Below are 57,671 nucleotides of genomic sequence, written 5' to 3'. Positions count from 1 at the left end.
ACCTGGAACGCGGTGATCGCCACGTTGTCGGCGGCCCGCCCAAGGCCATAGAAGGTCACCGGGGGAGCCGCACTGGCTCCTTCGCTGCTGGCAGCCTCACTGCTGGCCTCTTGGCTGCCGGCCGACTCTTTGGTGGAGAGTTTCGTGCCGCTGCCGCCGTCGGTCAGGACGATGATTTCGCTCTCCGCGTTGCTGAATTTCTCGCTGGCCAGGAGCTGCCGAGCGAGCGTCACAGCGGCGGCCAATTGGTCGGGAGCGTCGGTCGCGGGAACGGTTGCGACGGCTGTTCGCAGCCGGCGGAGATCGTCGGTCATGCCCAAGTGAACCCGCGGCAATCCGCCGGCAGTCACGACCGCCATCCGGTCGCGGTCACGCAGCGAGCGAACGATCGAAGCGGCCGCCTCGCGAGCTTCTTCCAGGCGATCCGTTGCGTCGCCCGGGAGCCTCGCATTCATGCTGGCCGAATTGTCGACGACCAACACCACTCGCCGTGGCTGAGCGGCTTGCCAAGCCCACAGGGGATCGACCAGCGCCGCGACCACCAACCCCAACAACAGTAATTGCAGCAGCAGCGACAAAGGACTCCGCAGCCGCTGCCACCACGCGCGGCGGCGGCGGTCGTCGAGCAACTGATCCCAGAACAGCAGCGTCGACACGGGCTCTCGCCGCAGCCGCACGCGGAGGATGAACAGCGCGATGATCGGCACCGCCAACAGCCCCCACAGGGCCAGCTGCGGGGCGGCCAGCTGGACTTGGGCGATTGGCCCAGCAAGCCCGCTTCCTGGAACTCCGGCGAAACCGATCACTGGGTTACTCCCGCGGACCGCATCATCCGCAGTATCAGTTGATCGAAGGGGACCTCGGTGGTGCTCCGCGTGCAGCTGAGCCCATACCCGCGGCAGTAGGTTTGGATCGACTCCAAAAAGGCCTCGAACCGCTGGCGGTACTGGCGCCGCAGCCGCTCGGTGACGATCACCCGCCGCACGTCTCCGGTCTCGACGTCCTAGAGTTCGAGCTCACCGAGCAGCGGCGGCTCGGCTTCCTCGGCCGTGTGGACTTGGACCAAGTGCGGCTCGAAGCCATGGTGGCGGAGCAGATCGGCGCCGCGGCGGAATCCCTCTTGGTCGAACAAGTCGCTGATCACGATCGCCAGCCCACGGCGCGGCGCCCGGTGGACCAGCGTCCGGGCCACCGCTTCCAGATCAGTCCGTCCGCCGCGAGTCTCGAGCGCCTCGAGAAACCGCAGCACCGAGAGGACGCGGTCCTTGCCGCGGGTCATCGGCATCCACTGATGGACCGCTTCGGCGTAGGCGAGAATTGCCACGCGATCCAAATCGGCCAGGGCGATGTAGGAAAGCGCAGCGGCGATCTGGCGAGCGTAATCGAACTTGCTCGGCTGACCTGCGTTCGCGCTCGATGGGGCTGCCATGCTCGGCGAGGCATCGACCAGCACGTACACGTGCAGATCCTCCTCCTCCTGAAACCGCCGCAACAGCACGTCGCCGTGGCGGGCATACACCTGCCAATCGAGGTACCGCAGGTCGTCACCCGGAGAGTATGCGCGGTGGTCGGCGAACTCGATCCCGCCGCCCATCTGCCGCGTCCGCCGCTGGGCCAATAGCTGCCCCCGAAACATCCGCCGCGAGAGCAGCGAAAGGTACTCCAACCGCGCCAGAAACTGGGGCTCAAGAAGCATCCGTGATACCGGTTCGAGAAGGAGAAAGAGAAGGGGTTTGTTGTGCTTTGCGTCTCGATTATCCGTCACCCTCCCCCGGGGAGGGTGACGTGCAGGGCCCGCGATCTTACGCCAGCACCGCGTCGCCGACGTGCTGCATCACGTCTTCGACGACCGCGTCGGTCGAGATCGCTTCGGCTTGGCCTTCGAAGTTCAGCAGCACTCGATGCCGCAGGGCACTCCGGGCGACCGCACGAATGTCGTCTCGGGCGACGTGGTAACGATCGTCGAGCAGGGCGTGAATCTTGGCCGTCAGCAGCACCGCTTGGGCTCCTCGCGGGCTGGCTCCGTACCGCACGAACTGCCGCACCATGGGACTCGCCTGCGGCTGGTCAGGATGCGTTCCCATCACGGTCTGAATCGCGAACCGCCGAACCTCGTCGGCAACCGGGATCCGCCGCGCCAGCCGCGACATCTCCAACACCCGCTCGGGTTTCAGCAGCGGGCTGGCCGTGGGCGAGTCGACGTCGGTCGTGCGGTCGAGGATCGTCTCCATCTCTTCGGCCGTCGGATACGGCACGATCAACTTCAACAGAAAGCGATCGAGCTGCGCTTCGGGCAACGGATACGTCCCTTCCATCTCCAGCGGGTTTTGCGTCGCCAGCACAAAGAACAGCCGATCGAGCGAGTGGGTGACGCCGGCGACCGTGACACTGTGCTCCTGCATCGCTTCGAGCAGCGCGGACTGCGTCTTGGGCGTGGCGCGGTTGATCTCGTCAGCCAAAACCACGTTGGCGAACAGCGGCCCCGGATCGAAGCGAAACTCCCGCTGCCCCCCCTCCCCTTCGACCAACACGTTGGTCCCGATCAGGTCCGCCGGCATCAAGTCGGGAGTGAACTGGATCCGCGAAAAGCGAGCCTCGAGCACCGAGGCCAGCGTCCGCACGAGCAGCGTCTTGCCGAGCCCCGGAACTCCTTCGAGCAATACGTGGCCGCCGGCAACAAGCGCCATCAGCACTCCGTCGACGATTTCCCGCTGGCCCACGATCACCCGTGCCACTTCCTCCCGCAGCCGCGCGAAGTCCTCGCGAAACCGCTCCAGCTCAGCCCGCAACTGCGGGTCATCCTCGATCGCCATGCGTGTTCTCGTCCTCGTAGGAAGCGGTGCAATCCGTCGGATTGTTGTCATGTCCACCGCAGAGCGTCAGGGCCGGATGGTCATCAGCCGCCGGGCGCTAGCCCCCGGTTCTCGAAAAGGCGGTGAGAACCGGACGCTAGCGCGTTGCGGCTGATTGTATGCCCCAACCGCCCTCACCCATCCGGGGATGATGGTCCACACAATCCTACCGGTTTTTTCTCTCACCGCGAGAACTTTTTCGCCTACACTCTCTAGCCCCAATCTCTCCAGTTCCGGCTGGACGTATCGGTTGAACTTTTCGCAGTTGAAACTTCTCTCGGAGAGCCACGATGGCGACGCTCATCCCCCGCAGCCGTACCGGCAAACGCCTCACCGCTCTGCTGCTGGCCCTCGGCTCGGTGGCCACCACGCTCACGATCCCCGCTCCGTCGCTGGCTCCAGCCCAAGATGCTGCCGCCCAAGACACGGCCGCCCAAAACGCAGCCTCGCAGGAACCGGCTGAGACCGAAGCCGAGCGTCGCGAACGGGTAGCCGCCGAGCGGTTTCTCCAGCTCCTCGAGCGGCGGCCGCGGACCGGCACGGCGCTCGACCGCCTCTATGGCTACCACGTCCAAAACGGTTCGCTCGAGCCGTTCGTCGAACAGCTCCGCCGCGACGCCGAGAGCGACCAGGCCGACGGCAATAGCTGGCTGCTCTTGGGTCTGATCCAGCTGCGACGGGGCGAAGAGCTCGAGGCGATCACCGCGCTCCGCCGAGCCACCGAGCAACTGCCCGACGACAGCATGGCTCCGTACTACCTGGGGCGCGCCCACCTCCTGCTCGGTGAACCCGACCGGGCGGCCGAAGCGATGGAAGAAGCGCTCCGCCGCCAACCGCCGCGAGCCGAGCTGCTGGAGATCGGCAAGGCTTTGGGCCGGCTCTATCAGCGGCAGCAGCAAGACGAGCGAGCGGCCGAGGTGTGGCAGCAGTTGACCGAAGCTTTTCCGGGCGACACCCGCGTCGCCGAAGCGGTCGCCGCGATTCTGGCCGACGAAGGCAACCACGCTGCCGCGCTCCAGCGATTCACCGATCTCGCCACAGCGGCCCGCGACCCGTACCAGCGAGTCCAGTTCGCGATCCGCGCGGCCGAGATGAAGCTGCGTTTGGGAGAAGCCGAAGCGGCTCGAGGTGATCTCGAGAAGCAACTCGCACAACTCAACCCCGACAGCTGGCTGTACCGCGATGTCCGCCGACGAATCGAAGCCTCGTTCACCGACTCCGCCGACTACGACGCGCTGAGCGAGTACTACGCGGCCTGGATCAAAAAGCATCCGAACGATGTCGACGCGATGCTCCGGGCCGGCCGCACGCTCGCCCTCCAAGGCCGGCTGCCCGAGGCGCGGCAGTGGTTCGAGCAGGCGATCGAGCGGGCACCAACCGACAGCGAACCGCGCGAAGCGCTCGTGGGTGCCCTGCTCGGCGAGGAGAAATTCGCCGAAGCCGCCACGCAGTACGCCCGCTTGCACGAGCTGGTGCCGGACGATCCCGACGTCATCATCCGCTGGGGCGAAACGCTGCTGGCCGACCGCGAAGTGCCGACCGAGGAGCGGCAAAAGCAAGCTGCCGAAGTTTGGGAAAAACTGGTCGAGCGACGCCCCGACGACGCAGTGACCGCCAGCCAAACCGCCGATTTGATGCGGGCGGCCGAACAGACTGAGCGGGCCCTTGCACTGTACGCCAAAGCGATCGAACTGGCTCCCGACGAACCGCAGTACCGCGAGTATCTCGGCGAATACCTGCACCGGCTCGGCCGCGGCGAGGAGGCCCGACAGGTTTGGGCGGAACTGGCCACCGGCGACCGCCGCACGCGAGAGAACCTGGTCCGCTTGGCCGAAGTCTATGCCACGTTCGACCATGATTCGCTGGCTCTCGAAACGATGGGCGAAGCCGCCCAGCTCGATCCGACTCTGGCCGAGCGGCTCCGCTTTGGCCAAATGCTTCGCGAGGCACAGCGGTACGAAGAAGCCAACGAACAGCTGCAGCTGGCTTCGTCGCTGGCCGAGACGCCCGACGAGCGGGGTCAATTACTGAGCGAACAGATCGAGCTTTACCAAGCCGCGGGAGAATTGCCCGAGCGGATCGCCGAAGCCCGGGAACTGACAAGCTCCAACCCCAACGACGCCGAAGCCTGGATCCGTTTGGCTCGGCTGCTACAGGCGAACAGCGAGCTCGACGAAGCGGTCCGCGCGGCGGGCCGGGCGGTGACGGTGGCTTCGGATTCGATCGCCGCGTGGACGACCGCTGCCGAGCTCCGCGAACGCTCCGGCCAATTCGGGGCGGCGATCGAAGCGTATCGGCGGCTGGCTGAAATCGACCAACGCTTTCGCTCCAACCACCTCACGCAAATCGCCAACCTGCAGCTGCGGCTTGGCGATTCGGAGGCGGCTCTCGAAGCGGGGCGCGAGCTCTTGGCCAGCGGAGCGACGAACCCCGAGAACTATCGCTTCTTTGCCGACCTCTGCTTCCGGATCGGCGAAGTTGACCAGGGACTCGACGCGCTGCGCCGCGGAGTCCGTGCCGCTCCGAACGACCGCGACGCCATGCTAGCGCTGGCTCGAGCGCTCGCCGATCAATTCCGCACCGACGAAGCAATCGAGCTCTACTGGCAGGCTTTCGAGGCCGCCGAGAATCTCGACGCGAAAGGGGACCTGGTCACCCAGCTGACCGAGCTGTACGTGCGGAGCGGACAGTTCGAGCAGCTGATCGAGCGGCTCGAAATCAGCGGTCGCGAAGGCCGTGATGGCGAAGGCCGACGGGAAGCCGATTTGCTGATCGCTGCCGCCCAGGAAGCCTCCGGCGATACCGGCACCGCCCGCCGATTGCTCGACGATCTGCTCGCGGCCAGCCCCCGCGACACGCTGCTGCTCGAGCGGCTGGTCGACTTGGCCACCCGCGACAGCGACACCGTGGCGGCGGCCGAGTACCAACGGGCGCTGAACGAGATCGCCCCCAGCCGCGAAGGGGACACGCGGCTCGCGCGACTGCTGATCGACCTCGGTGAGATCGAGCAAGCCGAAGCGATTTGGATGCGACTCTCCCGCGGCGAGGACGCCGAAGAACAACTCCTCTCGACGGTCGACGGAGCGCTGCAGCGGGCCGAATGGGAGACGGCGATCAAAATCTCCCAGCGTCTGCTGGCCGATCAGCCCGACGACTGGGAGACACTCGCCCGGTTGGCGATCGCTTACCGCTTGAGCGATGACGAGGAAGACGGCAAGGAAGCGGCGAAGGACGAGCGGGCGGCCGAGGCGGCTCGGCGACTGCTGGCGCTACAGCTACCGCGCGAGACCCCCAGCCGCGAGACCGCCGCCCAAGAAGCCCGCGAAAAGGCTCGCCAGGCGTCGCGCCCCTCGCAGAGCTCGACTCGCAACAGCTCGCCCTCCCAGACGTCGCTCCCTCCGAGCTATCGGTTGATGAACGCGCAGTACATGTTCCGTCCATTGCTCGCCTCAACCAACAACACCGTCTACTACTCCGGCAGCGGCCCCGGTTTCAGCGGCCAGCTCAGCCACTTTTCGCTCGCGCGTGCCGCGGCGATCGCGGTCCTCTTGGGAATCGCTCAGGAGGCGGAGCAAACCGACGCGTTCCTCGATTCGTTCCAGCAGGCAGCGGACGAAGCGGCCGATCCAGCCCGCGGCGAAGCGGCCCTCTGGGACCTGGACATCGCCCTGCAGTTGTTGACGGGCCCGGTGCCGCAGGACGACGAACTGCTTGAACGGCAGGTGCGAGTTGCCGAGCAGTTGGCCGAGCGGGCGGGGGTGGAAGGCAAAGCCCGCCACCTGATGACCCTACTACAACCGCGGCGGTCATCGGACGGTTCGGTCAAGGAATCCGAGCCGCTCCCCGAGGCGACGCTGGAGACGATTAAGAAATCCATGGAAGCGATCATCGCCGAATCGCCCCTCCATGCCACTCGGCTCAGCGGGCCGGCGATCGATCAACTGATCCGAGCGGGACAAGAGCAGGCGGCTATCGATTTGGCCGACCGGATCATAGGTCTGAAGGTCGATTCCCAGTACGCTCCGGCACACCGCTCGATGCAAATGTTCCTCGCAGCCCGATTGGGCGATCGCCAGCGACTTCGGCGAATGCTGACCGGTTCGGCCGAAGATCCACGGTTCCTGCACACGGCCCTGAATCTCTTCGCTCAGCAAGGGCTTGAGAAAGAAGAGTACCAGCCGCTGGTGAATGAAGATCTCGAGCTGCTGATCGACACGGTGACCACCATGTACGAGAACCTACGACCATCGCAGCGGGCAGCGACCTCCGCCGGGTCGGGCAACGTCCATGTGCAAGCGATCGTCGGCAACAAGCTCGACAACCGCTACACCGCTCTCGACTTCCCGCCGGCGACTCCGGTCTGGAATGAGGAGATGCTGCGGACCCTGCATTTGCTCTGGAGCGTCTCCAAAGCGGGAGGACTCGAAGAGGAGTTCATCGGGCGGCTTCGCCAAGAAGCGGATGACGGGGCCGGCCAAGAGGAGTCGGCGACGCGGCGACTGGTGCGGCTCGCCGCGGCCGCTTTCGTGCGGCACTGGAGCGGTGCTCCCGAAGAGTCCGCCGAGCTTCTCGCCGAGGCGCTCGAAGCCGACCCCAGCTGCAACGCGCTCCGCGTCGTGCTGGCCCGGCAGCGATACGCCGCGGGCGACAAGCTCGGCGCCCTCAAAATCGTCGAAGCGATCCAGCCGCTGAACAGCCAGCTGGTCCAGGAACGCGAGCTGGCCATGCTGCAGCTCGCCTCGCAGCTCGGCGACCGCGCCCGAGCCCAGCAAGCGGCGCGGCGACTCTACGCGATGCGGCTCGATTCGAGCACCCAGCTTTTGCTGGCCCAGCACCTCACCGCACTCGGCATGAACGATCTGGCCGACAACCTGGTGCGGCGGATCCAGCAACACGCCGGCAGCCAAACACAGACGCTGCAGGAAGTAATGCGGGGCCTCAATACGATGGGCAAGCGAGAAGCGGCCGCGGAAGTTGCCATGCAGATCCTCACCCGCACGCGAGGCAGGGCTTCGGGCTCCGGCTCGAGCGAAGAGTACCTCCGTCGCGAAGCGGTCCAGGTACTCGCCGCGGCCGATCGACTCGAGCCGCTCGTCGCGCGGCTCGAACAACAACTGGCCGCGGCCCCCAAGTCGGCGCGAATCGCCTCGGAGCTCGCCGAGCTGTACATCGCCTCAGGCGACCGCGACAAGGCGGCCAAAGTGCTGCAAGGTACTGGCGAGGCCGGCTCCCAAAATGCCGACGCCCTGATCCAACTGGCCCTCCGCAGCTCCCAGGCGGGCGAACACGACAAAGCGATCGAGAATCTCATCGCGGCGATCCGCAAACAGCCCGATCTGCTGAGCAATCATTTTTACAGCTTCCGCGAGAGCCTGAAGAGCAAAGGGGGCTACGAGGCGCTCGTCAATCAAATCCTCGACTCCGGGCTCGACAAGTACCAGCGGTCCTATCACTACTTCGACACCCTGCTCCAAGAAGGCTGGCGCGAGGAGGAGAACCGCGAACCGCTCAAACGACTGATGATCGCGATGTTCGACGCCGGCCCGCAGATGGCGGGCATCGCACTCAGCGCCGCGGCCACCAGCGAAAGCGCACTCGACGATCCCGAAATCTTCGCGACCCTGCGTGATGCGCTGCTGACCAAAAACCAGTCGGGCAGGCTGAATGACTGGAGCAGCCTGAACGGCTCGATCTCGGTCGGTTCCGGTGGGCAGATCAACGGCACGCTGACCCGCTTGGCCGAGACCAAAAACCATGAGCGGATCAGCGAGCTCGCCGATCTCGCCGAACAGGCTCACCGGGACGATCTCGAGTGGGACGAAATGCGATCCCTGGCCGCCGGACTGGCCGCCGCGGCCGGTCGCCCGGAGCGGGCAGCCGAGCTGATCGCGCCACTGCTCGAAGGCGAAGAACCTGAGCTACAGCCCATGGCCGCTTGGCAACTCGGCGTGCTCTTCCTCGAATCCGAGAAACTCGCCGAGCAGGCCGTGCGACTGCTCGAGGTCGCCGCCGAGCGGGAAGCGTCGTTCAGCGACAATTTCGCCTACACCCCGAAAGCGGCTCTGGTCACTGCGCTGCCGAAAGTGGGTCGCCGCGAGGAAGCTCGGCAGCTGCTGCTGGAAGCGATCGATGCCCCGCAGCCCGATCAGCGAGGCCTCCCCAGCGGCTATCAGGCGCAGCAGAAAGTCCGCTCGTTGCAGGGGATCGCTGCCGGACTGCTGGCGATCGATTACCCGCTCGACGCACTCCAGCTGTGCGAACAGATCCTCGACGACTCGATGCTCCTCGGCGAAGCGGCGAGTTACGGAAATTCGCAGTACTACCTCGACCAACTGAGGAAGACCCGCACCGACGCTGAAGCCAAGTTGACGCCCGAGCACTGCTTGGCGGCTCTTCAGGAACGCATCGAATCCGCCTCGGCCAGACAGGAGGAGAACCCGGAACCGACCACCGACAGGTTCGCCGAATTGCTCCAGCCCCGGATCGTCGGCAGCAGCTTGGGACAGCTGCGCGTCGAGAGCATGCTGGATCGCTTGGCGGGGCCCGCCGGGAAAACCGAAGAAGGCCGCCGCCAGCTCGGCGAACTCGCCCAAAAAGTTGCAGTCGCCGACTCCCAGGACCAGGCCGCGACAGACGCGCCGGCAGCGGACGCCGAAACTTTGCAGCCCCAGGTCCTGCGGGCGCTGGTCGTGCGGGCCGTCCTGGCCGCTGCCGCGGAAGACGCGGCGCTGCTGAACGAGACGATTCCCGCAATCGCCAGTCGCTGGGAAAAAGTCCCCGAGGATGCCGAGGATGCATCGAGCTTCGCGCTCCAAACCTGGCCGGCGATCGCCGCTGCACTCGACCGCGACACCCCGGTGGCGGAAGCCCAGCGGCTCAGCGATCGACTGCTGCGGGTCGTGGGCGAGTCGCAGGAGGCGCGAATGCATCTCGCTCTGCTGCGGCACTCTAACGAAATCGCTCAGCGGCACGGTCGTAGCGAACAAGCCGCCGAATCGCTCGAGCAGTTGGCCGCGGAGATCCTCACTCCGCCCGATGCGGAAGCGACATCGCCGCAAACGCTTTCCCCAGCCGAGCGAACCGAGTGGGCGCTGGAGTTAGCCGAGCTCGCAATCGAACAAAGTAACACTCCGCTCTCGGTCGCTGCGGTCGGGGCGGCGCTCGGCGAAGGACCTCCGCTGCGACAAGTCGCGTCGGAGCTGATGCTCGGCAGCAACCGCAACTCCACGGGCATCTTCTACAACCAGTCGCAAACTCCCGATCCGATCTCCGACGTGGAGCATCGCATCGGAACGTTACTGGTCCAGCTCTCGAAGGTTTGGCGCGAGCATGAGGTTTCCGCCGAAGCAGCGTACGAAGCGCTGCGGGACGCAATCGTGCCGGCCGACAGCGGTGGGCTGCACGCCTACTTGGTTCGCGATCCGCAAGACGATCCTCGCTCCCTACGGTACGCCAGCGACTCCAACGCGTCTCCGCAGTACGACAGTGGATTGGCGGAGTTGGCCGCGTGGGCGGTGCGAGCCGAGCGGCAGCAGGAGCTCGACGAACTTCTCCAGCAGCGTGCCGCGGACCATCCCGAAACGGCGGCCGCCGCCGAAGTCGCCCGTGTGCTGTTGGCTCTCGAGGGCGAACCGCAAGCGTCCGACGCAGCGCGGCTCGAGCGGCTCGCCGAGCTACTCGGCTCCCAAAGCGATGCCTACACGACGCTGCTGGCGAGCCATGCCGCCGTGCCAGCGATGGAATCCGAGCCGCTCGCCCCGGCGGCGGTCGAGGTGCTCCGCCAGCTGCTGCCTCAGATGCTCGCCAGCGAAGGTCAGCCCCGCGTCTTCGGCCGCGACAGCGGCTTTCCGACCGAAAAGCTCGGCCGAAAGATCATCGCGTTCGATCTCCAGCAAGGTGACGTCGAAGCGGCCCACCGCGGCGTGCTGCAGCTGATCGCCGCCCGCCACCGCCGCAATGCTCCGGTCCGGGGTTACGGCGACCGGATGGAGAAAGAGCTGCTGGCCGACGTCGTGCCCGAGTTCTTCGCCACGGAGGCGGCTGTCCCGATCGGCATGCGGCTGCTTCAGCGACACGACCAGATCTTCGTCGAGTACAACAGTCCGAGCTCTGACATGCTGCGAGCTGAGATCGTCCACGCCGTTCGTTCGCTGCCCGACGCCGCTTCCTACAGCGCTCTTCGAGGGCTGTGGCTTTCTTCATCCGACGAAGAACCACTTCGCTTGGACTTGAGCTTCAAGAAGTATCCGCCGCTTCCGGCAACGATCGTGGAGACGGCCGAAATCAGCGTGGCGGATCAGCCCGTGGGGCTCCGTTCGGCGCCGTTTTCGGGCGTTTTCCCGATGTTGCTAGCCGCGGCCGAGAGGGGCGGCAAACTCGAATCGCTGATCGACGAACTGCGGTCGATGCAGTCCAATGACCGCGACAATGCGGACGTTGCCTTGGCATTGGCGCTGGATCATGCCGGCCGGGAAATCCCGCGGGAGTTGCTGGAAGAAATTGCCGGCGCAATTCGCAAGCGTCTGCCCGCGGAGATGGGCAGCAAGGAGATTCCCGACGTCGGGCATTTGGCGGTGGCGGTCAGCGCGGCCCATCGCGAAGCGACCGCAGCCCAAGCGATCGAAATGCTTGAGCAGCTTCTGCTGCACTGCAAGCGGAGCGCGTACGGCCGCGGACAAGCACTTGTTAACGATACGTTGCATGTCGCGGTCGCGGACAAGCCCGACCTGGTATCGGTCGCCGAGATGCCGATCTGGACGATCGCCTCCGATGTCCCATCGTTCAGCACGCCAGTGGCTCCGACCCGTTGGCTCGCTGGCCCCCGCCAACTCACCCACATATCCGGCCAATACCAGGATTATGTCTTCCTCCGCATGCCGCTCGGGGGCGACTTCGACCTCACTTGGCAGCAGTTCGACGGGGGCTGGCAACCGGTCGGCGCCGTCGTCTCCGGTGCCGTCGTGTCCCCGCGAGGCTTCAACGACACGATCTTGATCGACGCTTTTGGTAATCGAGAACACACCGTCTATAAGCAGACCGTGATCAACAAAGGCGTGGCAAACGCGATGCGGCTCCGCGTGCGGGGTGACACGTGGGAACTCTTGATCAACGACCAGCCGATCTACCGTGAAACGCACGCGGGAACTTCGTTTCCGTTCCTGGGTTGGCAGGCCCTCTACCATTTCCACTCGCCGATCGACGCGATCACGATCGAAGGGACTCCGCGAGTCCTCGATGAAGTTCCCCTCCTCGATGATCCACGGCTGCGAGGCTGGACCGCCTGGCAGTCAGGATCGCTGCTCAGTTCGGCTGAAGTCGCCGAGCCCGTAGATCTCGAGGTCGCGAACCCGCCGCAGGTGAGGACCACCGAGATCCACTGGGCGTGGAAAGAGGGGGAACTCAAAGGAGTTCAAAGCTCGTCGCCGAATATTCCGCACCCGGTGCTGCACTACATGCGACCGCTGCATTCGGGCGAGCAAGTGGAATACGAGTTCTACTACGAACATGGTGCCTGCGAGGTCCATCCGGTGCTCGATGAAGTCGCGATGGTCCTCCAGCCCGAGGGCGTCCGACTTCGCTGGCTCGGACAGGTCGGCCGCCGGAACGATGTGGGTCCCGAACCGCATCGCCTGCTCGAAGACCTCGATGGCCAGCTGCACGACGGAACCGTCCCGCTGAAAGCGAACGCCTGGAACAAGCTGCGGATGGTGATGGAGGAGGACCATCTGCGGCTCGAGCTCAACGGCGTCCCGATCTACCGCTACAACGATGCCCACTCCGAATCGCATCAGCGGCGAATCGGCTTCACCTTCGAGCCCGCCAAGGTCGAAGCCCGCGTCCGCGGCGCCACCCTCCGAGGCGATTGGCCAAGAGAAATTCCGGAGTCGTTGAAGGAAGACACTGCGTCGCTGAAGGAAGCCGAGAGTCAGTAGCGGGGAGCATCTCCAGCGCCCTGCAGGGGCAGAAACAAATCAGCCCAGGGCACAGCGCCGCGGCGGTTCCAAACGTTCACCCTCCCCCCGGGAGGGTCGCGAGGAACGAGCGGGGAGGGGCCGGTGGGCTTCGGCCTGAACTCCCCGCTGAGCCGTTAGAAAAGAAGCCAATTCGTTGAGGAAAAAGGGTCACACGCACTCATCACGCGAGCGTCGACCGGTCCCTCCCCGGGCCTGAGAGCCCGACCCTCCCGGGGGGAGGGTGGGTCCATTTCCGGATCCCCCTCACGTGAACCGAACGCCCTACCCTTCGCGGATCATCCGCAGGCACGTCTCTTTGACTTGCTGCGGGTTGGCGTTGGGGTTTTTCTTTTTGGCTTGGCCGATCAGCGCCCCGATCGCTTGCTCTTTGCCGCCGCGGACTTGTTCGACGACTTTGGGGTTGGCTTCGAGCAGCTCTCGGCAGAGGGCTTCGATCTCGCCAGCGTCGACCGCCACGATGCCGAGCGCTTCGATCGCTCCCTCGGCGTCGGTATCGTTCTCGAGCATGTACTGAAAGACGTCGCGGGCTCGAGCGTTGTCGAGCTCACCGGCGTCGACTTTCCGGAGCAGCCGACCGAGATCGATCGCGGGAATCGGAAAGGTCCCAATCTCCCAGTCGCTCTCCTTGAGGGAGCGCATCACGTCTTGCTGCATCCAGGCGCTGGCCCGTCGCCCGTCGCCGGCGGTTTCGGCGGTGGTTTCGAAGTAGGCGATCATCGCCGGGCCTTGGTTGACGATCACGTCGGCGTCGTAGGCCTTGATGTCGTACTGCGACTGCAGCCGCTGGCGGGTCGCCGCCGGCAGTTCGCCGAGGGTCGCTTGGGCCGCTTCGATCCGCTCGCGCGGCAACCGCACCGGCAGCAGGTCGGGATCGGGAAAGTAGCGATAATCGGCCGACTCTTCTTTCTCCCGCTGGGCAAACGTCGCTTCGGCCGCATCGTCCCAACCCCGCGTCTGCTTGGCACGGTCTTCGATCGTCTCGCCGGTGTCTTCCCAGTCGATGTACTGGCGACGGACTTCGTACTCGATCGCCCGCTCGACCGCCCGAAAGCTGTTCATGTTCTTGATCTCGACGATCGGCGTCGCAATCTCTTTGCCGTCGGCTTCGATGTGCAGATTGACGTTGGCGTCGACCCGCAAGCTCCCTTCCTGCATCTCGCAATCGGAGACGCCCAGGTGGGTCAGCAGCAGCTTCAGCTCGCTCAAGAACGCCCGTGCCTCGGCAGCCGAACGCATCGCCGGCTGGGTGACGATTTCGAGCAGCGGCGTGCCGCAGCGGTTGAGGTCGATGCGGGTGTCGGAGATGCCCGCCGCTTCGTCGTGCATGCTCTTGCCCGCGTCCTCTTCGAGGTGGGCGCGGACCAACGGAATACGGCGGGTATGCGTGTCATCGGCCGGATCGGTGATTTCCAGAAATCCGTCAGCGCAGATCGGCAGATCGAACTGGCTGATTTGATAGCCCTTGGGCAGATCCGGATAGAAGTACTGCTTGCGATCCCACTTCGTCAGCGGCGGGATCTCGCAGTTCAGCGCCAGCCCGGTGCGGATCGCCAGCTCGATCGCGTGCTCGTTGATCACCGGCAGCGCTCCGGGCAAACCGAGACACACCGGACAGGTCTGGGTGTTCGGCGGAGCGCCAAATTCGGTGCTGCAGCGACAGAACAGCTTGGTCTGCGTCCGCAGCTGAACGTGCACCTCGAGCCCGATGATCGTCTCCACCTGGTGCTCGGTATCCAGCCTGCTCACAGCGATCCTCGCGAACTCATAGGGTCGGCCTCTGGGCGTGGTGCGTCGTCAGCTTCTGGAAGGCTGCCCCGGCGCGGATCAAGCGAGCTTCCTGCAGCGGAGGGGCTTGCAGCTGAACGCCCAGCGGCAATCCCTCGGCGGTGAAGCCGGCCGGGAGCGAGACCGCGGGGATGCCAGCCAAGTTGGCTCCGACGGTGAACAGATCGCACAAGTACATCTGGAGCGGGTCGTCGGTCTTCTCCCCCAACCGGAACGCGGCCGAAGGCGTCACCGGTCCGAGCAGCACGTCGGCCTGAGCGAACGCTGCGTCGAAGTCGCCGCGAATCAGCCGCCGAACCTTGAGCGCCTTGAGATAGTAGGCGTCGTAGTACCCGGTGCTCAGCGCGTAGGTGCCGAGCATGATGCGGCGTTTGACTTCGGCTCCAAAACCTTCGTCGCGACTTTTGCAGTACGTCGCCAGCAGCGGCCCCCGCTCGGCCGCTTCGGCGTCGCTGATCGCCGCGCGGTAACCGTAGTGGGCGCCGTCATACCGCGACAGGTTGCTGCTCGCTTCGCAGGGAGCGATCACATAGTAGGTGGGGACCCAGTAGTGGCTGTGGGGCAGCGAGACGTCGACGATCTCCGCTCCGGCCGAGCGATAGACATCGATCGCTTCGAGCACCGCGCGGCGAACCTCCGGCTCGAGTCCCTCCTGGTCCAGCGAGTCGCGGAGCACGCCAATCCGCAGCCCCCGCACGTCGGTCGCGGCGACGTCGCTGGCAAAGTTGGGCACGCTCTCGTCGAGCGAGGTCGAGTCGGCCGGATCAAAACCGCTGATCACTTGCAGCAGCAGCGCTGCGTCCTCGACCGTCCATGCCATCGGCCCGACCTGGTCGAGGCTGCTGGCAAACGCCACCAACCCGTAGCGGCTGACGCGTCCGTAGGTGGGCTTCATCCCGGTCAGCGAGCAGAACGCGGCCGGCTGGCGGATCGATCCACCGGTGTCGCTGCCGAGGCTCAGCGGACAGTTCCCCGCCGCCACGACTGCGGCCGCTCCACCGCTGCTGCCCCCCGGCGTCCGCGAGGGATCCCAGGGATTACCGGTGACGCCCATCGCGCTCGTCTCGGTGCTGGCCCCCATCGCGAACTCGTCCATGTTCGTCTTGCCGACCAGCACGGCACCGGCTTGCCGCAGCCGCGCGACCACCGTCGCGTCGTAGGGCGAATGGTAGCCGGCGAGCATCTTGGACGAGCACGTCGTCGGCATGTCGCGGGTGCAGAGCACATCCTTGACAGCGACTGGAATTCCGGCGAGCGGGCCGAGCGGAAGACCGGCCGAGCGGTCGCGGTCAATTTTCTCAGCCGCGGCGATCGCCGCTTCGTCAGCCCGGTGCGTGAAGGCCGAAATCTGCGGCTCGGTCGCCGCGATGCGGTCCAGGGCCGCCTGGGTGATCTGGACGGCGGAGAGCTCGCCAGCGGCCTGCAATCGCAGCAGCTCGGTGGCGGAGTCGAGAGGAATGCTCATGAGGTCAGCGAGCGGAGAATCGATGGAGCCAGGGTCAGTGAGCGGGACCCAAAACGGGCGGAACGAGGAAGCACGACTCATCGCGACGCGGAGCCGCCGCCAAGGCTTCATCGACCGTCAAGCTCCGATGCAGCTTGTCCGGCGCCCAGCGATTGACGACGTCGAGCGCCGTCGTCATCGGCTCCACCTCCTCGGTGTCCAGCTCCGAAAGCTGCTCGACGAAGTCCAGAATCCGCGCGAGCTGAGGCCCGAGCACTGCGACTTCCGCGTCGGACAATTCGAGCCGAGCAAGCAACGCCAGCTTCCGGACATCCGCACCACTGAGTGACATATCCGCGCGACCTCAGGGAGACGGCTTACTTCTTGGCGACCGCCATCGAGAACGGCTTTTGCTTGACCGTCTTGCGGACCGCGCCGCTGCGGAGGCACTGGGTGCAAACCCGCACCGTCTTGTTCTCGCCGCTGGGCATCGTCACGTGGACGCGCTGCAAGTTGGGGACGAACTTCCGCCGCGTGATGCCGGTGATCTTGGTACCGACCCCGCCCAGGTACTTGGCTTTACCGCGAGTCTCAACGCGGTTGCCCATCTGAACTTTCTTGCCGCAGGTCTCGCATTGGCGGGCCATCGCATCAAGCTCCAAAAATACAGCCAATCAAAGGCTGGCGTGTGTCTCAGTTATCAAAAAGGGCGTCCCCGAAGGGCGCCGCACATATCGGCAGAGCCCCGGAATATAGCGAAATCGCGATCCCTCGCAACCGCACAATTTGTGCGGGAACGTGTCTCCATCACCCTCCCCCCGGGAGGGTCGGGCTCTTAGGCCCGGGGAGGGCTAGCCGAATTAACCAGCGTCCAGAACCGCCAGACACCCATTGCCCTCCCCGCTCGTTCCTCGCGACCCTCCCGGGGGGAGGGTGACGTATTAAGCGCGGCGTGTTCGGGAACCAGGGGCTAGCGCCCGGTGGCTGATGCAACATCCGAACGGGCCCGAAACCCGGCGACGGCGATCACGATCCAGGCGACGATCCAGCTCATCCCTCCAAACGGCGTGACCGCTCCAAATCGCGGCTGGTCGAGCAGCACCAGCAGGTACAGACTGCCGCTGAACAGCACGATCCCGGCCACCATCAACAGCCCGGCCCAAAAGACGCCGCGGCGACCGAGCGAATCGCGGAGCGCAAACAGCACCAACAGCAGGACGCTGTGGATCAAGTGATAGCGGACCGCCGTGTCGGCCTGAGCCAACCGCCGCGGAATCAGCTCCGCCGCCATCCCCTGCTCGGCTAGCCAATCGCCCAGCCCATGCGCAACGCCCGCTCCGATCAATACCCCCAGCCCCCCCAGTACGCCGCCAGCGACCGGCAACCACCAAGTCGCGTCGCGGGAAGAAGGGTGGTTCGTGGAGGCGGGCATCTGCATGCCTAACTCGAAATGGAAGGCTCACGGAAACATATCAGCCGCCGGGCTTCTAGCCCGAATTATTCATCAGCCGCCGGGCGCTAGCCCCCGGTTTCCGAAAACGCCCAGACAACCGGACGCTAGCGCGTGGCGGCTGATGAAATATTCACGCTAGCGTCAGGCCGCTGCTTACTCGGTCCCGCCGGTCGATTCGGCTAGCAGCCGGCGGACCGCTTCGACCAGCCGCTCCATGGCGAACGGTTTGCGGATGTAGTCGCTGACCCCGAGCAGCTCGGCATAGGCTTTGTGGCGGCTCCCCTCGTTGCCGGTGATCATGATCACTGGCAGCGGCAGCTCGCGCGAGCGGCGCAGTTTCTCGAGCACCAGGAACCCGCTCCGCTTGGGCATCATCATGTCCAAGATCATCAGGTCGGGGTTCTCCCGCTCGGCCAGCGCGACCCCCTGGTTCCCATCGCGGGCGACGATCACCTCGTAGCCTTCCCCTTCCAGGGCATACCGGATCGAGTCGACGATCTCGAAATCGTCGTCGACCAGCAGCACTTTGGGACCGGCCGACGCCGACGAATTCGGGGGAGACGACTTCGGGAGTGGCGCATCGCTGCGGGAGTCTGCGCTGTCGGACGTCATGATCTACTCGATTGGCTCAGTTCGTGGAAAACTCGACCGGCAGCGTATCGTAATCCGCGACATCCATCGGCGATGCTTGGCCGGTGACGCGGGCCATGATCCACGCGTTCACGTCGCGAAGGACTTCGGTGACCATCGCATCATCGACCGTGTACTGCCGCATGTCCATCTTCATTCGAGCGGCATGCCACAGACGCAGGTCTTCGCAGACCGTTTGCATCGGATACTGGGAACCCTCGATCGCGACGGCCGAGAGGATGGCCAGCTGGCGAGCGGCCTCGAGATTCGCAAGCGGCCGGCCGCCACGCGGCAGCGCTCCGTCGAGGCTGATCACCCCGTCGATCGCCCGCGAACCATCGACCGCCGCGGCGTTTCGCAAGCCGACGCGAAGGGCCATCGTGCCTCCCTCGCGGTAGCCGGCCAAGTAGATGCGTTCGGGATTGATCGAGTACCGCGACTGGGCCGCCTCGATCGCTTCGAAGATTGCCTCCTCGGCAATCGCGGTTCCGAGCGGCGACTGCAGCCACTGAAAACGGTGCCCGGCGGCGTCGCAGGCTCGCGTTCCGCGGACTCCCACGGCGACGTAATTCTGCAGACTCAGGTGGGGCATGACCTCGGCGACCTGCCGCTCCCCCGCCCCGTCCTGATGCAGCCAGACGATCAGCGGGTACTTGTAGTTCGGCTCATAGCGAACCGGCAGAAAATAGCTCAGCGGCGAGCTACCGCGTCTCCCACCTCCGGAAGCGAAAGGTTCCTGGAGGGCCTGTTGCGGGGGTGCCGTGCGGCCGGCCGAACCGGGGCGGGTCAATCGATTCATCGCAGGCAGGTTGCGGGGAGAGGAGGAGGGATCGCGCGGCCGAGAGCGGCGGTTCGCGCTCGGCCAAATCGATCGGAAACTTCAGTGAATCGCGAGCAGGGTTTTAAGTGCCCGAGCGGGGCTGAGTCAACGTCAGCCCCTAAACCCACGGCTCGGCGCGACCGCTTCCCGCTCGCCGCTTCCCTTCCGTTTCCGGCTCAGCTACTGAGCAGCGATTCCATCGTCGCAACGAGCGATTTCACGGCGTCGACACTGTTCTGGAAGTCGGCCGTCTCGCGGTCGGTCAGCTGCAGTTCGACGACCTTTTCCACACCGCCGCTGCCGAGAACGACCGGCACGCCGACGTAGTACCCGCCCACGTTGTACTGCTTGTCACAGTACGCGGCGCACGGAATCAGCCGCTTCTTGTCGCGGACGATCGCTTCGGCCATTTGGGCACAAGCGGCCGCCGGAGCGTAGTAAGCGCTGCCGGTCTTCAGCAACGAGACGATCTCCGCCCCGCCCTTGCGAGTCCGGTCGACGATCTCTTCCAACCGCTGGCTGTCGATCAACTGGGTCACCGGAATTCCGCCCACGCTGGTGCAGCTCGGGATCGGCACCATCGTGTCGCCGTGACCGCCCATCAGCAGCGCCGAAATGTCCTCAACACTGACCCCCAGCTCCATCGCCAGGAAGGTGCGATAGCGAGCCGTGTCGAGCACCCCGGCTTGGCCAACCACCCGCGAGGGATCAAATCCGGTCACCTTCCACATCTGCTGGACCATCGCGTCGAGCGGATTGCTGACGACGATCACGATCGCGTTCGGGCTGGTCGCTTTGATCTGCTCGGCGACGCTGGTCACGATCCGCGCGTTGGTGCTGAGCAGATCGTCGCGGCTCATCCCCGGCTTGCGAGGAATTCCGGCGGTCACGATCACCACGTCGCTCTCGGCCGCGTCGTCGTAGCTGGTCGTGCCGACGATGTTCGAATCAAAGCCCATGATCGGCGAGGCCTGCATCAGGTCCAGCGCCTTGCCAGCGGGCATGTCGCCAGCCGCCGGAATGTCCAACAACACGATGTCTCCGAGCTCCATCGAAGCACACCAGTGGGCGCACGTGGCGCCGACATTACCAGCTCCGACGATCGTAATTTTTGCACGTCGCATTGCGTAATCATTCCCGGGTTGAAGACATCAGGATGGGCAAGTGGAGTTCGAACGGACCGTTCTCTCCCCCTGCAGGAATCGGCGAGACGTCCGAATATCGGCCCAGGGGCGTGTGGGTCAAGTGCCCGCCCCCCAGGAATTCCCGCCCCCCAGGAAATCATGCTCACCACGACTCGGGCGGCGTCGGCGGCCGCTGGGCAGCCGCCGCGCGTCGCTCCCGCGCCACCGCCCGGTCCCGGCGGCCCACCCGCCACATCACGACCGCGGTGATCAGCAAGCTGGCGATGACCACCGCCGCGAGCACCCAACCGATCGCTGAAACGCCCCGCTCGAGCGCCACGTTCGCCGGTTGCAGAGCGATTTCCGAGGCCACGACGAGCGGGCCGATCTGACGCCCACCGCGACTCTCCGCGTATTCGCTGTCGTAGCTCCACAAACGAAAGAAGAAACCGTCGACCGTCACCCCTTCGCTGAGCATGCTGACGGCGACCTCCCCTTCCCCAGCCGCAACGCCCGCTTCGTTGCGGACGCGCCGCTCGAGCCACTCGGGCAACTCAAGAATCGCCAGCGAAACAGGAAACCGATTCTCAAACTCCAGCGGCTCCCCTTCACCGTCGGGCGATTCGAGCTGGACTTTCGCTCCCCGCAGCTCTCCAAAGGCGTCGATCTGCCAGTAGGCATCGCGGCCCAACTCCGCGCGACGCTCGGGCGTCGTGACCGCGATCCGTGAGGCCCGCGCGATCTCCACGTCCAGCCGAATCCAGTGACCGGCGAGCTCCGCCGGCGCGCGGAGCAGCTGCATCGTCTCGACGCGTTCGGGTGCGGCCTGCTCGGAGTCCTCGGAGATTGCGGCCGCGGCAGCCAGCATCGCATAAAAGGTGTCGCTGTCCTCGCTCCCCAGCGGCTGACGGTTGCGACGGGCGACCTCCGCTAAGCTGCCGATGTCCACTCCCTCGGCGGCGAGCAGCTGCCAACCGACTGGCAATTCCCCACCATCACCTGCCTGCGGAAACCAGCCGAGGCGGTTCGCGTACAACCGCCACTCCTCGCCGCTCCCCCCCTCGCCGCTTATCGCACTCACCGCAGTGAACTCCACCGCCTGCCCAATTCCCGCGGCCTGATTACCGCTGGCAGCCTGATTACCGCTGGCGGAAAGCCAAGCCGCGGGGAGCTGCCGCGTGACGACGCCGATCGACCCAGGCAACCGCTCCGCTGCGCCGGCTGCGCTGGCGTCCCCGCCATTCGTGCCGACGGTCGCGACCTGCTCGAGCTGCACGCGGTAGAAGCGATCGAACTCGAGCACTTCGGCCAACTCGGCGGGAACGCGGACCGCGTCATAGCGTTCGACCACACCGCGGACGCGGACCACCCGAAGCGAACTGCTGAGCTGGCTGCTGGCCGGATCTGCGGGCGGAGCTGGCTCCGCGTCGGCCGCAGGTGTCCATCGAGCGAGCACCGCCGGATCGATCCGCGAGATCGCCCACAAGAGTTTGGCCGTAGCTTCGACCGACTCGCGCGGCGGAGGGTTGTTCCAAATCTCCGCGGCGGCGACCAACCGCTCCGGGTCGACTCCCGGCAGCAACGACTCGAGCGACGCGGGCCGCTGAGCTCGAGCGGTCGAGGCCACGCGCGCCCCCAAGCCGACGGCCACCATCGCGATCAGCAGCCACGCCGCAAGCCGCTTCACCGACCGCACCCTCCAATTCGTTTCGCGCATCTCCACTCGCTGGGTTGATGGATGACGACGTGTCAAATCAGCCGCCACGCGCTAGCGTCCGGTTCTCACGGCGTTTTCGGGAACCGGGGGCTAGCGCCCGGCGGCTGATAAATAGTTCGAGAACCGGGGGCTAGCGCCCGGCGGCTGATGAACAAGGCGACTATGGCGTGAATGGGGTGTCGGGGAGCGAGCGGGCTCGCAGCTCTCGCCGCCGGCGGGCCGCGCGACTCGCCCGCCAACCGATCAGGCACGTCACCAGGATCGGCACGACGACCGCGGCGATCAAACCGGGGATCCACCACGCCGGCGGCTCCCGGCGGCCGCGTCCTTCGCCCCGTTCATCCACGGCAGCACCCAACGGGCCTGGCAGAATGCCGCTCGCCGCAGGCTCCACCTCCACGATCCTGCCGACGATTACCGGAGCCAGTTCGCTCCCCCGCTGCGAAGGATACAGCTGCCGCTTGAGGAACGTTCCCTCGGCCACGATCCGCGGCCCCTCGACTTGCGTGTCGTCGGCTCGCACCGCGCCGAGCGGTGCGGGCAGATCAGCGGTGTAAACCATCATCGGCCGCTCCGAGCCGTCGACCGGACGGAGCCAGACCAACCAGTACCGCTCGACGCCAAACGGATTCTCCGCAGCCTGATGCGGTTCGACGCGGACCGCATGCCCGGCGAGCGACACCGTCCGAGCCCGGTAAACCTGCGGCTGGGCGGCCAGCGCGGCGTAACCGACTCGCGTCGCCGGCCCTTTCTCAGCCAGCCCGCCCTCGGCCCAACCCTGCTCCGCGGAGTGCATCTCCAGCAAGCGATAGAAGGCGTCGGCGTCCCCCGGCATCCAGACGCTGGCATCCGAGACGGTCGTCCAGTAGCGGGCGTCGAGCGCCGCCTGCAGTCGCCGGTGAACCGTGTCCTGACCGCTCTCGAGCGCCGCAGCGAGCGCCGCCGGATCGATTTCTCCGCTCGCCTCCGCCGCATCCCGCAGACTCTGCAGCAGCGATTGGGATACCGTCACCCCGTCCTTCTGGCCTGCCTTCTTCTGGCCTGCCTTCTGCTGGCCTGCCTTCTTCTGGCCTGCAGCCTCCTGTTCGGCTCGAGCCGCGCGGCGGGCGGCCAGTACCGCCGAGAGCTCTTTGAGTTCTTTGTCATCGAGCGCAGCGACGGTAGCCGAGAGCGGATCGGCCGTCGGCTCCTTCTCCGGCTCGCTCGCCACGCTCCCCATCGGCCCCTCCATCCCTGTGGGGCCCTCCATCACTGCGGGACCCTCCATCACTGCGGAACCTTCGAGCGGAGCGCCGAGAGCCCCGAAGATTCGGCGATACAGATCGGGGTCGGCCGCCCGCTGCATCAACAGCAGCACTAGGACCAACATCAGCCCCAAGCGGAAGATCCTTCGCCCAGCGGAGGCGTGCCGCGGCGGGGGGGCGAACCGTCGGGTCAGATTGGAGCGGATGCGCATCGAGCGACTATGAAACGTTAACGGATGAGCACGAATTGCGGCCAGAAGCGTTATAATTGGAACCCTATCATTCTAGAGTCGCCGCCGCTCGGCGTCCCGCGACTTGTGACGCGAATTTCGCCGTCTTATCGTTGAGATAAGTACGCCTTTTCTTACTTTCAGGAACTCCCTGCGATGCTTCGAATGTCCGCAGCGGACTTTGCTGGCCCCGTTTCCCGCTTCGCGATCGCGCTCTCGATCGGCCTGCTCTCCCTGGCGGCCGCTCCCCTCTCCGCGGCGGAACCGGCTGAACGGTTTCTCGAACAGCTCCGCAGCGAGGGTTATTACGAGTTGGCGGTTCGGTTTCTCGACCGGCTGGAGGATTATCCGGGCGTCCCGGCCGAATTTCTCGCGACGGTCGATCTCGAGCGGGCGCACGTGCTGACCGCGGCGGCTCAGGCCTCGCGGGTTTCGGACCAGCGGGACGCCTACTTTGCCGCCGCCTCCGAGTCGCTCCGCAAATTCGTCAAAGAACATCCCGACCATCCCCGGCAACCCGAAGCTCAGTTGCAGCTGGGCAATCTGCTGATCGTGCGGGGCGTCGAGCTGATGGAGTTGGGTGGGCCCCCCGATGCGAAGCGACGCAGCGAAGCTCGCGCGGCGTTCAATGCCGCGGCCGACACGTTCAACGCGATCGTCACCGACCTGCGGGAAAAACTGAAGGCGATGCAGGGGCAGAAGATCAATGCCCAGGACAATCCCGAGAAGATCGCGATCCGCGACAAGTACCGCGCGGACTACTTGCAAGCCCTGCTGCTCGGCGGCGACGCGATGAAGCGGGCGGCCGAAACGTTCGAAGGGGAATCGGAGGAGCGGACCGCGCTCTACGGCAAAGCGCTCGAACGGTTCGGCGAGCTGAGCGACAAGTACAGCGATGAATTGGCCGGGATCCTGGCGGTGCTCTACGCGGGCGAAACGCACGAGGCACTCGGCCAATGGGAGAAAGCGCTCGACCGCTATCTGGCAGTCCTCGACCAAGACGATCACCCGCTGCTGCGATCGCCCAAAGTCAAAGCGACCACGGGGCTGATCCGCGTCTACATGGGCAAACAGCCGCCGGAGCCGAAGCCGGCCGTCGACCGCGGCCAGCCGATGGCCGACAGCATCCGCCCCGACGAGCGGCGACTCCCCGAATGGCAGACGCTGCGGATCGAGCTGGCTGATGCTTACCTGGCGATGGCCGAGGCCACTGAGGCGGCAGCCGAAAAACGACGGATCACCGGCTCGGCTCGCGAACTCCTTCTGGCCGCTTCCAAAGTTCCCGGCCCGACCCAGGAAGAGGCGAGCCAGCGGCTGGCGAAACTCGGCATCGGGGCCGAGCCGAGTTCGGCGCTCGAGAAGGCCGCCAAGAACCCCGAATCGTTCGCCGAGACGATGGGAATCGTCAACGAGATTCTCGAAGAAGAGCGGAACCTGACGCTCGCCGCCCAGTTGCTCGAGCAGCGCGCCGCAAAGGGCGAAGCGGTGACCGAAGAACAGACCAAAGCCCGCGAGTCGCTCGCGGCGCTGCGGGCCCGCGGCATCGAGCTGCTCCGCCATGCCCTCTCGCAAGCCGACAGCGAGACCTCGGTCTCGGAGCTCAACAGCGCTCGCGCCTCGCTTGCGTTCCTGCTCTATCGCCACCAGCATTTGCGAGAAGCAGCAGTCGTCGGCAGCTTCGTCGCCCGGCGTTACCCGAGCAGCGAGTTGGCCCTTTCGAGCGGCCTGACCGCCCTCGGTTCGCTGCAGCTCGCGCTCCGCGACGCCGAGGGAAACAGCGATGGATTGATGGCTCAGATTCAGGAATTGGCCGAGCTGCTCGTGAGCCAGTGGCCGCAGGATCCGCAGACCGCGACCGCTCGCGACCTGCTCGTGCGGATCGCGATCGCTCGCGGCAATTTTGACGACGCCCGCCGCTTTTTGGCCGAATTGCCCGACGACGCCGCAGCCAAGACCGAACTGCAGCAGGCGATGGGCAAGCTGATGTGGAACCGCGCGATCGAACTTCAAAAAGCCGGCGACGAAGAAGCCGCCGTGGCGATGCGGAAGGACGCGGCCGAGTCGCTCGCCGGCGGGCTGACCGACCTCAAGGCCGATCAAGTGAAAGCGAGCGATCTCGATGCCGCGCTGCTGCTCGCCCGCGTCCAGATGCTCGGAGGCGATCCGGCGGCAGCCCTCCAGACGCTCGACTCGGAGGCCTACGGTCCGCTGCGCCGCATCGATTCGGGCGAGCCGCCCCGCGAAGGCTTCCGCGGCGAGTTGTATGCCGTGGCGCTGCAGGCGCTCGTCAGCCAACTGACCGCTGGCGATGCCGACACCGAAGCGCTGATGAAGCGGGCCAGCGAACTGCTCGAAGGACTTCAAAAGGCCTACGAAGGGCAGCCCGACGGCAACCAAAAGTTGGTCGGCACCTACTTCCAGTTGGCCCGCGACATCCGCGAGCAACTCGACGCCGCGGCTCCGGAACAGAAGCAGAAGCTGACCGCCGCTTTCCGCCTGTTTCTCGACTCCCTGGCCACGCGCACCGAGGATCCGACGACCCTCCACTGGGCCGCGCAGACGCTGCTCCAGCTCGGCCAAGGGATGATGGACAACCCCGACGCAAAGGCGACCGGGCAAGCGGCTGAACTGATCCGCAGCTCGATGACTCTGCTCGAGAAAATCGCCCAACGTGCCGCCGAGGATCCGGAGTGGCTCGAGGGAGAAAAAATGCTGACCCAGGTCCGCTTGGAACTCGGTACGGCGGCTCGCAGCATCGGAGAATACAAAACCGCAATCGATACTCTAAGCGAGGTGCTCGCGGAGAATCCAATGCTGATCGATGCCCAGATCGAAGCGGCGCTGGTATACGAGCAGTGGGCGGCGACGCTGCCGGAAAATTACGCACTGCTCTCCTACGGGCGAGCGATCGGCGGTGCCAAGCCGGACCCCAAGACCCGCCGCAATACCATCTGGGGCTGGGGCACGATCGCCCGCCGCACGATGGGGCAAAAGGGCTTTGAAGAAACGTTCTTCAACGCCCGCTACCACCTGGCCCTGTCGCGGTACCTGCAGGCAAAAAAAGAGAAAACGCCCGCGGACGCCGAGAAACGTTTTCGGCAAGCCTCCGAGGACATCCGCAACGTCCTGGTCCGCTATCCCGACATGGGCGGTCCGGTCAGCCGCAAGAAGTTCGACGCCCTGCTCGTCGAGATCCAAAAGGCGCTCGGCAAACCGAGTGTCGGTTTAGCCGAGTTCGAGGCGACCGCAGCGAACTGAGGCTCCCCCCGCACTCCCCTCCTCTTCTTCCTATCGGTGCTCTCTCACGATGGCTTGCTTTTCCATGATGTCCAAGGCTCTCGCCGGCTGCCGAATCGGTAGCCGAGTTCTGATCCTCCCGACGGTCTTGCTCACCGCGCTCTGGACGTCGACAGCCCAGGCGCAGCTCGACCGGGTCTATCCGACGACCGGCTCGACGATTACCGGCGAGATCACCGACGTCCGCCGCGATGGCGTGGTCGTCAAAGTCGGCTCGCAAACGCAAAACGTGCGGCTCGACGAGATCCGCAAAATCAACTTCGAGGGCGATCCGCCCGAGCTGACGCGGGGCCGCGATTTGGCTGTCGACGGCCAGTACCAAAGTGCCCTGGAGGAACTCCGCCAGGTCGATCTGGGCGCGATCCGCCGCGACTACATCAACGCCGACGCCCTGTTCTTTCGGGCCCTGAGCGAAGCCCAGCTCGCTCTGGCCGGACAGGGCAGCAAGGAAGAAGCGGTCAAGGTGCTCCGGGCGTTCGCTCAAAAACACCCGCAGAGCATGCACTTCTACAAAGCAGCCGAATTGCTCGGCGACTTGGCGGTTGCGACCGGCAATTACGAAGCGGCCGGTCGCTTCTACTCCTCGCTCGGCTCCTCGACGATCCCGCTGCTGAAAGTTCGAGCGGTCTACCTGGCGGCCGTCGCGTCGCTCCGGCAAGGGAACGACGCCGAGGCGATTTCGGGGCTCGACAAGGTCATCGGTGCGAACCTCGAATCGGCTGAAGCAGCCCGCCTGAAAACTTTGGCGCGGGCCCAGCGGGCGATCGCCCAGGCCCGCGAGGGGAAGGGGCAGGAAGCCCTCCAGGCGGTCGACGCGATGGTCGCCGAACTGAACCCGAGCGATGCCGAAGTCGCCGCCCGGATCTACAACGCCCGCGGTGCCGCCCACGTGGCGCTCGGCGATGACGAAGCGGCATTGCTAGACTACCTGCACACGCACCTGCTGTTCTCAAGCGTCGCCGATGCCCACGCCGAGGCGCTCACGCAGCTGGTCCAGCTGTGGCCTAAAGTCGGCAAACCCGAACGGGCCGCCGAAGCTCGCCAGGAGCTGCAAAGCCGCTACCCGGGCTGGGGCGGGTAGGCTCTCGCAGAAAACGCAAAACGACACCCTCCCCCTGGGAGGGTCGCGAGGAACGAGCGGGGAGGGCGAGGCGGCGATGTCGAGCCTTGAGCGTGAATCACGCTAGCTGGCCCTCCCCGGGCCTAAGAACCCGACCCTCCCGGGGGGAGGGTGATGATGAAGAACAGTTTTCTGACAGTGGCTAGCGCCTACGGCTCAAAAATTCGATCATGACTCGAAACGTTATCAACCCTTCACGGAGACTTCCGGTGCCCCACGGTGCTCATTCCTCTTCGCCAGCTGCGGCCACGAGTATGCGGGTCCGCCCCTTTTCCTACCTGCGGCTGCTCGTTTTCTGCTTCCTCTCGGCCACCGCTGCGGCCGGGTGGGCGGTGGCTCAGGACGATCTGGCCGATGAGTTCGGCGAGCCCCCAGCTGCCGAAGCTCCGGCCGACGTGCCCGCGGCCGAGCCGGCTGCTGGTGAAGCGGCAGGCGGGGGAGCTGGTGGCGGGGGTGCGGCAGGCGGGGGTGCTGGCGGCGGGGGAGCTGAAGAATCCGCAGGGGCCGCGCCGCCGCAGAACATTCTCTCCTGGACGTTCGAAGCCCTCGGCTGGTCCTACACGCTGGTCTTCCTCGCCCTCTCGTTCACCCTCGTCTCGCTGCTGGTGATGAACCTGCTGGCCGCCCGCCGCGACAATCTCTGTCCGCAGGAGCTGGTCGAAGGTTTTGAAGACCGGCTGAATGAGAAAGAGTTCCAGCAGGCCTACGACCTGGCCCGCAGCGACGAGTCGGTGCTCGGCCAAGTCCTCTCGGCCGGCCTGGCAAAGCTCTCGCGGGGCTACAACCGAGCGCTCGAAGGGATGCAGGAAGTCGGCGAGGAAGAGAGCATGAAACTCGAACACCGGCTGAGCTACATGGCGCTGATCGGCAACATCAGCCCGATGATCGGGCTCTTCGGCACGGTCCAGGGGATGATCGCGTCGTTCCAGGTAATCGCCACCGGCGGATCGACGCCCAAGCCGTCGGATTTGGCGGTCGGGATCTCGACTGCGCTATTCACCACGCTCGTGGGACTCGCTGTCGCGATCCCCGCGATCGCCGCCTACAACATCCTCCGCAACCGCGTCGCCCGGCTGCTGCTCGAGGTCGGCGTGACCAGCGAGAATCTGATGAGCCGCTTTGAGGACGTGCAGCCCCAGGGTGCCCGCAAGTAACCATGCGCGTTAAATCCGAAAAGCGTGAACTGACCGAAGCCGACCTGACGCCCATGATCGACATGGTGTTTCAGCTGATCGCGTTCTTCATGGTGCTGATCAACTTCACCCAGACCGAAGCGAACGATCACGTCAAACTGCCCAGCAGCGAACTGGTCAAACCGCCCGAGCAACCGATCGAATTCCCGATCGTGCTGCACGTCGGCTTCGACGGGGTGATCTATGTCGGTGGCGACCAGTACACGGCCGAAACGCTCGGCACCCGCTTCCGTTCGGAGTTGGCGGTGCTTCGCGCCCAAGGTGACGCAGGAGAGAAGGAGGCCAACGTAATCATCCGGGCTCACAAAGACGTCGCCGCCGGCGAAGTCCAAGAGATCATCCGCGTCGCCCAAGAAGAAGGCCTGGAAAACTTCGCCCTCCGGGTCAAGGAGGATTTGTCGTCATGAAGATCCGCAACCACGAGCCCGACACGAAGGTCGAATTGCAGATGACGTCGATGATCGACGTCGTCTTCCTGCTGCTGATCTTTTTCATCCTGACCTTCAAGATCGTCGAACTCGAAGGCGACTTCTCGATCCGCATGCCGCTGGCGTCGACCGATGCCGGTCAGATGGACGATTCGCAGCTGCCCATCAAGTTGCGTTTGATCGCTAATGAACAGGGACAGCTGACTTCGATCCTGCTGAACGACAACAACCTCGGGACCGACTTCGACCAGCTGCGAGCGTCGATCCTGGGGATCATCGGCACCGATGCCGGACCGGTTCCCGCGGGGGAAGGGCCGGAGGTCGAAATCGATACCGATTACAACCTCCGTTATGAAAACGTCGTCAACGCGATCACGGCGGTCAGCGGCTACAAGGTCGACGGCCAGCCGGTCAAATTGATCGAGAAAATCAAATTCGCCCCGCCTCGCCGCGAGTGAGCGTACTCAGTACTCGCCTCCCTCACTGGTGGGCAACTGCTGAAGGTGCCTGACAGCCCACGATCGCGGGAGCCTCGTGAATGAGTGCGTCGTTGGTTAGAGCTTCGACCATGAACAGGGCGAAATCGACGCGTCGGGTGAGATTGCTTGCGAGAACGGGGTCGCCCACGTGCCGGCTCCACACCGGGAGCCCCTGACTCTCGCCTTCTTCGAGGTCACTCCCTCGGACGACGGTCCACTTTTTGGGACTGCAAAAAATCGTCCGGCAAGCTGCGACTTGATCCTTGATGTCCACCAGCCGCGTCAATCTTGCGATCCAGCCAAAGACCGCCACCATCACGAGAAAGGACTTCGAATAGGTGTCCTTCCCGTCCTTGGTGATGTGCCAGCCACAGGAAAAGACCAGCCGGCAGTCAGGCTCGGAACCCTCCAAAACGGCTCGCGCTGTTCCCGAAGCGTAGCCATGGACACCCCACGGCACGAGAACCGCGAGCACGCCATCACAGCCCGCAACGGCCCGCTGAATCACCTCCCGGTCGTCCGTGAAACCCGGCACCACGGTGATTCGGTCTCCGAAGCGATCCAGCTTTGCAGCGCTCTTGGGTCGGCAGACACCCGTAACCTGGTAGCCCCTGTCGAGGCAATGCTGGACCATGTACTGGCCCAGCTTGCCGGATGCCCCCACGATACAGACCTTCATGGGTGCTGCCCCCTTCTCAGTACTCCGCACCTACTTCCTTCGGCTTTGGCGTCATCAGCGAAACGACGATCAAGGTCGCGAAGGCAAGCGGGATGGTGACGATTCCGGGCTGGCTGAACGGAGCCCAGGCCTGATCGGCCGGCAATCCGTAGACCTTCTGGAAGGTGTCGGCCGAGAGCAGGATCCAGCCGAGCGAGCTGACCATCCCGACCACGACGCTGGCGATGATGCCTTGCCGCGTCGTCCGTTTCCAGAACAGCAGCATCACCAGGGCAGGCAGATTGGCGCTAGCCGCCACGCTGAACGCCCAGCCCACCAAGTAGCTCACGTTCAACTCTTTGAACAGGATCCCCAGCACGATCGCGATCACGCCGACGACCATCGCGGCGATTTTTGCGACTCGCACCTGCTGGCCGCCGGTCAGTTCGATCCCCATAAATCCGCTGAGCAAGTCGTGCGCGACCGCTCCGCTGCTGGCCAGGATCAGACCGCTGACCGTTCCAAGCACGGTCGTAAAGGCGATCGCCGAGATGATCGCGAACAACCACTGGCTGAGACTGCGGGCCAGCAGCGGCGCGGCCATGTTGTTGGTCGTCACATCCAACGCCCCGCTGGTCATCGCCCCCAGGCCCAGGTACAGCGTCAGAACGTAGAAGAACCCGATGCTGGCAATGCCCACGATCGTGCTCTTGCGAGCCGCCGCCGCGTCCTTGACCGTGTAATAGCGAATCAAAATGTGCGGCAACGAGGCGGTGCCACAGAACAGCGCGAACATCAGCGACAGGAAGTTGACCCGGTCGAGCGTGTTGCCGCTGCGAATCCCCGCGAACGTCGGATGCTCGCCCGGCCGCAACACCTGCGACCCCGGAGTCGGTTTGGGATAATAGACCATCGTCACGCCTCCATCGGGATGCCGCACCGGTTGGCTCCCCCACAGCGTGACTTCGCTCTCCTGAAGCGTCGTCAGGTATTCGAGCGGACCGAGCGGACCGGTCGCCTCCGCCCCGCCAGGCAGTTCCGTGACGCTCCCGACCGGTTGCAACTGTCGCTCGTCCGGACCGGTCCCGAGCGGAACGCCGCCGACCCACAGCGACTTGTCGGCCGCGGTCGTCAGCGCCTGCCCCTCACGCAAATAAACCTGCTCGCTCTCCTCGCCGACCGGGTCGATGACGAACACGTCGTAGCCCGCCCCCGCTTCGCTCTCCAACCGAATGAACTGCGGCGTCTCCTCCCAGCCACTTTCGGCCGCCACGACGCGGCGACCGGCGATCGAATCCGCGCCCGCCGAGGGCGGAGCCATCGGCCCCAACACCTCGAGCGAATTCACTTCCTCGGTCGAGAGCCCGCGGGCGAGCACCATCACGACGAGCACAAAGCTGAAGACGACCAGCAGCGAACCCTTGAGAAACTGCACCCAGGTCGTCGAGACCATCCCGGCGGTGACGACGATCATCATCACCACGACCCCCACCAGCACGACGCCCACCCAGTGGGGAAAGCCGAGCAGCGGCTGGATCAGAACTCCCGCCCCAACCATCTGCGGGATCAAGTAAAACACGCTCACCGCCAGCGTGCTGATGCCCGCCGCCAGCTTGATCCCTCGCGAGTTGAACTGGGCATCGAGGGCATCGGCAAAGGTGAATTTCCCCAGCCGCTTCATCGGCTCGGCGATCACGAATAGGGCCACGATCCAGCCGGCCAGGTAGCCGATCGAATACAAGAACCCGTCGTAGCCGTACGCCGCGATCATCCCGCAGATGCCGAGGAACGAAGCCGCCGAAAGATAGTCGCCAGCGAACGCGACGCCGTTGATGAACCACGGGATCTGACCGTGAGCCGCAAAATAGCCTTCCGAAGACTGGGCCCGGCTGCCCAAGTAAAAGCTCAGCCCAACCGTGCCCACGACAAAAGCCATGAAGACAACGACGGCGAGCCAGGAGGGTTCGTAGATCATGCTCGCGGCTCCTCGTCGCTGCGGCAGCCCCAGCCATAAATCATGGCCAGCACGAACGCGAGCAGAATCAGCCCGAACCCATAGACGATGGCGAGATTCAAACCGCCGAGCACGGTCGCTTCCATCCAGTCGGCCGCAAAGGCGCTGACGAGGACGAAGCCGAGATAGAACACCAGGTAGAGAGCAAACAACGCCATCCCCAACCGACTGTTGAAGCGACGTGGCGAGATATCATGCATGACGGGACCGCCGGAGAAACAACTCGGATTTTGCAGTAAGTGGCTGCTGAGGATACTCGATCCCCAACCCTCCGTGGGCCACCACCTGCTCCGCGTCGCTCCAGGTGCGCAGTCCGTTGCCTCCACGCTGGGCCCAGCTTGATTCATCCGTTCCCGCCGAACGTTTCTTCAATCAGCCGCCACGCGCTAGCGTCCGGTTTCTGCGAAGTTTGTGAGAACCGGACGCTAGCGCGTGGCGGCTGATGAAATATCCGGGCTAGCGCCCGGCGGCTGATGAATAATCCGCACTCACGCCCGGCGGCTGCTGGACTCCCACTCAGTGGTGGTAGTGACCGCTGCGGTGGAAGTGGTAATGGCCGGGGATGTAATCGTAATGCCCCCGGTGCGGCACGATGGTCGGCGGGTGGTAATCGTAGTGCGACGTGTCGTGATACCCGCGATAGCGGTGGCCATAGTGGCCTCCGTAGTGGCCGCGGTAGTGCGAGCGGTAGCCGTGGTGCCGATGGTGGTCGTAGTGGCGGTAGTGCCCATGGTGCCCATGATGCCCGTCGACCGCGATCCCAAACCGACCGAGTTGCAGGCGAAACGAGTCGCCCGCCTCCGCCTGCGGAGCCTCGCCCGCCAAAGTCATCGCCAAACCGAGAGCCGGAGCTGCGGCCCATTTGAAAATCGGAAACATCGGAAGGTCCCTTCGCATCAGAGTAGAGAGGAGGATCAAACGGGAAGGAGTCGCCGCCGATTGCAGCGACGTCTCGCTTTGTAGTTCTTACAAACGCAAACCGATTGCCAGCCGTGCCAACTGCGGCTCATCAGTTCACTCCCGTTCACCCCCGTCGCTCGCTCGCGGCAGCCTCTCGGCGGCCCAGGCGAAACCTCGTAACCTACTTGAAACAAAAGAGTTACCACTCGCTACCGAGCTTCTCGCCGGGGGGGGTTCGGAGTTTGCGGCAGCGGCTCGAAATCGCTCCGAACGGCCCTCGTCCCCTCCTCCGCCGACCTCCGCAGCCCGCCGCCATGTCACCACAATGACGACACACGCGCCGCAACTGCGACACGCTCTTCAAGCGGCTTCGAGATAGCGGCCGAAGCGATCGTGAAGTAGCTTGGGACCCGACGTCGGCCCCTTCTGCCCTTCCCCAACCGCGTGCCCTTCCCCAACTGGTTGTCCTCAGCGTTGTCGTCCGCCCCTCCCCCCCAGTCGTTTCACAGCTATCCGTTCTACGCGCCCCGGTTTTGGCACGGGATGCGAGCCAGGACGTGGTGGGGGCTGCTCCGCGCGAACCGCTTTCGCGTCGATCCCTCGCGCGTCCCGATGGCCCTGCTGCTGTCGCTCGAGACGCCGATCAACGATCTGCTCGGCTGGCTGCAGCAGTGGCGGCACGGGGCCAAGCTGGAGCAGACGGAGCTGGCCGCCCCGCCGATTTTCATCGTCGGGCACTGGCGGAGCGGTACGACGCTGCTGCACGAGCTGATGATGCTCGACCCCCGGCTTTCCTACCCGACGACCTACCAGTGCTTTGCCCCTAGCCATTTTCTGGTCAGCGAGTGGTTTTTTCGCTCCTTCGGCAACTGGTTGCTGCCCAACAAGCGGCCGATGGACAACGTCGCCGCGGGCTGGGACCGGCCGCAGGAGGATGAGTTCGCGCTGATGAATTTGGGGCTTCCCTCGCCCTACCGACGGATCGCGTTCCCGCGCCAGCCCGCCCCGGACATGGAGTACCTCGACTTCGCCGCGGTCGACGAGATGTCGCTCCGGCGTTGGCTCAGCGGTCTGCACCAATTCCTCACCGCCGTGACGCTCGGCAGCGACCAAGGTCCGCGGCGGTTGGTCCTCAAAAGCCCCACGCATACCGGCCGAGTGGGAGTGCTGGCCGATTATTTTGCCGGGGCCAAATTCATCCACATCACCCGCGACCCCCGCTCGCTGTATCCCTCGACACGGCGACTGTGGACTTCGCTCGACCTGATCCAAGGATTGCAAAAGCCGCCTGCCGAAACCGATCGCGAATATGTGCTGAGCTGTCTTGAGCGGATGTACGCCGCGTTCCACGCCGACCGCGATGCGGTTCCGCCCGGTTCGATCATCGACATCCGTTACGAAGATCTCGTCGCCGACCCAGTGGGTTCGCTCCGCGACGTGTATCAGGCACTCGAACTGGGGGACTTCGCGCCGGTCGAGCGTCCGCTGCAGAGCTGGGTCGAGGAGAACCATCGCGGCTACAAGCCCAACGAACACCGCCTGCCCGAAGAAGACGAAGCCCTGATCCAGGACCGCTGGTCGGACTACTTCGCCCGCTACGGATACCGCTAGCCCGGGTGAATCATCCGGTCTTCTCGAACATTGCGTTCAATCAGCCGCCACGCGCTAGCGTCCGGTTCTCACAGCGTTTTTCAGAAACCGGGGGCTAGCGCCCGGCGGCTGATGAAGCAACCGGCCTAGCGCGGTAACGGCGGATGCTACAATCCCTCCTTTTTCTCCTTTGATTTTTCTAAAGTGCCATGAAGTCTCTCGCCCGTCCGCTCTCGTCGTGGTGGCTCGCCGTCGGGCTGCTCACCCTTTCGATCACCGGCTGTTCCAAGCGAGCCGAAAACGAACCGGCCGCTGAACCGGTGATACCTGAGTCGGCAGCGCCGGAAGCGGCAACGCCCGAGTCGGGAACGGCCGAGCCGAAAACGGCCGCTGCCGAGGAACCTGCCGAGCCGACGCCGCCGGTGTTCGAGCTCGACGCCGAAGCGTTGCTGGCGATGCGATTGCCCGACGCGGAAACGCGTGAGGGCTGGATTCGGCTGTTCGACGGACACACGCTCTACGGCTGGCAGATGGCCGGAGCGGCGAACTGGCGGATCGAAGACGAGCAGATCGTCGTCGACGGAGGTGAGCCGAGCCTGCTCTGCACGTCGCTCAACTGGCGGGATTACGAACTGCGAGTGGAGTTTCAGGCCGAAGCGGAGACCAACAGCGGAATTTTCCTCCGCTCACCGCTGGTCCCCGAGAACCCGGCGACCGACTGCTACGAGCTGAATATTGCCCCGCCGGCGAATCCTTTCCCGACCGGCTCCCTGGTGGGTCGGCGGAAGCTCGAGCGAGACGAGCTCGGCGACTTCGATCCCGCCGCCTGGCATACCTTCGACGTTCGGGTCGAAGGCGACACGGTGACTGTGCGACTGGACGACCGCGAGTTGTACAGCTGGACCGATCCGATGCCGCTGCCGGCGGGCCGCATCGCGCTGCAGCACAACGAAGGCCGAATCGCCTTCCGCAACATTCGACTCCGCCCGCTCGGCTTCCGCCCGCTGTTCGCAGCCGCTGCGAGTGACAACGCCACTGAGAAGACGGAAGCGAACGAGCAGGAAGCCACAGAGAGCACCGAGGACACCGAGAACACGGAAGACGCTGAGAACACGGAAGACGCTGAGGAGAACGCGACGGACGGGGAAGTTGCCAACGGGGAAGCTGCGGAGGTGGAAACGGGAGACGATCCGCTGGCTCAGTGGAAGCGGTACCCGGAGATGGAGGGCAAGTTCGAGCTCGATGCCGAGGGGAATCTGCACGTCCTCGGCGGCTTGGGTCAGCTGGAAACGCGGGAGGAGTTCGCGGACTTTGCGCTCCTAGCCGAAGTCAAAACGGCTGGCCCGAAACAGAACTCGGGGATCTTCTTCCGCTGCATCCCGGGCGACACGTTGATGGGCTACGAGTGCCAGATCAACAACGACGCGATCGACGGCAACCCGCTCCGCCCGGCCGACTGCGGGACCGGCGGGATCTTCCGTCGCCAAGACGCACGGATCATCGCGGCCGACAACGCCGAATGGTTCACGCTGATGCTGGTCGCCCACGGGGCGGAGATCTCCGCCTGGGTCAATGGGCTGCAAGTCTGCGAATGGCGGGACACCCGCGAGCCGAATGAGAATCCTCGTCGCGGTCGACGACTCGAGGCTGGGACGATCATGCTGCAGGCCCACGACCCCGGGACCGACGTCCGCTTCCGCAGCCTGCGGATCGCACCGCAGCAGGCCCCCTAGGCGGCTGGCTCGACCGCCGGAACAGCGATTGCAAGAGAGGCGATCTTAGTCGCCTTTCGCCCTCCCCGCTCGTTCCTCGCGACCCTCCCAGCGGGAGGGTGATATAATGAAAGACTGGATCAACTCGGTCATGGAGACGATGGGCTATCCGGGGATCGCCTTCCTGATGTTCCTGGAAAACGTCTTCCCACCGATCCCCTCGGAACTGATCATGCCGGCCGCCGGCTTCGCGGCCGCCGAAGGGCAGCTGACGCTCTGGGGAGTAATCCTCAGCGGTGCTGCCGGCTCGGTCATCGGCCAGCTGCCGCTGTACTATCTCGGACGAGCCCTGGGGCTGAAGCGAATCAAGCGGCTGGCCGACCGTCACGGTCGGTGGTTGATGGTCTCGGCAAAAAACATCGAGCGGGCGGACCAGTGGTTCAACCGGCACGGCTGGTGGGCCGTGTTCATCTGCCGCGTGATTCCCGGGCTGCGATCCTACATTTCCATCCCCGCCGGGATCGCTCGGATGAACCTGGTCGGCTTTCTGGCCTGGACGATGTTCGGGACGGCCATCTGGACCACGGTGCTCGCCTTTCTCGGGCTCTGGCTAGGCCAGCACTACGAACAGGTCGGCCAGTACCTCGGCCCGGTCTCGACGGTCGTCGGCGTCGCCGTGGTGGTCGCCATCGTCGGCTGGATCGTGAAGCGCCGGCAGTGGGTCAAGCGAGTCCACTCCTCCGCCTAGATACGTCAGGCTTTCCAGCCTGACGTACTTACTTGGCGAATTCGCGGAGGGGCTGGGGGAGCGGAAAGTGGACCTGCTCGGTGCGGACGACTCGGGTCTCGACCTCGATCCCGAACTGTTGGTCGAGCCACGCCATCGTCGCCTCGACGACCGACTCGGGAGCACTCGCACCGGCGGTCATCAGGAGCGTCATATCGCGGTCGAAGTTCGCCGCGTCTAGATCCTGGGGACCGTCGACCAGATAAGCAGGCTTGCCCGTCTCGGCCGCCAGTTCGCGGAGTCGCTGCGAATTGCTGCTGTTCTTACTGCCGAGCACGATCACTGCGTCGGCTTCGCCGGCGAGCAACCGGACCGCTTCCTGGCGGTTTTGCGTCGCGTAGCAGATGTCTCCCTTGGCGGGGCTTTCGATCTGCGGGAACCGCTCCCGAAGCCGAGCGATGACGCGGTTGGCATCGTCGACGCTGAGCGTGGTTTGGGTCAGGTAAGCGAGCTTGGAGTCGGGCGAGATCTCCAGCCGATCGACGTCCGCTTCGTCTTCGACCAACACGATCGCTTCGGGCGCTTCGCCCATCGTGCCGATCACTTCGTCGTGTCCTTCGTGGCCGATCAAAATGATCGTGTACCCGCCCCGCGCGTAGCGGATCGCCTCGGTGTGAACTTTGGTCACCAGCGGACAGGTGGCGTCGATCGCCGTCAGATTCCGCTCGCGAGCCGCGCGGCGAACTTCGGGCGACACCCCGTGCGCGGAGAACAGCACCGTGGCCCCCCGCGGCACTTCCTCCAACTCATTGACGAATACCGCTCCGGAGTCGCGGAACGAACGGACCACGTACTGGTTGTGCACGATCTCGTGGTAGACGTAGACCGGCGGACCGAACGCGGAAAGCGCCAGTTCGAGGCTCTCGACCGCCATATTCACCCCGGCACAGAAACCGCGCGGCGCCGCCAAGATCAGCTTCATCATTCCCACCCCACAAAGGCCCAGCGAGACATTCCCCTACAACCTAACCGAGCCCAGCGAAGTCGTCTAACCGACCGATACCTTCACCCTCCCCCCGGGAGGGTGATTTCGAGGCGCATCCTGGAGGGTCGGCGACGATTCCGCAGCCGCCCTTCGCGGAAATTGGCTCCCCCCCGGTTCGCGACCTAGGATTCTTGAGACCTGGAAAACGTTTCACCATTGCATCGACTGAGCAGCACCGGGATGACCGATACCACCCCTCCGACCGATTCCCCTGCGGGCATCTTGCATCCCTCTTCGGCCGTCACGGCGGACTCCTTTCGGCTCGCCGCGGCCGCCTTTGCCTCGACCGCCGATGCGGGAGGCGGGGACGCGTTGGGTCGGATTTCGGGGCTGATCTCGGGGTTGGTCGGTGCCGGTGCCCTTCCCCCCTTGGCCGCAGCGTTCGCACCGGCGGCCAGCGCGCTGGTGCCCGAGAGCGGATCGGCGCGGGTGGAGAACCGCTTGGCGATGGTCCGGCTGGGAACTGCCACCGCGCTGTTCTATGCCCTGCGGAGCAAGCACGCCCCGACCGCCAGCCACAGTTTGCGGGTGGCACTCGGATGTTCCGGCTGGGCCGAGCGGCTGTCGCTCTCGGATGAGGATCGCGATCGGATCGAGGTCGCCGCCCTGCTGCACGACATTGGTAAAATTGGGATTCCCGATGCGATCCTCAAAAAGCCCGGCAAGTTGACCGCCGAAGAGCAGCTCTCGATGGACCTCGCGCCGCAGCTCGGCTCGGAAATCCTCCGCGGCTGCACGACCGACCAAGAGCTGCTCGACATCGTTCGCTACAGCCAGACCTGGTTTGCCAGCCGCCGCGGTGGCGACCTGCCGCAGGGCACCGCGTTGCCGCTCGGGGCCCGCATGCTGGCGATCGTCGGCGCGTTCGACGCGATGACCTCCGACTGCCTCTACCGACCGGCGCTGAGCCGCGAGCGGGCGATCGCCGAACTGCTGCAGTACGCCGGCACCCAGTTCGATCCGGAGCTGACGCGCCACTTCTCCCAGATGCTCGAGGTGCAGCCCGAAGCGATCTACAGCAGCGCGGTCAATCGTTGGCTGAGCCAATTCAAGAGCGAAGCGAGCGATCACCGCTGGAGCGCCAATCGGCAATCGCCTCAGCCGCTCTCGATCGAAGGGACCCACAGCGAAAGCTTCTACAACCATCTGATGGCGAACATGCACGACGGGGTGATCTTCGTCGACCACGATGGCCTGATCCGCCGCTGGAATCAGGCGATGCAGCGGCTCACCGGCGTCTCGGCCGCAGCGGTCTGCGGGAACCGTTGGGAGCCCGACATGATCGGGCTCCGCGACGAGTCGGGCGAGCCGATCCAGCGCGACCGCTGCCCGGTGCTCGCTCGGCTGAGCAGCGGCGGCCATATCAATCGTCAACTGAGCCTCATCGGCCGGAGCGGCCAACTGGTACCGGTCCACGCCCTGGTCTGCTCGGTGCTCGAAGCGACCCCCGGAATCCGCGGCGTGGTCGTAATCCTGCACGATGCCTCCCGACAAACCTGCCTCGAACAGCGTGTCCAGGACCTGTCGGTGCAGGCCACCCGCGACCCGCTGACGGGGATCGCCAACCGCGCGGAATTCGATCGCAAGCTCGAACAGTGCAGCGACGCCGCCCGCTCGGGCTCGGCCCCCTTCAGCCTGATCATCTGCGACATCGACCACTTCAAGCAGGTCAACGACGTCCACGGCCACCCGGCGGCCGACGAGGTGTTGATCCGCTTTGCCGAGATGCTCGGCAGCCAGAACCGGGAGGGGGACTTGGTCGCTCGCTACGGCGGCGAGGAGTTCGTGCTCGTCTGCCCGGGCTGCGACAACGCGACCGCTGCGGCGCGCGCCGAATCGATCCGTCAGGCGGTCGAGCAGACGACCTACGAAGCGCTCGGTGGCAAATCGATCACCGCCAGCTTCGGAGTCACCGAATACCAAGACGGCGACACCGCCGAAACTGTCCTCTCCCGCGCCGACCGCGCCCTGCTGCGAGCCAAGGACCATGGCCGCAACCGCGTCGTCCAACTCGGCTCCGGCGGCTACTCCACGCTCGGCGGCCAACTCCCCTCCAAACACCGCTGGCTCAACTGGTTCGATCGCGGACTGGTCCACTCCTCGAGCGAAGTCCGCATCTCCTCGCCTGTGCCGGTCGAGATCGCGATCGAGAAACTCCGCGGGTTCTTGGCCGACCATCGCGCCGAGATCACCCGCGTCGGCAGCGATCACGTCGAGGCTCGGTTGAGCGTCGACTTCAAAACCGGCGGGCGGCGGCGGGCCGACCAGCGGATCGGTTTCGATCTGCGGATGACGCTCGAAGAGGCAAAGACGCAGCACGATTTCGCCTCCCGCCACTCGATCACCGGGACCCAGACGATCGTCCGCGTCCAGCTCCGGCCGATCCGCAGCCGCGACCGCCGGCGGGGTGAGCTGAAGGACTGCTCGGCCCAGCTCATCGCCAGCCTGCGGGCCTATTTGATGGGGCAGATCAAGGCCAAGGCCTAGCCCCCCTTCGCCACTCGGACCGCGGCTCCCCGAACTGCAGGTGCTTTTCGGCCGGTTTGCGGCTCGCTATCGTGCCAGGGAGAGGACTATCCCACTTCACGAAGGAGCCCCCACGATGGCGTACACTCTGCCCCAACTGCCCTACGCTTACGACGCTCTCGAGCCGCACATCGACGCGCGGACGATGGAAATCCATCACACCAAGCACCACCAGGCCTACATCACCAAGGTCAACGACGCGATCGCCGGCACGCCGCTCGAGAACAAATCGATCGAGGATCTGATCTCCGATCTGTCGGCGGTTCCCGAGGACAAGCGAGGTGCGGTGCGGAACAACGGCGGTGGCCACGCCAACCACTCGCTGTTCTGGACCCTGATGGGCCCGGGCAAAGGGGGCAGCCCGAGCGGGCCGCTGGCCGACGCCATCAACCAAACCTTCGGCAGCTTCGATAGCTTCAAAGAGCAGTTCGCCAACGCCGCCGCGACGCGGTTCGGCAGCGGCTGGGCATGGCTGGTCGTCGACGGCGGCAAGCTCGTCGTCGGCAGCACCGCCAACCAGGACAGCCCGCTGATGGGGAAAGCCACGGTCGGACTCGGCGGGACCCCGATCCTCGGACTCGACGTCTGGGAGCACGCCTACTACCTGAACTACCAAAACCGCCGCCCCGACTACATCTCCGCCTTCTGGAACGTGGTCGACTGGGACGCCGTCAACCAGCGATACCAAGCGGCCAAGTAGTATCCAGGACTCAGGACTCAGGACGCAGATCCGCCGGAGCCCATGCTGAGCAGCGTGGCTCCGGCCGGGTGCGGCTCGAACTGCACTGCGGAAAGTGCCGCGGGGACCAGCACCGATTGGCCTCGCGGCATCGCCACGGTGCCTCCCCCATGCGCACCACCCCCGCTCCACCGCAGCGTTCCCTCTCCCTGGACCGCGGTGAGAATCCGGCCGCCGGCGGTTGCCAGCTGGCGAGCCTCCACTCCGGTGTAGCGGTCGAGGACGAACTTGTCGCACGCGACCAACCGCTCTCCTCCGTCCCCCAGCGGCTGGGGAATCTGCGGCGCGACCTCCCCCCGCTCGTAGTCGGTCACCTCGAGCGCCTGCTCCACGTGCAGCGGCCGCGGATTGCCCGAGTCGTCGAGCCGGTTCCAGTCGAAGACGCGGAATGTCGTGTCGCTCGACTGCTGGATCTCCGCGACCAGAATTCCCGCTCCAAGAGCGTGCACGGTACCGGCGGGAATGAAGATGCAGTCGCCGGCCCGCGGCCGGAGGGTATGCAGCACGTCGGCCACCTCGCCGCTGCGAATCGCGGCGGCGAACCGCTCGCGGTCGACCCCTTGCTTGAGCCCCGCGTAGATCACGCTCTCGGGCTCCGCATCGATCACGTACCAGGCCTCGGTCTTGCCCAGATCGGGCGGATCCATCGTCGCCCCGTAAGCGTCGTCCGGATGAACTTGGACCGAGAGGACGCGGTTACAGTCGAGGTACTTGAGCAGCAACGGAAAGGGTTTTGCCCCTCCAGCCCACAGCGCGGCGCCGAACTGGTCGAGGAGGGCTCCGAGCGTCCGTCCGGCGAGCGGACCCTCGGCAACGACGCTCTGATCCTCGCCGTGATCGACCACTTCCCAGCTCTCCGCATATCGCGGTTCCGGCCCGATCGGTTTCCCCAGCACCTCACCCAGCCGGCGGCCTCCCCAGATGTACTGGCGGAAGACCGGCACGAAAGTCAGGGGGTACAGTTCCATGGCATCACCTTTGAGAAACCAATTTCCAGGGGAAACGCTGACCTGATTTTGCCGATTGGCTGCTAAACTAGAGCTCTGCGTCTCTCCGACTATAGCCCCTCCCCAAGAATTCCTGTTCCCGCCGTGGATCGACCTGCCCTACCCAACGAAAATCTGTTCGACAACTCGACGATGACCTTCGGGGAGCACCTCGAGGAACTTCGCCGCTCTTTGGCTCGGGCCCTGATCTGGTTGGCGATCGGATTCCTGGTCGCGCTGGTCTTCTTCTCCAAGCCAGTCGTGCAGATGATCCAAGATCCGCTGCGGGCTGCGATCATTAAGTACCAAGCGGACCGCAGCTTGGCGCAGCTCGGCTACGACCCGCAAGAAAAAACGCCCGAAATCATCGCCCTGCGGAACTGGATGCTCGAACACCAGCTGGCTTGGGACCTGGTCTACGTCCTGCCCACCCAGATGCTGCCGGTCCCCGCCTCCGCCCCCATCCTGACCGAAGAACCAGCCGAAACCGAAGAACCAGCCGAAACCGAAGAACCAGCCGGAGTTGCCGAACCGGAAGCGGCCGAAGCGGCCGAGCCGAGGGCCCTCCAACCAGCGGCCGAGAACGAACCGACTTCCGAAGCCAGCGTGGCAGCCGAAGCCGAGCCGGCAGCCGAAGCCGAACCGGCAACGGCGCCCGAGCCGGCAACTGAATCCGAGCCGGCGGCTGAATCCGAGCCGGCAACGGAGCCCGAACCGGCAACTGAGCCCGAGCCGGCAGCGGAGCCCGAACCGGCAACTGAATCCGAGCCGGCGGCTGAATCCGAACCGGCGGCTGAGCGTGAGCCCCCAGCCACTCCGCCCGTCGCTGCGGAAAGAAAACCGGAGGCCTCCGCTCCGCTCGCGATGGACGAGCTACTCGATCACGTCCCGGCGCCCGCGGAGTTCGTCCCGCAGCTGCAACTGAAACGGACTCAGGCCGCGCTCAATTCGCACCAGGTCGAAGAGCCGTTCATGATCTACCTCAAGGCCTCGTTCGTCGTCGGAGCGGTGATCGCCAGCCCGATGATCTTCTATTACCTGTGGGGCTTTGTCGCGGCCGGGCTATACCCGCACGAGCGGAAGTACGTCTACATCTACCTGCCGTTCAGCGTGTCGCTCTTCATCGGCGGGGTCAGCCTGGCGTTCTTCGCCGTCCTCCGCTACGTGCTCGACTTCCTGCTCGATTTCAACTCGGCCCTGAGCGTCGATCTCGAGCCGCGGCTGAGCTACTACATCAGCTTTGTACTGCTGTTGCCGCTCGGTTTCGGCGTCGCCTTCCAGCTGCCGCTCGTCATGCTGTTCCTGCAGCGGATCGGGATCTTTGAGACCTCGGCGTACGAGAACAGCTGGCGGATGGCGGTGTTGGTAATCGCGTTTCTGTCGATGATCCTGACGCCGGCCGACCCCTACAGCATGGTGCTGCTGATGCTCCCGATGGTCGGCTTGTACTTCCTCGGGATCGGTTTGTGCCGGTTCATGCCTCGCGGCCGAGGGCTCGGAGAAGCGGCCTACGATCCGCGCTAGAGCCACACTCAGTACTCAGTACTCTCTTCCCGCTCAGCGAAACAACGCTTCGCTGAAGCTCTCGGCGTCGAACTCGGCGAGGTCGTCGAGCCCTTCGCCGAGGCCGACGAATTTGACGGGCAAGCCGAATTGCTCCCGGATTGGAATCACCACGCCTCCCTTGGCCGAGCCGTCCAGTTTGGCCAGCACGATCCCGGTACAGCCGGCCACTTCGCTAAACCCGCGGGCTTGGCTGATCGCGTTCTGCCCGGCCGTCGCGTCGAGCACCAGCAGGACTTCGTGCGGAGCTCCCTCGATCGATTTGCCGATTACGCGGCGGATTTTTTCGAGCTGTTGCATCAAATGGGTCTGGGTCTGCAGCCGACCGGCGGTGTCGATGACCGCCACGTCAAAACCTTCCTCGGCCGCTTTCTTGGCGGTGGCAAACGCGACGCTCGCCGGATCGGCTTCGGGTTTGCCGGTCACGATTTCGCAGCCAATGCGTCCGGCCCAGACGGTCAGCTGCTCGACCGCCGCGGCTCGAAACGTGTCGCCCGCACCGAGCACGACTCGCTTGCCTTGGGCATGGAAGCGGCGGGCGAGCTTGGCGATCGAGGTCGTCTTGCCGCTCCCATTGACCCCCACGACCAGCACGACGGTCGGCCCTTCGGCGGCCCAGGCGACGCCCCCGGAATCCTGCCGCAGCATCTCGCGGATCTCATCGCGGATCGAGCCGAGAACGTCCTCCATCTGCACGACGCGGCCGCGATAATCCTTGGCGATTCGGTCGCGGATCCGACGAGCCGGGGCCGCTCCCATGTCGGTCGTCACCAGCCGCGAGAAGAGTTCGCCGAGCAGCTCTTCGTCGACCAGCCGCCCCTCGCCTTTGAAAAGGTCGCGGACGTCGGTGTTGAGGACGCGGTTGGTCTTTTCCAACCCCCGCCGCAGGCGAGCGAGAAAACCTGCCTCCCCCCCGGCCCCAGCTTTCTCGCCGGCCCCAGCTTTCTCGCCGGTCCCAGCTTTCTCGTTGGTCCCAGCCTCCTCGCGTTTCGCTTTGTCGGATCGCCAAAATGCCATCGGTGTCTCGCTCGGGGGTGGATTTCTGAAGGCCGCGTGCCTCGAATTGTTTTCTCCCGTCCCGATTCCAGCAACCGGCGATCGGTTTAAACTGGCCTCCCCCCTCACTCGAAACCCGCTCCAGCCGTGCTCCACCTGCAATCCGAATCGACCCAGCGTTGGCTCGCGCAAGTCGACGCCCATCTCGACGAAATCCTGATCGACCACGCTCACTGCGAGCGGAAGGCGGCGACCGTGGCGCTGTCGCTGATGAACGCCTACACCGAAGATCGAGCCCTCTGCACCGAGATGACGCGGATCGTTCTCGAGGAGCTCGAGCATTTTCAGATGGTGCTCGAGCTGCTCGACGCTCGCGGCATTCGCTTCCGTCGACTCCAGAGCGGCCCCTACGGCCGCCAACTCAACGCCCTGGTCCGCTCCCAAGAACCACACCGCGCGGTCGACCGCTTGCTGGTCGCCGGGCTGATCGAAGCCCGCAGCTGCGAGCGGTTCGATTTGCTCCGCCGGCATCTCGACGATCCGGTGCTGGTCGAGTTCTACGGCGGGTTGTTCGAGAGCGAGGCTCGACATCACACGACCTACGTGCGGTTGGCCGAACACTTCGCCTCCCGCGCGGAAGTCCGCGAGCGGCTCGAGCAGCTCTCGAGCGAAGAGACCGCGATCATCGCCGCAGGCTCTCCCCTGCCCCGCATGCACAGCTAACTTGCCCGAACCAGTCGTTTAACGGCAAGCCGCAGGCGACTGCTTTTCTCCCCTCCCCACCTGCGACCCCTTGAAACTGCAACGCGTCTGCGGCTTGTGCGGCCCGTGGCTCGGGGAACTCGCCGCGGAGCCACCGATTTTCTCTTGTCTTCGCGCGGCGGACCCGTAGGATTGCCCCGCGTCGGTTGCGAGTCCGCGACCGACGCTCCTTCCTAGGACGGAAGCGCGATGGATGCGAACTGCTTGGCACAGGGTTCGCATAACTGACAGGATCGTCAGAACTTGCGTTGAACGGATGACTTAAGGTCAGGGGAAGGAGAATGCCATGACCAGCAATTTCTGGAGCGGCTTGCCGCTATCGCTGCTGCTCACCTCCGCGTCGCTCACCTGCGGATCGCTCGCAGCGCCCACCGAATTCGCCGCGGCCGGATCTCCGGAAGTCCAGTTCGACATCCCGCCGGTCCTCGTCGCACGCCCGCTGCATTCCGCCGCTGCGGTGCATTCCACGGCTGCGGTGCATTCCACGGCAGCGCTGCAAGCCGCCAATCCGAAACCGGCTGATTCCGAGAGCGGCGACAAGGCGACTCCCGCAGTCGCTGCGAGCCTCAGCGGCCCGGGCAAGCTTTCCTTAAGCGAAGTGCTGCCGATGTCCGAAGAGCTCTCGATGCTCGAGGACCACGTCGTGGTCGAACTGCGGTTGTCGACCTTGATCACCTCGCCGACTGCCCCGCGGATCGACCAGATGCTGGTCGAAGTCGACCTCCTCGACCCGGCGGTGTGGGTCGACGACTTCAGCCCGCGGACGCAGCTGGCGAGCCGATTTGCTGGGGACATCGCCGTCGAGCGGAGCGAGGAAGACAACTCGCGGCTCGGGTTCAACGTGACCGGCGACTACAGCGAATTCCACGGCGATCTGGGCGGCGAAGTGCGGGAGAAGAAGGCCGAGCTGCGGAAATACCAGGAGGTTGCTCCGCTGGAAATCGTCGCCGCCAGCGGGACGATCAATCGCGGCAAAGGGGTGTTCTTCAAGCTCCGGGCGACCCCCACGCAGGTCCTCGAAGGGGACAAACCGTTCGCCCTCGTGCTTCGCGTTCCCGCCGCGTGGAGAGGAGGGCTGGTCCGCGTCCGCGCGACCGCCCAGGTTGTCCGCCGCGGGCTGCCAGGAATGCCGCTCGAGACCTCGACCGTGGGCGACCAGCAGTTCCTGGTGGCGGTCCACCGCGCCGGCGACCTCGACGCTCGCCAAGCGGCGATGCAAGTCGTCGCGGCCGAGCGACAACTTCGGATCGTCGCCTACCGGGAACAGCACGCGATCCGCCAGCGTTCGACTCCCAACCTGTTCCATCAAGTCGCCACGGCGCTCGAATTAGCCGCCCCGCGGATCGCCGCCGATTGGATGCAACGGACGGTGTTCGGTGCGGTCGACGCTCACCACGATGCGGAAATTCGACGCCTGCCCGTCGACGTCCGCGTGGCGGTGCTCGAGTACCAAGACGCCAAGGAAGCGTTTTGCAACTTGGCCGCCAGCGAATCCACGCTGGTCTCCACCAGCCCCTGACGATCCAGTACTCAGTCAATCAGCCGCCACGCGCTAGCGTCCGGTTTTCCCAGCATTTTCGAGAACCGGGGGCTAGCGCCCGGCGGCTGATGAGTCTTCAGTTCTCGCTGAACTCGATGCTCAGCGGCAGTTCGCGGGCGATGGGGTTTCGCGCGTAGACCTTGAAGCAGTCGGAACAGAGATCGAAGTGGTGGCGGACGAGATCCGCCTCGGGGCCTCCCTCCTCCTCTTCGTCGAGCCGCTCGAGAAGCTCGTGCAGCTCCAGCAGGTGATCGCCGTCGTCATCGGCCGCCGAGCTGATCGGCCCCGGTTCGAACACCGCTTTGGCTTCGATGTCGACCGTGTAGCGTGCTTCGGAGTCGAGCTCGATAACGCGGTGACATCGGTCACACGTGTAGTGGATCATTCAAAATCTTCGGCTTGAGCAATGCGAGCGTGAGCGTCAACCGAGCGACTACCCACACTTCAATCGTAATGACAACGAAGAAAGCCCCGCAAGATAAAAGCGTCTCTAGAGCAGGACGGCTGCGGCGATCACGACCAAGATGATCACGCCGCTCGCCAGCTTGCCGACGGTGCCAAACAAGCGGCCCCAGAAAGCCGCGTGTCCCACCGACCAACTCTCGCCCCACGTCTTGCCGCCGGACCACTCGCCATACATCGCCCCGAGGGTGGCTCCGACCGAGCCAAAGAGGACCGCGGCGACGACCGAGCCGACGATCGGAATCGGGATCGCCGAGCCGAAGACCATTCCCATCACCGCACCGCCGAGCGAGCCGAGGACCGCGAACATCGTCGAGCGGCGACTGGCTCCGGCCCGCTGAGCCCCGAACGCGGCAGCGAAAAACTCGATCACTTCGCCGAGCACGGCGACCGCGAAGACGGCGGCGACGACCGGCCAGGTGATCGACGCGCGTCCCGCTTCGGGCCCCAACCAGGCGTATAGCCCGACGAGCCCCACGGCGATCCAGTTGCCCGGCAGGGAGACGAGGTTCAGCGCCCAGGCGAGCGTGCACAGCACGAGCAACCCGGCCGACCATCCAACCGCCACAGCGATATCCACTTCAAAGCCCCTCTCTCGGATGATTCCCCGGTGCCGCCCACAGCGACCCGCCCACCGCGAACCGACTAGCCCGAACCCGCTAGCCCGTTCGGCGGTCTCTCCAGACCTTCACGACGCCCTCACGCAGACTTCACGCCCTGACGCTTCAATTGTCTCGTGCCTCAGTCCTGATTTGCTGGCCGCGCTCCGAAGCGGGCGGTAAAATGCTCACCAGACGTCGACGATCAGCCCTCTGATCCCATGCGATCGAGGTCGCTGCCGCGGCGGTTCACCCCTGGAGGATCCCGGTCGCGATGGTCCACGCTCGTCCTTCCGAAGGTACTCGCATCGACGGTCACTCGTCGAGCGGCGACAGCTCATCCACCAGCGTGCTCGATTCGAGCGTTCTCGTCCTCAACCGCTTCTACATGGCGGTCCGAGTCATCTCGGTTCGCCGTGCGCTGACGCTGCTGTACCGCAATTGCTCCGAAGTCGTGATGCTCGAGCGCGATCAGTTCACCAGCTACGACTTCGCCGACTGGCGGGAAGTCAGCCAGCTCAACGCGACCTCCAAACAGATCGGCGAAGACTACATTCAGGCGGTCGGCTTTGAACTGCAAGCACCGCGGATCATCCGCCTGACGCGGTTCGATCGGTTGCCAGTGCAGACAGTCCGCTTCAATCGCAAAAATTTATTCATCCGCGACGAGCACACCTGCCAGTACTGCGGCCAGCAGAAACCGACGGCTCAGCTGAGCCTCGATCACGTCGTCCCCCGCTCGCACGGTGGGCGAACGACGTGGGAGAACATCGTCTGTTGCTGCCTGCGCTGCAACAACCGCAAAGGAGGGCGGACCCCGCAGCAGGCTCGGATGCAATTGCTCAGCCGACCGGCCAAGCCCAAGCACAATCCGCTCCTGCACCAGCCGATCCAAGACCCCCGCTACGAATGCTGGAAAACCTTCCTGCCGCACGTCTAAGAGGTCAAAAACCGGGCATTCTCTTCTTGAGCCGTAGGCGCTAGCCTCGGGCTCCGCGGCCCCCGACTCAGCGAAGCGGTACTCGTACTCAGCGCAGCGGTACTCGTACTCAGCGAAGCGGTACTCGTACTCAGCGCAGCGGTACTCGTACTCAGCGCAGCGGTACTCGTACTCAGCGAAGCGGTACTCGAGCCTTCACGTGTTGGCTTCGCGGATTCGAGTACGAGTACGAGTACCGCTTCGCTGAGTACGAGTACGAGTGGGAGCGCAAAAAAAAGGGGGCCTCGGTCCGCGACCCAGGCCCCCTTTTGCGGGTTTGGTTTACGTGCTGCTGCCCGCTCAGCTATCGGCGAGCGGTTCTTTCTTCTCGGTGATGACTTCCGATTGCTCGGCCATCTCGGCGTTCATCTCGATGTATTCCTTCCACTCTTCTGGAACGTTGTCCTCGTGGAAGATCGCTTCGACCGGGCACTCGGGCACGCAGGCCTCACAGTCGATGCACTCTTCGGGGTGGATGTACAGCATCTTTTCCCCTTCGTAGAAGCACTCGACCGGGCAAACCACCACACAGTCGGTGTATTTGCATCCGAAGCAGGGCTGCGTGACGACGTGAGTCATTGTCTTTCTTCTTCCTCTCGATAGACCCGAGCAATCAACGGTGGAAAGTTGGCTTCAGGGCTGGTATCGGCACGAACGCCTACCGAGCCTTGAACTTTGAGCTCTGGATTTTGAGCTTTGCAACCACCCGCCGAGCGGTTTCGTGGCAGGGACAACGCTCTTCGGGATCCCCCTTCGCCGCCAGAGGCTGGATGGCCCCGTGGTTCGCTTGTACCCTGAAGAGCGGGAGTATCGATCGTAGGAATCGTGCGGATCGATGTCAACGTACGCGATTTGATCCCCCCGGTTTGCTTGCGAGCGACTCTCCCCCCACCTAATATGCTAGGTGTTCGGCGAACCGCTTGACGGGCCTCTCATCTTGACGGGCGTCATCGACAGTCGCCTTGCTTTCCCCTTCTCGCTTACTCCCTTCTCCCCGCGAGCGTCGTCGATGCTCGCCCGAAAGTCTGCCGCGTGAGTCTATCGGACGTCGACCGCCTGCTGCTCGATCGCTGCCTGCAGAGTGCTCCGCGGGCGTGGGAGGATTTCGTCGATCGCTTTCTGGGATTGGTGGTCCACGTCGCCCGGCACACCGCTGCGGCCCGCTCCCTGCCGCTCGACAGCGCGACGCTCGACGATCTGGTCGCCGACGTTTTTCTCAAACTCGTCGAAAACGATTTCGCGATCCTCCGCCGCTTCCGCCGCCAGTGCTCGCTGGCGACCTACTTGGCGGTCGTCTCCCGACGGGTCATCGTCCGGCGACTGCTGAGCAACGCCCCGCGCCATTCCAGCGGCGGGGACCGATCCGGTGGAGCAGCATCTCCTGGCGGAGCCGCCACGGCGGAATCGGCCTCGCAAGGCGGGATGGGCGAATCCCGCTTCGCGACCAACGGCGAGGCGACCCGGATCAGTAGCGTCGACGAACATGAAGCCCGCATCGACGACCGCGATCACGTCGAACAGCTGCTCAACCGCCTCGACCCTCAGGAGGCTCACATCGTGCGGATGTACCACCTGGAGGGCAAAAGCTACCGCGAGATCAGCCAGGCGACGGGGCTCTCCGAAAACACCATCGGCCCCACCCTCAGCCGCGCCCGCGAACAACTCCGCCGCCCCTCCTGAACCGCCGGCGCCGGCCCGAAATATTCATCAGCCGCCGGGCGCTAGCCCGGATTATTCATCAGCCGCCGGGCGCTAGCCCCCGGTTCCCTGAGCCGCCGGGCGCTAGCCGCGGGTTCCGCCGCATCCGAGCCCCGTCCACTCAATCAGCCGCCACGCGCTAGCGTCCGGTTGTCACGGCGTTTTCGGAAACCGGGGGCTAGCGCCCGGCGGCTGATGCGAGGCCCGAGGCTAGCCCCTACGGCTCAGGGAACGCCCGCCGCTAGCGCAACTGGTTGCCGCGGAGCGTGGGGACGTAGCTGGCCGTCGGCACGTAGGAACGGACCGGCTCGCCCGCCGCCGGAGTCAGTGCCGGAACCTGCCCCGGAGGCGTGTAGGGAGACGAAGCCCCCGGGGGGGGAGTCGCAGGAGGCAGAGCTGCAGGAGGCAGCATCCCTGGGGGCGGAACTGCGCCCAGCGGAGGTGGAGCGACCGACGGCTGCAAGCGGCTGAGGTCGATCACTTGGTGGCTGCCGGTCGGGATCTCGAACAGCCGCGGATCTTCGCCGAGCAACTGATTCAGCACGTACGAGCCGATCTCGATCTGCAGCCCCATCGGCGGGCCGGCTTGCGGCTGCAGCTGGATCTGGACGCTGTGCGGCAGCACGACGCGGTGCTCGGGATAGTACTGGTGCTCCGAGCCGCTGGCGCTGGCGACCAGCTCGCCGGCCGGACCGTACAGGTACTGGCCGCGGACGAACCCGGCCGCGCCGTCGATCAGCAACACCCGCTGGTAGCTGCCGCTGGCGGTCGGCACCCGCGTGCGAACCTCGAGCGCTCCATCGCCACGCGGCACCGGCCCTTCGGTGACCAGCTCCGGATCGATGTGGACCAGTCCGAGCGCTTCGATCAACCACGTCGGATCGACCGGCAGCGGCGAGCCGGCCATCCGTTGCTGGAACTCGTCGTGCCGCGCAAACAGCAGCGTTTGGTGGACGCCGTTGTCGGGATACTGCATCCAGAACGTTTCGTCGTTGCTCCCCACGTCGAGGCCCGCCCCGAGCATGATCGGCAAGCTGGCCCGCAGGCGGAAGCGGCGCGGTCGCTCGAGCGCCAGCGTCGCGCTCAAGCGGGATACCGGGAGCGGCGAGTCGAGCAGTTCGACGGTCGTCGAGGTGCTCTGCATCTGCGTGATCGCATCGGTTAGATTGACCGCCGCGATCACCTCTTCGATCCGCGGCGTCGACTCAAAGACCACGGGCGGCGGGTTGAGATCCGAGACCCGCTGGCCGCGATGGCAAGTTGCCCCGCCAGCGACCCACACGACCGCCAGCAGGACGACGAGCGTCCTCAATCGGCTTCGCAGTAGAGCAGCTCCGACAACTGTTCGCGGAGTCTCGGCAATTGATCGGGATGGATCCGGCACGGCTCGAGCGCGATCGTCGAACCGTCGGCAATCACCTCGACTTCCAGCCCTCCGGCGGTAGCGGGGGAGCCAGAACGAGCGGGGGGGCCAGCGGGAGAGTCCACGGGCTTGATCAACCGCCGCCGCATCAGGAGCAGCGCCAGCAGATACCGCAGCGCCGGATCGGTTCCTTCGCCCGTCTGCCGCAGCAAGTCGACCAGCACGCCGTCGGGAGCCAGCGTCAATTTCTTGGCGCCCGCTTCGGGCATCCGACATTTCCACCATCCCAACGTCCCTTCTGGCGGTCCTTGCCAAGCTTCGGCGGAATAGTCGTGGCGAACCAGCGCCCCTTCCTCATCCCCTTCGGAGACGACCGAGAAATACCATTCTCCCGGCTCGAGCGCTCGCTCGAGTTGAGCGCACCGCCGCGTACAGCGGCTGACCTTGTAATCGCTGAGCACTCTCGCGGCCCTCCCACCCCTCGCTGAACTTGAGAATCAGCCGGAGCGGACCCTAGCAACGCCCCCCACCCGAAGGCAAGAGCGAGATAGTCGCCTTTCGCTCCGCGAAAGTAGCGGTCCGCGGGAAAATCGTTTAACGGCAAGCCGAAGGCGACTGTGTTCTCCAAAGCAGTCGCCTTCGGTTTGCCGTTAAACAATTGGGTGACGACGCTAGCTCGCTTCAAAAAACCGGCCGCCGGTCCCTTCGCTGCCGATCCGCACGACCAGCGGTTTGGCGCACCGCGGGCACCGCCCCTCGTAGGCCGTCGCGGCGGCGTTGCGGTAGATCCGCGTGTAGACGCCGCAGCAGACAAAGCGGACGCCGATGAACGGCCGCGGACTCTCCCCCCGCGGCGTCGCCGAGGGAGCCGCCCCCGACTTTGGCGCCCCCGACTTTGGCGACGGAGCCAGCGGAAATCGCGCCCCCTCGCCGCGAGTCGGAAACTCCCTTCGGCTTGGTTGGGGAAACTCGCTGCTCAGATCCAGATGTTCGCCCGGCACGACCCGTCTCCACCGCTTCCTGGGGAGCGATCCCACGGCTCAGGTGCGATCCCCTGGCTCAGGTGCGATCTTCGCGGCGGCCTTGGGGCAGCCCGTCCGCGTGCTCCATTTCTTCCAACGTGACCCGCAGTTGGGTGCGGGCTCGACTCAGCCGGCTGCGGACCGTCCCGATCGAGATCTGCAGCACCTCGGCGATCTCTTCGTAAGCATGCCCCTCCATCTCCCGCAAGACGAGAATCGTGCGGTGATCGTCGCTGAGCTTGAGCAGCGCGACGCGGACGCTGGCGACCTGCTCGTCGCGGAGCATCTGGGCGTCGGGAGATTCGACATTGTCGATCGGTTCTTGCCCGATCGCCTCGCGGACCTGCTCGATCGAAGTCGCCCCCCGCCGCTTCCGCATCCGGCTCAGGGCGCTGTTGAAGGCGATCCGGTACAGCCAGGTGAAGAACTGGCTGTGATTCTGAAACGTGTCGAGCTTCAGGAACGCTCGCACGAAGGCATCCTGCACGACGTCTTCGGCTTCCTCGGCCGATCCGGTGACCTGCAGCATCGCCGCGTGCAGGCGGTCTTGGTAACGATGAACCAGATTGCCAAAAGCGGCGCGGTCGCCTGCAAGCGCCGCTTCGATTAAAGCGAGGTCATCTGTCACAAAACCGTTCGCTACCGCTCAAGTTGATCACGCAACACCGGGCCGGCTCTCCATCGTAATTCCCGGAACCAGCCCGACCATGGGCGGTGCGTCAGTTCAATTCCGCCGGCCCGCCACCCAAGTGCCGCTGCAGATAGCTGGCCCGCTCGATGTTGCGGTCGACCGTGCCGAGCAACCGCCCGCGGAGCTTCTGCAGATGGGCCGGCTGGGTGTGGATGAACAGTTTGTTGATCGTCGTGACCGGCAGGTCGGGGATCAGCCCCAGGTTCACTCCCATGCGAACCTTCGAGAGGTAGTGCATTGTCTCTTCGCTGCTGATCTTCTTGGCCGTGCAGAGGATTCCAAAAGCGCGGCTGACGTCGTCCTGCAGATCCTGCTCGCTCTGCTCGACCAAAAACTGGCGGGCGCGACGCTCGTAGTCGATCAGCACCGGGACGACCTCGCCCACCTGCTCGACCAACTCCATTTCGGTCCGCCCGAGCGTGATCTGGTTGCTCACCTGGTAGAAGTCGCCCATGAACTGCGAGCCTTCCCCATACAGGCCGCGGACCGTGACGCTGATCTTCTGCAGGCTGCGGAACACCTTGTCGATCTGCCGCGTGATCACCAGGGCCGGCAAATGCAGCATCACGCTGACCCGGACCCCCGTCCCTACGTTCGTCGGACAAGCGGTCAGGTAGCCGTACTGCTGATGGAAGGCATAGCTGATCGAGCCTTCGAGCAGATCGTCGAGCCGGTTGATCTGCTGCCACGCCGCCTGCAGGCTGAGCCCACTGTGCATGACCTGAATCCGCAGATGATCCTCCTCGTTGATCATCACGCTGAACTGCTCTTCGGGATCGATCGCCACGGCCCGCGGCCCCTCGGAATCGGCCAGCTCGCGGCTGATCAACTGACGCTCGACGAGCAATTGGCGATCGACTTCGCCGAGCGCGGCCACGTCCACGTAGCGGACATCCGACCACCCCTCGAGCTTCTCCATCCGCGCTCGGACCGTCCGCTCGATCGCTTGGCGGTCCTCGGGACTGCAGCGACGAATGAAGGGAAAGTCGGCCAAGTTGCGAGCCAGCCGAATGCGGCTGCTGATCACGATGTCCGATTCGGGACCCGTTCCCCGCAGCCACTCGCCACAGCGACCGGCCAACTCATTCAATTCAGCATTTGCCTGCACTTACGCTTCCTCGATTCCCCGCCGCGGCGGTGACTTCAGTCTCAGTTTAGGGGTCCTGCAGCGCTTCGCGTCAGTCGGCCGCTTCTCCGCCGCCCGCCGCTGGCGGCTGCCCGCCCGCTTGCCCACCCCCGCCCGATGTTTCGCCCCCGCCCGAACCCTCTCGAGCTTCGAGCCCTCGAATCTTATCGCGGACCTCCGAAGCCCGCTCGTAATCCTCCCGCTCGATCGCCTCTTCCATGTCTCGCCGCAAGCGAATCAACTCGGCTTGCCGATCGGCCGAAGGAGCTAAGCGGCGGGGCCGCTTGCCTCGGTGCGCCTGGGCGTCGTGAATATTGACCAGCAAGGGGACCAAATCTTTCTCGAAGGCGGTGTAATCATACGGGCAGCCGAGCCGCCCGGCGTTGCGGAAATCGTAAAAGGTGATTCCGCAGACCGGACATTCCTTCTGATCGAGCTTGGCCAACTCGTCGGCCGTCTGCCCCAGCTTGAGCTGTTTGGCGAGCACCCCGGCGACCGAAGCCGCCGGACTCGCCGCCTCCTGGGTCAGGTACCCCCGCGCGTGCTCCTCGCACAGATGGAGAATCTGAGGCCCCGTCGGCTCGGTCAGCTCGGTAATATGGAACGTCGCCGGCTTCTCGCAATGCTGGCATTTCATCGCCGCAGCAGCCCCCTGGTCGCACCGACCAAATCGTCCTAAACCATTGTAATTAAAGAAGTAAGAGTATCTCGGCGATTCTAACGGTGGGCCCCGACCTGTCAAGCTGCGCGGCCCTCCGCTCGAATCGCCTCACGCAATCCGCCATCCGACCAAGCCGATGCACCTGCCCGACCCGGACACCTTCGCCCAAGCCGCTGCCGAGCACGACTATGTCCCCGTCTACCGGCGCCTGTTCAGCGACTCGCTGACACCGGTCAGCGCCTTCACGCTGCTCGATGACGGCGGCCCGGCGTGCCTCTTTGAAAGCGTCGTTGGGGGCGAGAAAGTCGGTCGCTTCAGCATTCTCGCGGTCGACCCGGTGCTTCGCTACGCCGCCCGGGGGGACCAGGTTTCGATCACCCGCGGATCCGAAACCGAGACGACCACCCAAGCCAATCCGCTGGAGCACTTCCGCTCGCTGCTGGCCCATCGCGTGGCCCACTTCGAGGGGCTGCCGCCGTTCATCGGCGGAGCGGTCGGATATGCCGGCTACGACGTCGTCCGCTACGCCGAGCATCTTCCCGATGCCCCGCGGGACGATCGCCAGCTCCCGGACCTCGATTTCTCGCTCTATCACACGGTCGTCGTGTTCGACAACGTCACCAAGACGATGACCGTGGTCGCCCTGAGCCGCGTGGCCGACTTCGCCAGTGCAGCCGAAGCCCGCCGCGACGCCTGCCGCCGAGTCGACCAAATCGTCGAGCGGCTTTCGCAGCCGATCCCCGGACTGCAGACGGCCGATCTCGAAGCGGCTCCCCAAACGCCGCTCGAGGTGACTTCGAACTTCACGCGCGAAACGTTCACCGCAGCGGTTCGCAAATGCATCGAATACATCCGCGCGGGCGACATTTTCCAGGTCGTTCCGAGCCAGCGGTTTTCGGTCCGCTCGCCGGTCGCCCCGCTCGAGGTCTACCGCTCGCTCCGCGTGGTGAACCCGAGCCCCTTCATGTTCTTCCTGCGGACGCCCGAGTGCGAATTGATCGGCTGCTCGCCGGAGATCATGTGCCGCGTCGTCGATTCGGTCGTGACGGTCCGCCCGCTCGCCGGCACTCGGCCCCGCGGGGCGACCGAGGAACGAGACCAAGCGCTCGAACGGGAACTGCTCTCCGATCCCAAGGAGCGAGCCGAACACGTGATGCTGGTCGACCTGGGCCGCAACGACGTCGGCCGCGTCGCCCGCTTCGGCACGGTCGAGCTGACCGAAGTAATGGTGATCGAGCGATACAGCCACGTGATGCACATCAGCAGCGAAGTCCGCGGCAAACTCCGCGAAGGACTCGATGCCTTCGACGCCCTCAAAGCCTGCCTCCCGGCCGGCACCGTCTCGGGAGCTCCGAAAGTCCGGGCGATGCAAGTCATCGATGAAGTCGAACCACATCGCCGCGGCCCCTATGGCGGCGCGGTCGGCTACATCGATTATCGCGGCAATATGGACACCTGCATCGCCCTCCGCACGATCGTCGTCCACGATCAAACCTACGATGTGCAAGCCGGCTGCGGCGTG

At 65.0% G+C, this 57,671-nt stretch carries 47 protein-coding genes (2 of these 47 cut by a window edge); 17 read left to right on the top strand and 30 right to left on the bottom strand.

Translation table 11 applies throughout. From position 1 onward, the window contains the following. The 4 genes from GNK13_RS15520 to GNK13_RS15510 form a co-directional block, all read right to left on the bottom strand. On the bottom strand, positions 1-806 hold the beginning of the coding sequence (locus GNK13_RS15520; RefSeq protein WP_164103465.1) for a vWA domain-containing protein. The gene continues 1,210 nt to the left of window position 1, outside the view; the window shows 806 of its 2,016 coding nt (coding positions 1-806); the start codon lies at positions 804-806; its stop codon lies beyond the left edge, outside the window. Then, complete coding sequence (locus GNK13_RS21765; protein ID WP_235935220.1) at positions 803-985, bottom strand: hypothetical protein; 183 nt, start codon at positions 983-985, stop codon at positions 803-805. The genes GNK13_RS15520 and GNK13_RS21765 overlap by 4 nt, the downstream gene beginning before the upstream one ends. An 18-nt stretch (positions 986-1,003) precedes the next feature. Then, entirely contained in the window at positions 1,004-1,696 is a 693-nt protein-coding gene (locus GNK13_RS15515; protein ID WP_235935217.1) for a DUF58 domain-containing protein, read from the bottom strand. A 106-nt stretch (positions 1,697-1,802) separates the two neighbouring features. Continuing rightward, positions 1,803-2,813, bottom strand: coding sequence for an AAA family ATPase (locus GNK13_RS15510; protein ID WP_164103464.1), 1,011 nt, complete (start codon positions 2,811-2,813; stop codon positions 1,803-1,805). Between the two features lie 329 nt (positions 2,814-3,142). On the opposite strand from GNK13_RS15510, the gene GNK13_RS15505 reads away from it, so the two are divergent. Next, positions 3,143-12,784 carry a DUF1583 domain-containing protein gene (locus GNK13_RS15505; protein WP_164103463.1) on the top strand — a complete coding sequence of 3,214 codons (9,642 nt, stop codon included), beginning with the start codon at positions 3,143-3,145 and terminating at the stop codon, positions 12,782-12,784. Positions 12,785-13,087: 303 nt separating this feature from the next. On the opposite strand, the gene gatB is transcribed toward GNK13_RS15505, so the two are convergent. The 10 genes from gatB to GNK13_RS15455 all read right to left on the bottom strand — a co-directional run bounded on the left by gatB (position 13,088) and on the right by GNK13_RS15455 (position 23,255). Beyond that, positions 13,088-14,572 (bottom strand): Asp-tRNA(Asn)/Glu-tRNA(Gln) amidotransferase subunit GatB, encoded by a 1,485-nt coding sequence (gene gatB / locus GNK13_RS15500; protein ID WP_235935215.1) that lies wholly within the window; start codon positions 14,570-14,572, stop codon positions 13,088-13,090. Positions 14,573-14,588: 16 nt separating this feature from the next. Then, positions 14,589-16,076, bottom strand: coding sequence for an Asp-tRNA(Asn)/Glu-tRNA(Gln) amidotransferase subunit GatA (gene gatA, locus GNK13_RS15495; protein ID WP_164103462.1), 1,488 nt, complete (start codon positions 16,074-16,076; stop codon positions 14,589-14,591). Positions 16,077-16,110: 34 nt separating this feature from the next. Beyond that, positions 16,111-16,407 carry an Asp-tRNA(Asn)/Glu-tRNA(Gln) amidotransferase subunit GatC gene (gene gatC / locus GNK13_RS15490; RefSeq protein WP_164103461.1) on the bottom strand — a complete coding sequence of 99 codons (297 nt, stop codon included), beginning with the start codon at positions 16,405-16,407 and terminating at the stop codon, positions 16,111-16,113. 25 nt (positions 16,408-16,432) lie between these two features. Continuing rightward, positions 16,433-16,702: a 50S ribosomal protein L28 gene (gene rpmB / locus GNK13_RS15485; RefSeq protein WP_203329089.1), complete on the bottom strand. Its 270-nt coding sequence runs from the start codon at positions 16,700-16,702 to the stop codon at positions 16,433-16,435. Between the two features lie 323 nt (positions 16,703-17,025). Further along, positions 17,026-17,493: a DUF423 domain-containing protein gene (locus GNK13_RS15480; RefSeq protein WP_235935212.1), complete on the bottom strand. Its 468-nt coding sequence runs from the start codon at positions 17,491-17,493 to the stop codon at positions 17,026-17,028. 168 nt (positions 17,494-17,661) lie between these two features. Then, on the bottom strand, positions 17,662-18,120 hold the full coding sequence (locus GNK13_RS15475) for a response regulator transcription factor (protein ID WP_164103460.1): 459 nt from the start codon (positions 18,118-18,120) through the stop codon (positions 17,662-17,664). Positions 18,121-18,136: 16 nt separating this feature from the next. Continuing rightward, positions 18,137-18,937, bottom strand: coding sequence for an alpha/beta hydrolase (locus GNK13_RS15470; protein ID WP_164103459.1), 801 nt, complete (start codon positions 18,935-18,937; stop codon positions 18,137-18,139). Positions 18,938-19,134: 197 nt separating this feature from the next. After that, positions 19,135-20,082, bottom strand: coding sequence for a malate dehydrogenase (gene mdh, locus GNK13_RS15465; RefSeq protein WP_164103458.1), 948 nt, complete (start codon positions 20,080-20,082; stop codon positions 19,135-19,137). Between the two features lie 163 nt (positions 20,083-20,245). Beyond that, complete coding sequence (locus GNK13_RS15460) at positions 20,246-21,769, bottom strand: hypothetical protein (protein WP_203545371.1); 1,524 nt, start codon at positions 21,767-21,769, stop codon at positions 20,246-20,248. 190 nt (positions 21,770-21,959) lie between these two features. Continuing rightward, entirely contained in the window at positions 21,960-23,255 is a 1,296-nt protein-coding gene (locus GNK13_RS15455; protein ID WP_164103456.1) for a hypothetical protein, read from the bottom strand. Between the two features lie 174 nt (positions 23,256-23,429). Here GNK13_RS15455 and GNK13_RS15450 point away from each other — a divergent pair, with 174 nt between their 5' ends. From GNK13_RS15450 to GNK13_RS15430, 5 genes are all read left to right on the top strand, one after another. Continuing rightward, entirely contained in the window at positions 23,430-26,531 is a 3,102-nt protein-coding gene (locus GNK13_RS15450) for a hypothetical protein (RefSeq protein WP_164103455.1), read from the top strand. A 67-nt stretch (positions 26,532-26,598) separates the two neighbouring features. Then, positions 26,599-27,651 (top strand): tetratricopeptide repeat protein, encoded by a 1,053-nt coding sequence (locus GNK13_RS15445; protein ID WP_164103454.1) that lies wholly within the window; start codon positions 26,599-26,601, stop codon positions 27,649-27,651. A gap of 248 nt (positions 27,652-27,899) precedes the next feature. After that, a complete protein-coding gene (locus tag GNK13_RS15440; RefSeq protein ID WP_235935210.1) occupies positions 27,900-28,844 on the top strand; it encodes a MotA/TolQ/ExbB proton channel family protein in 945 nt (314 codons plus the stop codon). A 2-nt stretch (positions 28,845-28,846) separates the two neighbouring features. Next, positions 28,847-29,290, top strand: a complete 444-nt coding sequence (locus GNK13_RS15435) for an ExbD/TolR family protein (protein WP_164103453.1) — start codon at positions 28,847-28,849, stop codon at positions 29,288-29,290. Next, a complete protein-coding gene (locus GNK13_RS15430) occupies positions 29,287-29,769 on the top strand; it encodes an ExbD/TolR family protein (RefSeq protein WP_164103452.1) in 483 nt (160 codons plus the stop codon). Before GNK13_RS15435 ends, GNK13_RS15430 begins: the two co-directional genes overlap by 4 nt. 22 nt (positions 29,770-29,791) lie before the next feature. Here GNK13_RS15430 and GNK13_RS15425 read toward each other — a convergent pair whose 3' ends face one another. The 4 genes from GNK13_RS15425 to GNK13_RS15410 all read right to left on the bottom strand — a co-directional run bounded on the left by GNK13_RS15425 (position 29,792) and on the right by GNK13_RS15410 (position 33,341). Continuing rightward, positions 29,792-30,469 carry an NAD(P)-dependent oxidoreductase gene (locus GNK13_RS15425; RefSeq protein ID WP_164103451.1) on the bottom strand — a complete coding sequence of 226 codons (678 nt, stop codon included), beginning with the start codon at positions 30,467-30,469 and terminating at the stop codon, positions 29,792-29,794. A 16-nt stretch (positions 30,470-30,485) separates the two neighbouring features. Then, on the bottom strand, positions 30,486-32,423 hold the full coding sequence (locus tag GNK13_RS15420; protein ID WP_164103450.1) for a sodium/solute symporter: 1,938 nt from the start codon (positions 32,421-32,423) through the stop codon (positions 30,486-30,488). Then, positions 32,420-32,662, bottom strand: coding sequence for a DUF485 domain-containing protein (locus GNK13_RS15415; RefSeq protein ID WP_235935209.1), 243 nt, complete (start codon positions 32,660-32,662; stop codon positions 32,420-32,422). Before GNK13_RS15415 ends, GNK13_RS15420 begins: the two co-directional genes overlap by 4 nt. Before the next feature lie 316 nt (positions 32,663-32,978). Further along, entirely contained in the window at positions 32,979-33,341 is a 363-nt protein-coding gene (locus GNK13_RS15410) for a hypothetical protein (RefSeq protein ID WP_164103449.1), read from the bottom strand. A gap of 564 nt (positions 33,342-33,905) precedes the next feature. On the opposite strand from GNK13_RS15410, the gene GNK13_RS15405 reads away from it, so the two are divergent. The 3 genes from GNK13_RS15405 (at position 33,906) to GNK13_RS15395 (ending at position 37,412) form a co-directional block, all read left to right on the top strand. Then, complete coding sequence (locus tag GNK13_RS15405; RefSeq protein ID WP_164103448.1) at positions 33,906-34,973, top strand: sulfotransferase family protein; 1,068 nt, start codon at positions 33,906-33,908, stop codon at positions 34,971-34,973. Positions 34,974-35,161: 188 nt separating this feature from the next. Beyond that, positions 35,162-36,685, top strand: a complete 1,524-nt coding sequence (locus GNK13_RS21760; protein WP_235935206.1) for a 3-keto-disaccharide hydrolase — start codon at positions 35,162-35,164, stop codon at positions 36,683-36,685. A 106-nt stretch (positions 36,686-36,791) separates the two neighbouring features. Beyond that, on the top strand, positions 36,792-37,412 hold the full coding sequence (locus tag GNK13_RS15395; RefSeq protein ID WP_164103447.1) for a DedA family protein: 621 nt from the start codon (positions 36,792-36,794) through the stop codon (positions 37,410-37,412). A gap of 28 nt (positions 37,413-37,440) precedes the next feature. Here GNK13_RS15395 and ispH read toward each other — a convergent pair whose 3' ends face one another. Next, entirely contained in the window at positions 37,441-38,373 is a 933-nt protein-coding gene (gene ispH / locus GNK13_RS15390; protein WP_164103446.1) for a 4-hydroxy-3-methylbut-2-enyl diphosphate reductase, read from the bottom strand. Positions 38,374-38,616: 243 nt separating this feature from the next. On the opposite strand from ispH, the gene GNK13_RS15385 reads away from it, so the two are divergent. Both GNK13_RS15385 and GNK13_RS15380 read left to right on the top strand, forming a co-directional pair. Next, entirely contained in the window at positions 38,617-40,923 is a 2,307-nt protein-coding gene (locus GNK13_RS15385; RefSeq protein ID WP_164103445.1) for a diguanylate cyclase, read from the top strand. A 115-nt stretch (positions 40,924-41,038) separates the two neighbouring features. Continuing rightward, positions 41,039-41,662 carry a superoxide dismutase gene (locus GNK13_RS15380; protein ID WP_164103444.1) on the top strand — a complete coding sequence of 208 codons (624 nt, stop codon included), beginning with the start codon at positions 41,039-41,041 and terminating at the stop codon, positions 41,660-41,662. Positions 41,663-41,679: 17 nt separating this feature from the next. Here GNK13_RS15380 and GNK13_RS15375 read toward each other — a convergent pair whose 3' ends face one another. Further along, a complete protein-coding gene (locus GNK13_RS15375) occupies positions 41,680-42,669 on the bottom strand; it encodes a type I phosphomannose isomerase catalytic subunit (RefSeq protein ID WP_164103443.1) in 990 nt (329 codons plus the stop codon). Positions 42,670-42,792: 123 nt separating this feature from the next. On the opposite strand from GNK13_RS15375, the gene tatC reads away from it, so the two are divergent. Further along, positions 42,793-44,211 (top strand): twin-arginine translocase subunit TatC, encoded by a 1,419-nt coding sequence (tatC, locus tag GNK13_RS15370; RefSeq protein ID WP_164103442.1) that lies wholly within the window; start codon positions 42,793-42,795, stop codon positions 44,209-44,211. Between the two features lie 33 nt (positions 44,212-44,244). Here the strand turns inward: tatC and ftsY are convergent, their stop codons facing one another. Then, positions 44,245-45,267, bottom strand: coding sequence for a signal recognition particle-docking protein FtsY (gene ftsY, locus GNK13_RS15365; RefSeq protein ID WP_164103441.1), 1,023 nt, complete (start codon positions 45,265-45,267; stop codon positions 44,245-44,247). A gap of 126 nt (positions 45,268-45,393) precedes the next feature. Between ftsY and miaE the strand changes: the two genes are divergently transcribed. Both miaE and GNK13_RS15355 read left to right on the top strand, forming a co-directional pair. Then, positions 45,394-45,969 (top strand): tRNA-(ms[2]io[6]A)-hydroxylase, encoded by a 576-nt coding sequence (gene miaE, locus GNK13_RS15360; RefSeq protein WP_164103440.1) that lies wholly within the window; start codon positions 45,394-45,396, stop codon positions 45,967-45,969. 325 nt (positions 45,970-46,294) lie between these two features. Continuing rightward, positions 46,295-47,527: a hypothetical protein gene (locus GNK13_RS15355; protein WP_164103439.1), complete on the top strand. Its 1,233-nt coding sequence runs from the start codon at positions 46,295-46,297 to the stop codon at positions 47,525-47,527. 97 nt (positions 47,528-47,624) lie between these two features. Here the strand turns inward: GNK13_RS15355 and GNK13_RS15350 are convergent, their stop codons facing one another. Together GNK13_RS15350 and GNK13_RS15345 are read right to left on the bottom strand one after the other, a co-directional pair. Next, positions 47,625-47,933 (bottom strand): hypothetical protein, encoded by a 309-nt coding sequence (locus GNK13_RS15350; RefSeq protein WP_164103438.1) that lies wholly within the window; start codon positions 47,931-47,933, stop codon positions 47,625-47,627. 105 nt (positions 47,934-48,038) lie between these two features. Further along, a complete protein-coding gene (locus tag GNK13_RS15345) occupies positions 48,039-48,590 on the bottom strand; it encodes a DUF456 domain-containing protein (protein WP_235935204.1) in 552 nt (183 codons plus the stop codon). A gap of 407 nt (positions 48,591-48,997) precedes the next feature. Here GNK13_RS15345 and GNK13_RS15340 point away from each other — a divergent pair, with 407 nt between their 5' ends. Beyond that, the gene (locus tag GNK13_RS15340; RefSeq protein ID WP_390622519.1) at positions 48,998-49,549 is read left to right on the top strand and encodes an HNH endonuclease; all 552 of its coding nucleotides are present in this window, start codon (positions 48,998-49,000) and stop codon (positions 49,547-49,549) included. Between the two features lie 339 nt (positions 49,550-49,888). Here the strand turns inward: GNK13_RS15340 and GNK13_RS15335 are convergent, their stop codons facing one another. Next, complete coding sequence (locus GNK13_RS15335; RefSeq protein ID WP_164103436.1) at positions 49,889-50,167, bottom strand: ferredoxin family protein; 279 nt, start codon at positions 50,165-50,167, stop codon at positions 49,889-49,891. Positions 50,168-50,620: 453 nt separating this feature from the next. Between GNK13_RS15335 and GNK13_RS15330 the strand changes: the two genes are divergently transcribed. Then, a complete protein-coding gene (locus GNK13_RS15330) occupies positions 50,621-51,268 on the top strand; it encodes a sigma-70 family RNA polymerase sigma factor (RefSeq protein WP_164103435.1) in 648 nt (215 codons plus the stop codon). Positions 51,269-51,527: 259 nt separating this feature from the next. On the opposite strand, the gene GNK13_RS15325 is transcribed toward GNK13_RS15330, so the two are convergent. The 6 genes from GNK13_RS15325 to GNK13_RS15300 all read right to left on the bottom strand — a co-directional run bounded on the left by GNK13_RS15325 (position 51,528) and on the right by GNK13_RS15300 (position 56,125). Further along, entirely contained in the window at positions 51,528-52,598 is a 1,071-nt protein-coding gene (locus GNK13_RS15325) for a hypothetical protein (RefSeq protein WP_164103434.1), read from the bottom strand. Further along, positions 52,595-53,110, bottom strand: coding sequence for a hypothetical protein (locus GNK13_RS15320; protein WP_164103433.1), 516 nt, complete (start codon positions 53,108-53,110; stop codon positions 52,595-52,597). Before GNK13_RS15320 ends, GNK13_RS15325 begins: the two co-directional genes overlap by 4 nt. 210 nt (positions 53,111-53,320) lie before the next feature. After that, positions 53,321-53,650, bottom strand: coding sequence for a hypothetical protein (locus GNK13_RS15315; protein WP_164103391.1), 330 nt, complete (start codon positions 53,648-53,650; stop codon positions 53,321-53,323). Positions 53,651-53,708: 58 nt separating this feature from the next. Continuing rightward, entirely contained in the window at positions 53,709-54,299 is a 591-nt protein-coding gene (locus tag GNK13_RS15310; RefSeq protein WP_164103432.1) for an RNA polymerase sigma factor, read from the bottom strand. A gap of 91 nt (positions 54,300-54,390) precedes the next feature. Next, positions 54,391-55,470 carry a protein arginine kinase gene (locus tag GNK13_RS15305; RefSeq protein WP_164103431.1) on the bottom strand — a complete coding sequence of 360 codons (1,080 nt, stop codon included), beginning with the start codon at positions 55,468-55,470 and terminating at the stop codon, positions 54,391-54,393. 70 nt (positions 55,471-55,540) lie between these two features. Then, positions 55,541-56,125: a UvrB/UvrC motif-containing protein gene (locus tag GNK13_RS15300; protein WP_164103430.1), complete on the bottom strand. Its 585-nt coding sequence runs from the start codon at positions 56,123-56,125 to the stop codon at positions 55,541-55,543. 160 nt (positions 56,126-56,285) lie between these two features. Between GNK13_RS15300 and trpE the strand changes: the two genes are divergently transcribed. Further along, a protein-coding gene (gene trpE / locus GNK13_RS15295; RefSeq protein WP_164103429.1) for an anthranilate synthase component I crosses the window boundary here: on the top strand, positions 56,286-57,671 show its 5' portion. 102 nt of this gene lie beyond the right edge of the window; 1,386 of the gene's 1,488 nt are visible here — the first part of the coding sequence; the start codon lies at positions 56,286-56,288; its stop codon lies off the right edge, out of view.

Source organism: Candidatus Laterigemmans baculatus, assembly GCF_010367455.1.
Lineage (GTDB): Bacteria > Planctomycetota > Planctomycetia > Pirellulales > Pirellulaceae > Laterigemmans > Laterigemmans baculatus.
Note: the sequence above shows the minus strand (reverse complement) of the source record. Positions and strands in the feature narration are given on the sequence as shown.

Coding starts and splice junctions, on each gene's coding strand:
- GNK13_RS15515 (WP_235935217.1), bottom strand. CDS start 1,696: ATGCTTCTTGAGCCCCAGTTTCTGGCGCGGTTGGAGTACCTTTCGCTG.
- GNK13_RS15510 (WP_164103464.1), bottom strand. CDS start 2,813: ATGGCGATCGAGGATGACCCGCAGTTGCGGGCTGAGCTGGAGCGGTTT.
- GNK13_RS15505 (WP_164103463.1), top strand. CDS start 3,143: ATGGCGACGCTCATCCCCCGCAGCCGTACCGGCAAACGCCTCACCGCT.
- gatA (WP_164103462.1), bottom strand. CDS start 16,076: ATGAGCATTCCTCTCGACTCCGCCACCGAGCTGCTGCGATTGCAGGCC.
- gatC (WP_164103461.1), bottom strand. CDS start 16,407: ATGTCACTCAGTGGTGCGGATGTCCGGAAGCTGGCGTTGCTTGCTCGG.
- rpmB (WP_203329089.1), bottom strand. CDS start 16,702: ATGGCCCGCCAATGCGAGACCTGCGGCAAGAAAGTTCAGATGGGCAAC.
- GNK13_RS15480 (WP_235935212.1), bottom strand. CDS start 17,493: ATGCAGATGCCCGCCTCCACGAACCACCCTTCTTCCCGCGACGCGACT.
- GNK13_RS15475 (WP_164103460.1), bottom strand. CDS start 18,120: ATGACGTCCGACAGCGCAGACTCCCGCAGCGATGCGCCACTCCCGAAG.
- GNK13_RS15470 (WP_164103459.1), bottom strand. CDS start 18,937: ATGAATCGATTGACCCGCCCCGGTTCGGCCGGCCGCACGGCACCCCCG.
- mdh (WP_164103458.1), bottom strand. CDS start 20,082: ATGCGACGTGCAAAAATTACGATCGTCGGAGCTGGTAATGTCGGCGCC.
- GNK13_RS15455 (WP_164103456.1), bottom strand. CDS start 23,255: ATGCGCATCCGCTCCAATCTGACCCGACGGTTCGCCCCCCCGCCGCGG.
- GNK13_RS15450 (WP_164103455.1), top strand. CDS start 23,430: ATGCTTCGAATGTCCGCAGCGGACTTTGCTGGCCCCGTTTCCCGCTTC.
- GNK13_RS15445 (WP_164103454.1), top strand. CDS start 26,599: ATGTCCAAGGCTCTCGCCGGCTGCCGAATCGGTAGCCGAGTTCTGATC.
- GNK13_RS15435 (WP_164103453.1), top strand. CDS start 28,847: ATGCGCGTTAAATCCGAAAAGCGTGAACTGACCGAAGCCGACCTGACG.
- GNK13_RS15430 (WP_164103452.1), top strand. CDS start 29,287: ATGAAGATCCGCAACCACGAGCCCGACACGAAGGTCGAATTGCAGATG.
- GNK13_RS15425 (WP_164103451.1), bottom strand. CDS start 30,469: ATGAAGGTCTGTATCGTGGGGGCATCCGGCAAGCTGGGCCAGTACATG.
- GNK13_RS15420 (WP_164103450.1), bottom strand. CDS start 32,423: ATGATCTACGAACCCTCCTGGCTCGCCGTCGTTGTCTTCATGGCTTTT.
- GNK13_RS15415 (WP_235935209.1), bottom strand. CDS start 32,662: ATGCATGATATCTCGCCACGTCGCTTCAACAGTCGGTTGGGGATGGCG.
- GNK13_RS15410 (WP_164103449.1), bottom strand. CDS start 33,341: ATGTTTCCGATTTTCAAATGGGCCGCAGCTCCGGCTCTCGGTTTGGCG.
- GNK13_RS15405 (WP_164103448.1), top strand. CDS start 33,906: ATGCGAGCCAGGACGTGGTGGGGGCTGCTCCGCGCGAACCGCTTTCGC.
- GNK13_RS21760 (WP_235935206.1), top strand. CDS start 35,162: ATGAAGTCTCTCGCCCGTCCGCTCTCGTCGTGGTGGCTCGCCGTCGGG.
- GNK13_RS15395 (WP_164103447.1), top strand. CDS start 36,792: ATGAAAGACTGGATCAACTCGGTCATGGAGACGATGGGCTATCCGGGG.
- ispH (WP_164103446.1), bottom strand. CDS start 38,373: ATGAAGCTGATCTTGGCGGCGCCGCGCGGTTTCTGTGCCGGGGTGAAT.
- GNK13_RS15385 (WP_164103445.1), top strand. CDS start 38,617: ATGACCGATACCACCCCTCCGACCGATTCCCCTGCGGGCATCTTGCAT.
- GNK13_RS15380 (WP_164103444.1), top strand. CDS start 41,039: ATGGCGTACACTCTGCCCCAACTGCCCTACGCTTACGACGCTCTCGAG.
- GNK13_RS15375 (WP_164103443.1), bottom strand. CDS start 42,669: ATGGAACTGTACCCCCTGACTTTCGTGCCGGTCTTCCGCCAGTACATC.
- ftsY (WP_164103441.1), bottom strand. CDS start 45,267: ATGGCATTTTGGCGATCCGACAAAGCGAAACGCGAGGAGGCTGGGACC.
- GNK13_RS15355 (WP_164103439.1), top strand. CDS start 46,295: ATGACCAGCAATTTCTGGAGCGGCTTGCCGCTATCGCTGCTGCTCACC.
- GNK13_RS15350 (WP_164103438.1), bottom strand. CDS start 47,933: ATGATCCACTACACGTGTGACCGATGTCACCGCGTTATCGAGCTCGAC.
- GNK13_RS15340 (WP_390622519.1), top strand. CDS start 48,998: ATGGCGGTCCGAGTCATCTCGGTTCGCCGTGCGCTGACGCTGCTGTAC.
- GNK13_RS15335 (WP_164103436.1), bottom strand. CDS start 50,167: ATGACTCACGTCGTCACGCAGCCCTGCTTCGGATGCAAATACACCGAC.
- GNK13_RS15300 (WP_164103430.1), bottom strand. CDS start 56,125: ATGAAATGCCAGCATTGCGAGAAGCCGGCGACGTTCCATATTACCGAG.